This window comes from Alcaligenes sp. DN25 (assembly GCF_023674485.1).
Taxonomy (GTDB): Bacteria; Pseudomonadota; Gammaproteobacteria; order Burkholderiales; family Burkholderiaceae_B; genus Alcaligenes; species Alcaligenes phenolicus.
The window spans coordinates 2,673,040-2,729,662 of record NZ_CP098408.1; the positions used below are offsets into that span (position 1 = coordinate 2,673,040).

Here is a 56,623-nt window from a genome sequence, read left to right on the forward strand (position 1 = left end):
CAGACCGCCAATAAACTCGCGCAACGCTTCCTGAGTAATACCACGACCACGTGTCAGGGCTTTGAGTTGCTCGTAAGGCTGGGGCAAACCGTAGCGGCGCATCACCGTTTGAACCGGCTCGGCCAGGATTTCCCAGCATGCGTCGATGTCCGCATCGACAGCTGCGGCGTTCAGTTCCAGTTTGCCCAGACCACGCAGGCAGGCGTCGTAAGCCACCACGCTGTAACCCAGAGCCACGCCCAGGTTACGCAGCACGGTCGAGTCGGTCAGGTCACGCTGCCAACGGGAAATAGGCAGCTTTTCGGACAGATGGCGCAGCATGGCGTTGGCCAGGCCCAGGTTGCCTTCCGAGTTTTCAAAGTCAATCGGGTTGACCTTGTGTGGCATGGTGGACGAACCGATCTCGCCTTCTTTGAGGCGCTGCTTGAAGTAACCCAGGGAGATGTAGCCCCAGACGTCACGGTTGAAGTCCAGCAAGATGGTGTTGGCGCGAGCGATGGCGTCAAACAGAGCGGCCATCCAGTCGTGGGGTTCGATCTGAATGGTGTAGACGTTTTGCGTCAGACCCAGACCAGCCAGCACTTTCTGGCTGAAGGCTGGCCAATCAATTTCGGGGTAAGCCGAGAAGTGCGCGTTGTAATTGCCGGTGGCACCATTCATTTTGGCCAGGGGCTGGACCGCAGCAATGGCCGCAATGGCGTTTTGCAGGCGAGCGGCCACGTTGGCAAATTCCTTGCCCATGGTGCTGGGGCTGGCAGGTTGACCGTGGGTGCGCGACAGCAAAGGCTGCTCGGCGTGCAAGCGGGCCTGAGCCTTGATGGCATCGCACACTTCTTGCAGTTGCGGCAAGATTACTTGTTCACGAGCACGCGTCAGCATCAGCGCATGCGAGGTGTTGTTGATGTCTTCAGAGGTGCAGGAAAAATGGATGAACTCAGCCGCAGCGGACAGCTCAGCGTGGTCGGCCACTTTTTCTTTCAACCAGTATTCCACGGCTTTCACGTCGTGGTTGGTGGTGCGCTCGATGGCTTTGATGCGGGCGGCATCGTCTTCCGAGAAGTTCTGCACCAGGCTCTTGAGTACCTCGCGAGCTTCGGCGGAGAAAGTAGGCAGTTCGGGCAGACCCGCGTCGGACAGGCCGATCAACCAGGCCACTTCGACCTCTACGCGATGCCACATAAATGCGGCTTCGGACAACAGGCCACGCAAGGGGGCGGTACGGCTGCCATAACGCCCGTCCAATGGCGACAAGGCATTCAGAGTGCTCAGGATATCGGCTATGTGCATCGTTCTACAGAAAAGAAGGGGGAATAAAGTCAGCCCGCATTCTAACATTGCAGGCTGGCACCCGTATGCCACGCGTTCAGCATGGGGTCAGAATGCGACGGCTGTTCGAGGCTTTGACGAATAAACCACAGTTTTCCAACATTGTTTCCAGCGACAGGTTCAGGCCCGGCCTGCGGGACGTTCGCCCATAGGTTCCTGCTATACTTTTTGAGCCTGCAACTTTTGATAGCTTTTTATGAAACTTCTAGCTTCCCTCACCAGCCCATACGCGCGCAAAGTGCGTGTTGTCATGGCGGAAAAAAAGCTCGACTACGAGCTGATTCTGGAGGATGTGTGGGCCGATGACAGCGATATTCTGAAGCACAATCCACTGGGCAAAGTCCCCTGTCTGATTATGGATGATCAGGCAAATCTGTTTGACTCCCGCGTGATCGTCGAGTATCTGGATACCCTCTCGCCCGTCGGCCGCCTGATTCCCCAAGCCGGACGTGATCGCGCTGCAGTCAAATGCTGGGAAGCCATTGCAGATGGCTTGCTTGATGCCTGCGTTGCCATCGTGGTGGAAAAACGCCGTCCCCAAGAGCTGCGTCTACCCGCCTGGATTGACCGCCAAAACAGCAAGATTACCGCCGCCCTGCAATCCATGAACAACACCTTGGGTGACCAGTCCTTTTGCATGGGCACCAGCTTTAGCCTGGCCGACATTGCCGTAGGCTGCGCACTGGGTTATCTGGATCTGCGCTTTCCTGAACTGGACTGGCGCTCGCAGTACGGCAATCTGCAACGCCTGGATGAAAAACTCCAAGCGCGCCCCTCGTTTGCCAGCACCTTACCGCCTACGCAGTGAGCGTTGCGCCAGCAAGCCAGGGCCCATTCTTTTGAATGGGTTTTTTTATGCCTGCTGGTTCAGGCCTCGCCCAGCAATCGGTACATCCAGAAGGCCTCATCAGACTTCATGCGCTGGGCGAACTGAGCCGGTGAAAAGCCCGAAACCCGTTTGACCTCTCTGCCAAAATGAGACTGGTCGCTATACCCGGCTTGCAACGCCACATCAGACCAGACCGGATTTTCCTGCTGCTGCACCAAGGCAAAAGCACGCTCGGCACGCACATACAGCTGCAGCTCACGCTGGCTCTGCCCGGCCCAACGCTTGAATTGCCTTTGCATCTGACGCAAGCCCGTTCCCGTGCGTGTTGCTGCCATCCTCATCCCCAATGCCGTCAACCAATGATGCAAGGTGGCAGCACCTTCTGTCGCCAGACAGCCATGAGCACAACGATGAATTGCCGCCTCCAGTTGTTCGAATAAAGGGCCTTCTTCTGTGCCAGCTTGCCCAAGTGTCTGACAGCTGGCAGCGGGCAAGACCTGCTCCATGGGCAGTACCTGATCCAGAAAGTCGCTGGCCTCGATACCAAACACACGTTTCAAGGCATCCGGGTACAGTCCAATCGAAATCGCATGGACAGGCCCCGGAGACCAGCTAATAGAAGGTGTGCGCGAAGGCCCGGCAAACAGCATGCCGGGCAGGGGCTCTGACAGTACCGGACTCCCTCCATCCACGGGCGTCTGCACCATGTGCAGCTGGCCATGGAAAACCCAGGACAACACCACCAGGGGCGAAGCCGGATAACAGTTCAGACGTTGCTGCGGCAGCAGATCCAGAGCACGGGTATCACGCTCCACGCCCAGATGGATAATGGACGCCGTTTTTCGGCTGGGGTGATGCAAACGGGCACAAGGCAAAGCAGACATGGGAGGTCGTTTCCGTTCTATCCGGCCCAGGCAAGCCGGGCCACACTGAAAGTCCTTTTATCCTACTTCAGCCCCGCCCTTTTATGCCCAAAACTATCTTGCAAGGTTCCTGGTCTCATCGTTGCCGAAGCGCCCTCACCCTCTGGTCCACCACCATAGACGTACTGGCTCGACGTATCATCGCCAAACCGCTAGTGCCCGGCTGGTCCGTGCCTTTTGAAATCGCCACCCTGTTCTATCGCAAGCAGTTCAACCACGCCTTCCGCTTGCCAACCATAGCTGAAGGCCGCGCCTATTTCGACAGCTTGTACACGATTGCCGAACCGGACTTGCCCGTCCAGATGCAGGCCAGCACGTCCCCAGAACCACGGGGTGACTGGTTCATTCCAGATCGCCCGAACAGCAGCAAAACCATCTTGTACTTTCATGGCGGCGGCTATGCTTTCTACCCAATCGTGTCGCGCCACTTCATTCGTCTGCTGGCCTACAAGCTGCAAATACCCATCTTCGCCGTGGACTACCGCCTGACCCCGGAGCACCCTCACCCGGCCCAACAGGAAGATGCGCTAGACGCCTACCGCTATCTGCTTGGACGTGGAATCCCCGCCCAGGATATTGTCCTGGCAGGCGACTCGGCAGGCGGACACCTGGTGCTGATGAGCTTGGTCAGCCTGCGTCAAGCGGGACTGCCCCAACCTTCTCTGGCCTTGGCACTAAGCCCCTGGACGGATATAGGACGACGCGGCGCCAGCCAGTTTGGTCATGATCGCTACGATATGGTGCAGGGCTATCAAACGCTGCAATACGGTCAATGGCTAAAGGGCAACGGCCCCTGGAGTGATGATCGGCTCTCGCCCATTGCACAGGATCTGCGCCATCTGGCCCCCATCTACATTCAGGCAGGCGGCAAGGAAATTCTGGTCGACATGATCCGGGATTTTGCCCGAGAGGCGCACAAGCAGGGGGCCAATATACGGCTGGATGTCTGGCCGGATATGACGCACGAATTTCATGCTTACGGCAGCACACTGCCGCAAAGCGAGCAGGCAATGACTGCGCTACGGACAGCAATTCACTGGACAGCTGGGGGAGTTTTTGAGCCGGCAGAAGAAACCGAGCTGAATGGGCTGGACTGTGCGTATGGCAAAGTCCAGCCAGAAAACATCAAGCCTGTGTGATGGCCTGCGTAATCATGTAGATCGCCAGCACAGTCAACATGCCAGCAAAGATGCGCTTGAGCGTCACCTGATCGATCTTGTGGGCCAGACTGGCCCCCAGGGGGGCGGTACAAATACTGGTGGCCGAAACAATCAACAAGGCCGGCCAGTAGATAAAACCAATCATGCCGGGGTGGCTGCCAAAGGTGGCCTGCCCGGACCAGATATAACCCACGCTATTGGCCAGAGCAATGAAAAAGCCCAAGGCGGCCGAGGTAGCGACGGCCTGCCGCACAGGCACATTGCCGCGCAGCATGAAGGGGACAGACAAGAAGGCCCCACCCGCCCCCAGCAGACCGGACACGAAACCGATCAAGGCTCCCATGGCAGCAATCCAGAATGGGGCTGGCAAAGAGCGGCCTTGCACCGGGGCCGACTTGCGTGCCATTTTGGAGGCCGAATACAGGACGAACACACCGAACACAATCGCCAGCGCCGTGCTGTTGATCATGGCAAAAATCGCGCCGCCCGACAGCAGCCCGCCCAGGATCAGGCCGGGCACCATGACCTTGACCACATCCCAGCGAATGGCACCATGTTTATGGTGCGCCCTCACGCTGGACAAGGAGGTGAACAGAATCGTGGCCATGGCCGTGGCGATGGAAGCATGCACGGCCAACTCTTGCGGCACACCAAACAGCGGTAGCAGGAAGGTCAGGAACGGCACCAGAATCATGCCTCCGCCAATCCCCAGCAGCCCGGCGGCCAAACCAATACCGGCACCCAGCACCAGCAAACTGATGACAAGAATGGGATCCATGCCCGCCTCTTATTGAATAATGCCGCCGCCCAGGCAGCGGTCACCGTCGTACAAGACCACGGATTGGCCCGGCGTTACGGCCCATTGGGGCTGATCAAAATGAAGAGACAGGCTGTCGCCTTCGGCAGCCAGGATCGTGCAGGCCGCATCGGCCTGGCGATAACGGGTCTTGGCATGAATCGGGCCCAGCGCTGGCGGATGGCCCGCTACCCAACTGGTCTGCTCGGCCTTCAATTCAGACTGCAACAGCCAGGGGTGATCGTGCCCTTGCACCACATACAGCGTGTTCGTGGCCAGATCCTTGCGGGCGGCATACCAGGCGTCGGCGGTACCGTCTTCGCGCTGCTTGCCCTTGACACCACCAATGCCCAAACCCTTGCGCTGACCATAGGTGTGGAAAGCCAGACCCACGTGCTGACCCAATACCTGCCCTTCCGGTGTTTTGATAGGACCGGGTTGAGTGGGCAGATAGCGATTCAGGAACTCGCGGAAAGGACGCTCACCAATAAAGCAAATGCCGGTCGAGTCTTTTTTAGCCGCATTGGGCAGCTTCAGTTCCTCGGCAATACGGCGTACTTCCTGCTTGTTGATCTCGCCCAAAGGGAACAAGGTGCGTGACAGCTGCGCCTGGTTCAGGCGGTGCAGAAAATAACTTTGATCCTTGGAAGCATCCAGACCTTTCAACAATTGATAGTCGGTGCCGCCCCCGGCCATAGGCACGCCACGCACACGGGCGTAATGGCCGGTGGCAATCCAGTCGGCGCCCAAGGTCATGGCGTGATCCAGAAAGGCCTTGAACTTGATTTCCGCATTGCACAGAACGTCGGGATTCGGGGTGCGACCTGCCGAATATTCCCGCAAGAACTCCGCAAACACGCGGTCCTTATATTCCGCAGCGAAGTTGACCGCCTCGATCTCGACCCCGACCAGATCGGCCACGCTGGCTGCGTCCAGCCAATCCTGGCGCGAAGAGCAAAATTCGGAGTCATCGTCGTCTTCCCAGTTCTTCATGAACAGGCCCACGACTTCATAGCCTTGCTCTTTAAGCAGCCAGGCCGAGACAGAGGAGTCCACGCCGCCGGACATTCCGATAACGACGCGACCTTTTTTGGTGGAAATAGTCATTGCAGTGATGATGAGAGGTGCCGCATTGGCTGGGCTTTGCGCCCAGTGCGCACCTGACTAACTAAAAAAGGCATTGTACGCCTGCCCTGACACATGTACAGGCAGGCACCGCCCGTACCTGGGGTTTCTGGAAAACTGTGCTGCCCAAGACACAAAAGCCCAGACGACATGGTCTGGGCTTTCAAGGCGACTACCGCAGAATCAGTCCAGAGGACGCGGGGGCAACATCTTGCCGGGATTCATGATGTTGTGAGGATCCAGCGCCTGCTTGATGCTGCTCATTACATCCAGTGCATCCTGACCGTGCTCGGCCAGCATGAACTCCATCTTGTGCAAGCCCACACCGTGTTCGCCAGTGCAGGTGCCCTGCATGGCAATGGCACGCTCTACCAGACGATGGTTCAAGCGCTCGGACTCGTCCCACTCTTCCTGACTATCGGCGTCCAGCAGCATCAGAACGTGGAAGTTGCCATCGCCCACGTGACCCACGATGGTGTACGGGAACGGAGCCTGATCCATATCGGCCGCGGTTTGCGCCACACACTCTGCCAAGGCGGAGATAGGCACACAAACGTCCGTGGTGCTGGAGCGGCAGCCAGGACGCAGTTGCAAACCGGCAAAGTAGGCATTGTGTCGAGCCGTCCACAAGCGGGAACGATCCTCGGCCTTATCGGCCCACTCAAAGTCCATGCCGCCGTTATCACGAGTGATTTCCTGGACAACCTGGGCCTGCTCCTGCACACCGCTGGGGCTGCCGTGGAATTCAAACAGCAGCAAGGGCGATTCTTTCAGCGTCAGCTTGCTGTAGGCATTGGTGGCACGTACGGCGGCCGTATCCATGAATTCGACACGCGCAATCGGGATACCCATTTGAATGACCTCGATCACGCTTTGCACGGCAGAGCGCAGATCGGGGAAATTACAGATAGCCGCCGAAATGGCTTCGGGCTGCGGGTACAGACGCACCGTCACTTCGGTAATGATGCCCAGCGTGCCTTCGCTACCGATGAACAAGCGGGTCAGGTCGTAACCGGCGGAGGATTTCTTGGCACGGTTAGCCGTATCAATAATGCGGCCATCTGCCGTCACAACCTTCAAAGTCAGGACGTTTTCGCGCATGGTGCCGTAACGCACGGCATTGGTACCCGACGCACGCGTTGCGGTCATCCCGCCCAGGCTGGCATCCGCACCGGGGTCGATGGGGAAAAACAAGCCCGTATCACGGATGTGCTCGTTCAAGGCCATGCGCGTGACGCCCGCTTGCACCGTGGCGGTGAAGTCCTCGGCGTTGATTGCGACAATTTCGTCCATACCGGACAAGTCCAGGCTGACGCCACCTTGAATCGCCAGAAAATGCCCTTCCAGCGAGGAACCAGCCCCGTAAGGAATCAGGGGCACATGGTGTTCATGACAATGACGTGCCACCCAGGCCACTTCTTCTGTGCTGCGAGCAAAAACAACCACATCAGGCAGCATGGGTGGATACGGCGATTCATCCCGTCCATGGTGTTCACGCACAGCGTGAGAAAGCGAGCAACGCTCTTGGAACTGAGCCTGCAAGGCTTCTACAAAACCTTCAGGTAAAGGGCGCCGCGCTAGGTCGGCATGACCGGGAGCATTCATGAGCATTCCAAAAAGGCAAAACCCTATTATGAGTGGCTAAGTGCCCCCTCTTCAAGAGCGACTCGTGCCTGACGACGCTGACGCACCGCTTCAGCCAGTTTTTCCAGAACCACCACCGTGTCATCCCAATCGATGCAACCGTCGGTAATGCTTTGGCCGTAGGTCAAAGGCTTGCCTTCCACCACGTCCTGACGGCCGCCTACCAGATGGCTTTCGATCATCACGCCGCAGATACGCATATCGCCGCCCGAGATCTGACCAGCCACATCGGCCAGCACTTCGGGCTGACGGCGGTAGTCTTTATTACTGTTGGCGTGGCTGGCATCGACCATCACACGCGGCACCATGCCGGCCTTGATCATGGCCTGGCTGGTTGCCTCAACGTTTTCAGCGTCGTAGTTCGGCGTCTTGCCACCGCGCAAAATCACGTGGCAATCGTTATTGCCCACGGTGGACACAATGGCGGAGTGACCACCCTTGGTGACCGACAGGAAATGGTGCGGCTGGGAAGCGGCCTTGATCGCGTCCAGAGCAATACGGATATTGCCATCCGTGCCATTCTTAAAGCCGACGGGACAGGACAATCCGGAGGACAGTTCGCGGTGAACCTGGCTCTCTGTCGTGCGAGCACCAATGGCGCCCCAGGAAACCAGATCAGCAATGTACTGGGGAGTAATCATGTCCAGGAACTCGCAGCCAGCGGGCAAATCCAGCTGGTTGACGGCCAGCAGCAATTCACGCGCCGTACGCAAACCCTGATTGATGTTGAAGCTGCCATCCATGAAGGGATCGTTGATCAGCCCTTTCCAGCCCACGGTGGTACGTGGCTTTTCGAAGTACACGCGCATCACAATTTCCAGCTCGGGGGCAAAGCGCTTGCGCTCGACCGTCAGGCGACGCGCGTAGTCCATAGCGGCTTCGGTATCGTGGATTGAACAAGGGCCGACCACGACCACCAGACGATCATCGCGTTCGTGAAGGATCTTGTGAATGCTGCGGCGGGCCTTGTGAACCGTCGTCGATACAGCAGAGGTACACGGGAACTCGCGCATCACATGGGATGGGGGAGACAGCTCCTTAATTTCACGAATCCGTAAATCATCAGTATTGTGCGACACGATTGAACTCCAGTTGGTTTGCCAGGTCCGGGGGCAAACGAAAAAAAAGCCGCCCGGTCTATGCTGGCGGCTTATTTCAGGATTTAGGTCTTACTTGTGTTTGGTGCAACCCGTCCTTTCCTCCACCAGCGGCATCGGAAAAGCATAAAAATAAAAGAAGAAAACGGGGGTTGCGAAAGTCATGGGAAAAATCCTAACACAGTTCCTGACGCGCCGCCAACAAAACCAGCAAGATTCATCCACAAAAACGCAGAACAACAAAATATTTATACCAAAAGGACACTAAAAAACGCCACCAAACGAAATCATTGTTTCGTTTTGAATTTTTTATTGGCCCTTTTGTTTCGTGTTATCGCGAAAAACCACGATAAATCGTTTAGATGCCTTGTTTGTCTTATTTTTACATCTACATACAAACCTGATGGCACACTGCCAGGCACAAATGCAAAAGGGCCAGAACACTGGGTTCTGGCCCTTAGCCGCCTAATTTAGCAGCAGGCTATACGCCCTTTGCCACCATACCGGGCTTGCTGTCTCTCCCGGAAAAACTCGGCGTACTCCATCGGTTTCTGATCCGGGTGGTTCACCCGCATATGATTCAGATAGGTTTCGTAATCAGGCACGCCCACCATCAGACGCAAGGTTGTGGCCAGATAACGCCCGGTGCCCCGCCCTGCCTGGGCACTGCGCGAAATGGCTCCTGTCAATAATCCTTTCATATCAAGCTCCTGCTGCCGCTTGAGCCGGCAATGGCTCGTACGGAGTCTCGGCAGAATGCGGCTCCGTGCTGCGACGTGCTTTCAGCACGCAACGGATGCCAAAGAACACCATGCTCAAGACCACAAAGATGAACAGACCGCACAAGGTGGAGTTCACGTAATCGTTGAAAATCACCTGTTGCATCTGCTCCAGAGATTTGGCCGGCGCCATGACAGTTTGTTCCGCCAACCCTTCTTGATAAACCTTGGCGTGGGCCAAAAAGCCGATCTTGGGGTCGGGGTGGAACATTTTCTGAAAGCCTGCCACCAGCGTGCAAATCAGCAGCCAGATAGTGGGAACCACGGTCACCCATGCGTAGCGGTCTTTCTTCATCTTGAAGAGCACCACCGTACCCAGTACCAATGCCACCGCTGCCAGCATCTGGTTGGCAATACCGAACAAAGGCCACAAGGTGTTGATACCACCCAGTGGATCGACCACACCCTGATACAGGAAGTAGCCCCACGCCGCCACGCACAAGGATGTGGCAATCAAGTTGGCGACTAGCGACTCCGTACGCCGCAAGCCCGGCACAAAAGTACCCATCAAGTCTTGCAGCATGAAGCGACCTGCACGCGTACCGGCATCTACCGCCGTCAGAATGAACAGGGCCTCAAACAAAATGGCGAAGTGATACCAGAAGCTCATCATCGCCGGCCCGCCGATGACGTTATGCAAGATGAAGGCCATGCCCACCGCCAGGGTAGGAGCACCACCGGCACGGGAAATAATACTGTTTTCACCCACGTCGCTGGCCATTTGGGTCAGATCAGCGGGAGTAATCAGGAAGCCCCAACTGGACACCACTTGCGCGGCCTGCTCAGGCGTGGTGCCAATCAAAGCTGCTGGGCTGTTCATGGCGTAGTAAATGCCAGGCTCGATCACGCAAGCCGCAACCAGGGCCATGATGGCCACAAAGGACTCCATCAACATACCGCCATAGCCGATATAGCGCGCCTGGGTTTCGTTTTCGATCATCTTGGGCGTGGTGCCCGAGGAAATCAAAGCGTGGAAACCGGACACGGCACCACAAGCAATGGTAATGAACAGGAAGGGGAACAAGCTCCCGGACCAGACCGGACCTGTGCCATCAATAAACTTGGTGGTCGCTGGCATTTTCAGCTCGGGCGCCACAATCACAATCCCGATGGCCAGACCCACAATCGTGCCAATTTTCAGGAAGGTGGACAGATAGTCACGTGGAGCCAGCAGCAGCCACACGGGCAGCACAGCAGCAATAAAGCCGTAAATAATCAGTGCCCAGGTCAGCTCTTCGCCATTCAGGGTGAAGAACGGGCCCCAGGTCGGGTGCGCCGCTACGTCCTGACCATACACAATCGCGGCCAGCAGAAAGATCAGTCCGATCACCGAGACTTCGCCAATACGGCCCGGCCTCAGGAAACGCAGATAAATCCCCATGAAGATAGCCAGCGGAATCGTCGCTGCTACCGTGAAGGTGCCCCATGGCGAATTGATCAGGGCCTTGACCACAATCAGCGCCAGCACAGCCAGAATGATGACCATGATCATGAAAGCGCCAAACAAGGCGATCACACCGGGCACCGTGCCCAGTTCAGACTTGATCAGATCCCCCAGCGAACGCCCGTCGCGGCGCATGGAGATGAACAGCACCGTGAAGTCCTGCACCGCCCCCGCAAACACCACACCGGCCAGAATCCAGAGCATGCCGGGCAGGTAGCCCATTTGCGCCGCCAGCACTGGCCCGACCAAGGGGCCAGCCCCTGCAATGGCGGCAAAATGGTGCCCAAAAAGCACGTGTTTATTAGTCGGTACGTAGTCCAGACCATCGTTATGACGCCACGCTGGCGTCATGCGGGTCGCGTCCAGCTCAAAAACCTTGCGAGCAATGAAACGGCTGTAATAACGATAGGCAATTAAATAGACGCAGACTGCGGCGACTACGATCCATAGAGCATTGATGCTCTCCCCTCGGCTTAGTGCCACCGTTCCCAGGGCAAAGGCCCCCAGCACTGCAACCAGCACCCAAATCAGATGCTGTTTTATAAAACCGCCCTCTTCTCTGCTCATAGAGCCTCCACGATTTTGCATTAAGTAAGTCTGTCACCAACTTTTTCTTCTGGCCGCACTTCTGATCTGAAGAAGTCGCCAGCTGCCAGCACAAGAGACGCAATACCGAGTGTGGCAGGCGTTCTTGCAGGGTCTGCACAGTCGTTTGGTACCGTGCATTTCCCGAACCAGCAGGGTTTGAAAGAGCGCCAAAGCGCACTTTCCAAAAGGGTGTCGGCGCGCCCGAAGGCGCGCCGAACTCATTCATGAATCAATCTGGGGTAGGCATAAGCCAGGCGCTTTTGAGAGGACAAGCGCTCTTTAATCCTTGGGAGCATAGTGAAAACACGTACTCAAGGCACCACGCATTTTCCCTAAGACCAAACTTTTCACTTATATATAAATTCTAATCAGTTCTTTTGAGCGATAGTTTCTATCCATTTAATTTGAGTACGAATGATTTTATGCGCTATGATTTCTCTGCAAATCTTTCGTAAAACAAATCATTCATAACGAAATGGTATAGGCGAGAAAAGGACTCATGATGAAACTACAATCCAAGCCCCTCTGCGCGTTGGCCTTTGCCCTGCTGGGCACCCTGGCTGCCGCCTCCAGCGCCCAGGCAGTCACGCTGGAACAAGTCAAAGAGCGCGGCGTGATTCGCGTCGCCGTTGCTAATGAAATTCCGTACGGATACATGGACATGTCCGGCAAAGCCCAAGGCGCTGGCCCCGAAGTGGCCCAGGCCATCATGGAGCGTCTGGGCGTCAAAGAAATCAAATGGGAAACCGCTAATTTCGGTTCCCTGATCCCCGGCCTGCAAGCCAAACGCTTTGATATGGTGGCCGCTGAAATGGCCATCCTGCCGCAACGTTGCAATACCGTGCTGTTCTCCGAGCCCAACAGCTCCTACGGTGAAGGCCTGCTGGTCGCCAAGGGCAACCCCAAGAACATTCACTCGTACGAAGACTTCGCCAAGACTGATCACAAGATCGCCATCATGGCCGGTGCCGATCAACTGGAAATGATGCAGGCCTTGGGCGTGCCCGATAACCGCATGATCACTATTTCCAACAACGCGGATGCAATCTCCACCGTGGCAACCGGCCGTGCCGATGCCTATGCCGCAACTGGCCAGACTGCCAGTGATCTGGCCTCCAAAGGGGGCGGCAAAGTCGAGCTGGCCGCCGAGTTCAAGGACCCCATCATTAATGGCAACCCGGTTCGTAGCTGGGGCGGCTTTGCCTTTGCCAAGGAATCCGAAGACCTGCGCGACGCGGTGAACAAGGAACTGGCCGAATTCAAGAAAACCGATGAATGGAAAGCCATCCTGAGCAAACACGGCTTTACCGAAGAAGACGCCAAGCACTCGTTTGAGAAATCCACGGAACAGCTGTGTAAAGCCTGATCCTTCACCTGCGGGTAAGGCGGCCGCACGGGCCTGCGCGGCCCCTTGCAAAGGCCGACAGCGCACTGAAGGTGTACCGCCTGCCCTTGTCTGGAACCTGATATGGATTGGTTAAGTTACAGCTCGGCCCTGATGGACGGAGCCTGGGTCACCATACAGCTCACCCTGTATTCAACCGTGGTGGGAGCCATCGCCTCCTTTGCCCTGGGCATAGGCAGGCTGTCCCACTCGGTCGCCTTGCGCTCGCTGTCCGTCACGATTATTGAAGTTTTTCGCGGCACCTCTTTATTGGTACAGCTGTTCTGGCTGTACTTTGCCCTGCCCATTCTGGGCGAGTCCATGGGTCTGGACTGGCGTCTGGACCCGGTCGTGGCCGGCACCCTGGCCCTGGGCCTGAACATTGGCGCTTACGGTGCCGAAGTGGTGCGCGGTGCCATCCAGGCCGTGCCACATTCCCAACTGGAAGCGGCCAAGGCCCTGGACTTTACAGAGCGCCAAACCCTGTGGCGCATCAGCCTGCCCCAGGCCATCCCCGAGATGATGCCCAGCTTCGGGAATCTGGCCGTGCAAAATCTGAAAGACACCGCCCTGGTCTCCCTGATCAGTCTGGGCGACTTGAGCTTCAGAGCTGAACAAATACGCAACTTCACCCAGGACAGCACCACCATCTATACCCTGCTCTTGCTGATGTACTTCGGCATGGCACTGGTGCTGACCGTCCTGATGAAATTGCTGGAACGCGCAACCGGCCGCTGGCGTGCGCAAAGGAGCTGAACATGCTGTTTGGTATTGAATGGGACACCAGCAGCAACGGAGCATTTGCGCTGTCTATCCTGCCTATTTTGCTTAAAGGCTTATGGGTCACCATCCAGGCCGCCGTGCTGGGCTTTGGTGTTGCGGCTATCTTGGGACTGATTCTGGCAGGCCTGAAAAGTGTGCGTCTGCGCCTGATTTCCTGGCCCGCCTATGTGCTGACCGAATTCCTGCGCGACACACCTTTGCTGGTGCAATTATTTTTCCTGTACTACGTGCTACCGGACTACGGGATTGTGCTGCCCGCCTTTCTGACCGGCGCACTGGCGCTGGGGGTGCAGTACAGCGCCTATCTGTCCGAGGTCTACCGAGCCGGTCTGGAGTCCGTTACCCATGGCCAGACTGAAGCAGCCCGCGCACTGGATATTTCCCCGCTGCGTACCTTTATGGTCATCACCCTGCCCCAGGCCATCCCGCGCATCATTCCGGCCATGGGTAATTATCTGGTGTCCATCATGAAAGACGTGCCAGTACTCTCTGTTGTATCGGTACTGGAAGTTCTGAATGTGGCCAAGATTATCGGTGACCGTACTTTTAACTACATCATTCCCCTGTCCATGGTGGGCGGCCTGTATCTGCTGCTGACCCTCCTGGCATCCGCTGGGGTACGAGCGCTGGATCAGCGTTTGCCCAAGCAAGGAATCCCCCTGCGATGACTGACTCTACAAACCCCATCATTCAATTTGACAATGTCACCAAGAAATTTGGTGATGTCACCGTGCTGGACGCCTTGAACTTCCAGGTGGAACCAGGTGAAAAAGTCACCATCATCGGCCCTTCCGGCTCCGGTAAATCCACCGTGCTGCGCATTCTGATGACGCTGGAGACCATCGATGAAGGTGTCATCACGGTAGCGGGCAAACCCCTCTGGCACGAGCGGGTCGATGACAAGCTGGTGCCCGCCAGCCAGAACCACTTGCGCGAGATGCGCAAGGAAATGGGCATGGTGTTCCAGCAGTTCAACCTGTTCCCGCACATGACGGTGATGCGCAATGTGACTGAAGCGCCCACCCATGTGCTGGGCCTGTCCAAAGAACAGGCGCGCGAACGGGCCACCAAATATCTGGATCTGGTGGGCCTGATCGACCATGCTGACAAATTCCCCAGCCAGCTCTCTGGCGGACAGCAACAGCGCGTGGGCATCGCCCGGGCCCTGGCGATGGAACCCAATATTCTGCTGTTTGACGAACCTACCTCGGCTCTGGACCCCGAACTGGTGGGCGAAGTGCTGGGCGTGATTCAAAAGCTGAGTCAGGAACAGGATCTGACGATTCTGCTGGTGACCCACGAAATGCAGTTTGCCAAGGAAGTCTCGGACCGCGTCTGCTTCTTTGATAAAGGCGTGATCGTGGAATCCGGCCCACCCGAACAAGTGTTCTGCCATCCGCAGGAAGCGCGGACGCAGGCGTTCTTGAGCAACTTTATTCAGGCGGCCTGAGCACTTGCGGTCTGCGTCACTTGAACGTGGTTCTGAGCTGAGCCACGTTCAAGCAGCTTTTGTCAAAGAGGTACCCATCTCTTGCAAAGGCAGCAGGCGGGAGTCCCCAGGCCTTATTAAGCCAAGGGTGTCGCCGGAGTTTCAGTCAGCTTGATAGCATGGTCCCGCACATCTTCCGGCCAGTCAGCCAGCAGGGTTTTGAAGTGCTCCAGCTCATCGGCAAACAAGGCTCGCATGGCTTCTTCAAAGCCGGGCAAATCGCCACCAATCGCGGTCATGAAGTTATAGGTCCGCTCCTGCGCCTGGCGACGCTGATCTTTGGCGGAGCTGGCACGGCGAGCCTCTTCAACCAGCTTGCGCAGCGCAACCGATGCGCCGCCGGGTTGAGTCGCCAGCCAGTCCCAATGACGTGGCAATAAGGTCACTTCACGGGGAACAACGCCCAGCTTAGGACGACCTCGGCCTCGTGGAGCCTCTTTCTCTGTCTGCTCGACCTCTACTTCAGGAGCATCCACTGGCGCATAGCGTTGCGCCAGCTCTTCGTCCGTCCCTTGGGTGTTCACATCCACAAAACGGCCTGTCACATCGTCAAAGATCAGTACGGGATCGTTAACCCGGCTCTCCAGCACTTTCTTCACGGCCAGCACATTGGTCAGCATGGGACCGGACGCGATACGGCGGTGGCCCATAAAGCTGGTGTAGGTATTGGGGTAAGTCGTTTTCATGTCAAAACCAGAGCTTCAAGTAAGAAGGCTCTATTTTTACCCGGATGATATTAATCCGTCAATATTACCCGGATATAAATAAGCGATTGTTGCTAATTGGGTGCATTAACACAGTTGATCCCGTCCAGCAGCCATCACAAGGACTCCTGGACATGCCGAGTCATATCTGATGAGCATCTCCGATAACAGCTTTTCCGGACGCCGGCCAATCAGTACGGTGCAGACCCGTCATTTACCAACGCCCGCCCCCAGACGCTGGCCGCTCCCCTCTTCTTCACAATCCTGAGCCCACAAAAAAACGCCCCCTGAAATAAATCCAGGGAGCGTCTTATCCGGCCAGGTCTGCGCACAAGGCGCAAACCTTCTTTCTGCCTAGGACTCCAGCAGCGGTCCGTTCAACGGCGTCAGGACAGGGAACTGCCCGCGAGTGGCCACATGCGCAGGACGGGGTGTCAGCCCCTGCTTGGGATCACCCACGCAGTTCTCCACGCTGTTATAGACCGTAAACACATTGGCTCGTGGCCAAGGCGAGATATTGCTGGCCGAGCCATGCAAGGTATTGCAGTCAAAAAAGATCACCGAACCGGCCTTGGCAGTAATGGCTTCAATGCCACCCTGATCCACCAGCAAACGCAGGCTGATCGGATCGGGTACGCCATACTCCTGCTTGCGCAAGGACTCCTTGTAATGGTTGTCCGGTGTCTGCCCTGTGCAAGAGATGAACTGACGGTGTGAGCCCGGCACCAGCATCAAGGGGCCATTGCACACATTATTGTCCGTCAGCAGCACCGAGCAGCTTAAGGCGCGCATTTGCGGCATGCCATCTTCGATATGCCAGGTCTCGAAATCCGAATGCCAGTAAAACTCCTTGCCGGTAAAGCCCGGTTTCAGGTTGGCACGGGACTGATGCACATACACCTCCGAGCCCAGAATCTGGCGGGCCACATCCAGTACACGCGGATCGCGCACCAGGCGGGCAATCAGCTCACTTAACTCATGCACACGAAAGATCGAGCGCACGGCCTGACTGCCCTTTTCCACCACCGCTTCTTCACGCGACAAGATGCCGGGATCGGTGCTCATGGCCTCCACATTGCCCAGCAAGGCTTGCACTTCCTGCGCATTGAACAAATCAGGCAGCAGCAAAAAGCCATTGTCCTCGTACTCCCGCAGTTGGGACTTGTTCAAAGGCTGGCTACCTACCGGATCCGGATACACCACCGGCTCCTGGCGGCTGACGATGGCCGCCGTTCGTTCTGTACGGGATGTGTACAGATCGCTCATGGTCACTGTCATCATGCTCTCCTTAGGTCTTCAGTCTTCCACGATGGCTGGGTAAACCCCTTTCTCATCGTGAACTTCCTGACCGGTCAGGGGCGGATTGAACACGCAGATCACTCGCAGCGGCTCTTTGCCACCGCGCAGATAATGCTCATCGTGCTGGTCCAGGGCATAGACTACGCCTGGGCCCAAATCGTATTTCTTGCCGTCGGCAACGGTTTCGATTTCGCCATCGCCCTCGATGCACCACACCGCTTCCAGGTGATTCTGGTAGTGGATGTGAGTCTCGGTGCCAGGAAAAATAACGGTTTCATGAAAGGAAAAACCCATGCCGTCTTTCTTGAGCAGAACACGGCGGCTGACCCAGGTGTCCGTGCGCACCTCGTCACGGGTTCCAATCACATCTTGTACGTTCTTGACCAACATTAGCGTGCTCCTCCAATCTTCAGAATCTTGGCCTGGCTGCCGCGCTTGGACAGGCACTGGGCCACGCTGCGTTCAATAATGTCCAGGCCTTGAGTCAGCTCTTCATTGCTGATCGTCAGGGCAGGCAGCAGCTTCAGAACTTCGTCGTGGGCGCCCGAGGTTTCAATCACCAGACCTTGCTTGAAAGCCTGTGCAGCAATTTCATTGGCCAGACCGGCACCGGGCGGCGTCACCAGGCCCTGGATCAGGCCGCGACCGCGTACGCTCAAACCACGATCTGGATAGCTGTGCACCAGGTTTTCCAGCCAGTCGCGCACTTGACGCTCCTTACCCTGGATCTCGGCTTCAAAGTCCTCGTTGGCCCAGTAGCTTTCCAGAGCTTGAGCCGCAGTCACGAAAGCCAGGTTATTGCCACGGAAGGTGCCGTTATGGGCGCTGGGTTTCCATACGTCCAGTTCAGGACGCAACAAAACCAGAGACATGGGCAAGCCAAAACCGGACAAGGATTTGGACAAGGTGATGATGTCAGGGCTGATACCGGCCTGCTCGAAGCTGAAGAAACGGCCCGTGCGACCACAACCGACCTGAATGTCATCGACAATCAGCAGCATGTCGTGCTCGCGGCACAGACGTTGCAGTTCACGCAGCCAGCGCTGTGTAGCAACGTTCACGCCCCCTTCACCTTGCACGGTTTCCACGATGACCGCGGCAGGATGGTCCAGACCACTGCTGGGGTCTTCCAGCAAGCGCTCCAGATAAGCCATCGTATTGACGTCCGGTCCCAAGTAGCCGTCATAGGGCATGAACGAGGTATTGCCCAGGGCCACACCCGCTGCACTACGAAACTTGGAGTTCGCCGTCACTGCCAGGGAACCCGTGCTGACGCCGTGGAAACCGTGCGTAAAGGAAATCACATTCTGGCGACCCTTGACCTGGCGTGCCAGTTTTAACGCCGCCTCCACGGCATTGGTGCCGGTAGGCCCCGTAAACTGCAAGCGGTAGTCCCACCCGCGCGGTTTGAGCAGCACTTTGTCCACCGTTTCAAGAAAGTATTTCTTGGCGCTGGTGGCCATGTCCAAACCGTGTACCAAGCCGTCGGTGTTCAGGTATTCAATCAGCTTTTCTTTCAGGTGGGGATTGTTATGCCCATAGTTGAGCGTACCGGCTCCACTGAAAAAATCGATGTATTGCCTGCCTGACTCGTCCTCCAAAACCGAGCCTCGGGCTTTGTTGAAAATGACCGGGAAGGACCGGACGTAGCCCCTTACTTCAGACTCCATCCGGTCGAATATTTTTAAATCAGTCATATTTCCTCTCCTGGTTATAGAACGGCGTGTCTTGAGCCGACAAACAACAATCAGCGAACCAGACCGGCTCTACCGTTCATTTGCGTAAAGTCCCCTCTTATCCAGAGTCCAAGGGGCCGATTCGTAATAGAGGTTCTGCCTCGTGAGCCTGTGCGGCAAACAAGGCGGTATCAAAGAATTCCTGTTCCTGCATGGGGGCGCCCCAACGCCGGGCCATGGCCGCAAACAGGCCACGCGAAGCCCGGTTACCGGGGCTGACCGTCGTTTCCAGATAGCGCAGGGAGCGGCCACGCAGACGCTGTCGCAGATGCTCCAGCATGGCCTGCCCCAGACGACGCCCACGGGCGCGCTCATGCACGGCCACTTGCCACACAAAGAGCACATCAGGACGGTCGGGGAGAAAGTAGGCAGAGATGAAACCGTCTATTTGTTCCCCACGCTGCGCGACAACGCAGGTCCGGGAAAAGTGCTCGCTGAGCAGCAAATAGAGATATTCAGAATTCAGATCCAGTGGCGGGCTATCGGCAATCAGCTGATGGATTGCGGCCGCATCACGCAACAGGGGCGCACGCAGTGTCAGCGCCGGGTCACTGGGGGCAGGATCGGCGGCAGTGATGCTGCCTGCCGAGCTGCCCGGACTAGGTCGGTCCGTCAAACCACCAACCCGGATTCGGGGGGGACATCCCCTTCCGGGACCTCAAGAATAGGCGAGGCCGTATCGTCGGCCTCCAGCACAACATCCGGGTCAGCATCGAGCAAGCGCACAATGCGCTCCAGGGACAAGGTCATGGTGGCCTGTTCCAGCTCGGGCAACTCTTTCAAGGCGTCCGACAACTTCTTTTGCAAGGGGGACGGCGTATCGCGTGCCAGGGTCTCCCCTTCTGGCGTCGCACTGACAAATACAATGCGTCGATCTTCACGACCACGCTCGCGCAGCACCAGCTTCTTGTCTTCCAGGCGGTCCAGAATACCAACCACGGTGCTGGGGCTGACGTGCATTTCGCGGCTGATGGCCGTGGCCGTCAACGGGCCTTTTTCGATAATGGTGCGCAGGCAGATCAACTGGGGCGCGGTGATATTGCTGTACGCCGACAGCTGCCTGGAATGCAGGGCAATCGAGCGCGTGATCTGGCGCAAAGCCCGCAAAATTCGTAAATCGTAGTGTTGATCTGTGGTCATTTAATTAGCCAAACAAAATAATTCAGCACGATTAATTCGTGTTGAAATGATATGCCTAGAAAAGATTCAAGTCAAACCGATTTACACTCAAAATCATAGAGAGCATAAACAAGAGGTTCTGACTCAAAGTCCAAAAAAATGTAAGTATCCTGGCTTACGGGGGCGGACCAGCAAGGCGCAGAAAATACCCTGCCTGCTCCCCTTTTCGCCATGAGTGGCTCGAGCCGACACGCCGCTTACAGTAAACTGCCACGAGCCCTTGCCGTGGGGGCCTGTCGGTTTTCACTCAAGACCGGGTGTGCCGCGTCACAGCCCTGCTTGCAAACCGGCACAGCCTGATACAAACCCGGTCCATTAACCCATAAGTCTCTTGGCCAAGTAAAGTCTGCTCCTGTTCTCGCCGTGCCTTGCAGACACTGAAACCCGCATGAAGCAATCTGATAAGGCAACCCTGATTGGTCTGATCGCCATTGTTCTTTGGAGCATGATTGTCGGCCTGATACGCAGCGTTAGCGACTACCTGGGTGCGACTGGCGGCGCCGCACTGATCTACACCCTGGCCTCTGTCTTTCTTCTTTTATCGCTTAGCTGGGTACGCTTGCGCGACTTTCCGCGCCGCTACCTGATCTGGGGCAGCGTTCTGTTCGTCTGCTATGAGCTGTGCCTGGCTCTGTCTATTGGCTACGCTCACAACAGCCAGCAAGCGATTGAAGTGGGAATGGTTAATTATCTGTGGCCCACCTTTACCATCGTGGCCGCTATTTTGTTCAACAAGCAAAGAGCCAACTGGCTGATCGCGCCAGGCCTGCTCTTGTCCATGATGGGTATCAGCTGGATTCTGGGCGGTGAGCAAGGTTTGAGTCTGCACAGCATCTGGCTGAATGTGCAGGACAACCCCTTGAGCTACGGCCTGGCCTTTAGTGGCGCACTGATCTGGGCGGGCTACAGCACCATGACTGCACGCATCGGCCAGGGCAAAAATGGCATTACCTTGTTTTTCATGCTGACAGCCACCGTCTTGTGGATGAAATATCTGGGCCAAGGAGCACCTGCAATGACCTTTACCCTTCCAGCACTGATCTACTTGCTGCTGGCGGCCATGGCGATGGGCTTTGGCTATGCGGCCTGGAACGTGGGTATTTTGCACGGCAATGTCACCATACTGGCCGGCGCCTCCTACTTCATTCCAGTATTGTCAGCTGCCCTGTCTACTTTTTTGCTGCAGGCTCCCTTGACGCCAAGCTTCTGGCAAGGCTCGGCCATGGTGTGTTCGGGTGCCTTGTTGTGCTGGCTGGCCATCCGGGTCCGCAAACCCAGGCCAACGAAAAGTGCTACCTGAACAAGCATACTCATTAATCCGGGCACGGCTGTGCCTGATGAGCAAAAATCAAAATTAAATTCTATTTGCTGCACTGCAATAAAAGCAGCATAAAAAAACCGCCCAACCTTGAATTAAGGGGGCGGTTCTTTTTATCTATTTTGATTAGCCAGCAAATTAAATCAGGCGGTTCCACCTACGGTCAGATTTTCCATCCGCACGGTAGGAATACCGACTCCAACCGGAACGCTTTGACCTTCTTTACCGCAAGTCCCCACTCCTGAATCCAACTGCATGTCATTACCGATCATACTGATTTGGTTCATGGCATCGGGGCCGCTACCAATCAAAGTGGCACCTTTGACGGGATACATCAGTTTGCCGTTTTCAATCACCCAGGCTTCCGAGGCCGAGAAAACAAACTTACCGCTAGTAATATCGACCTGGCCGCCACCGAAGTCTACGGCATATAAACCCTTTTTAACCGAGGCAATAATTTCCTGGGGGTCTTTATCGCCACCCAACATAAAGGTGTTGGTCATGCGTGGCAAAGGAAGGCTGGCGTAGGACTCGCGTCGACCGTTGCCCGTAATGGCAGCCCCCATCAGACGCGCATTATGGGTGTCTTGCAAATAGCCTTTCAAAATACCGTCTTCAATCAAGACGGTACGTTGTGTGGCATTACCCTCGTCATCCATATTCAAGGAGCCACGGCGGTTCTCCAGAGTGCCATCGTCAATGACGGTCACGCCCTTGGACGCCACGCGCTGGCCAATACGACCCGAGAACAGGCTGCTGCCACGACGGTTAAAGTCCCCTTCCAAACCGTGACCCACGGCTTCGTGCAGCATGACCCCTGGCCAACCTGGGCCCAGAACCACCGTCATCTGACCGGCAGGTGCGGGTTTGGCTTCCAGATTCGTCATGGCCGAACGCACGGCCTTATCCACGTAGCTGCGCAGCATATCGTCGGAGAAGTAGGACAGATCAACCCGTCCGCCGCCTGCCGCCGAGCCGCGTTCACGGCGGCCATTTTGTTCAACAATGACCGACAAGGACAAATGCACCAAGGGGCGTACATCGGCGGCCAGACGACCATCGCTACCGGCCACCAGCACGACATCGTATTCCGCACCCAGACTGGCCATGACCTGTACCACGCGCAGATCCGCTGCGCGAGCCAAGGCATCCAGTCGCCCCAACAGGGCTACTTTTTCAGGAGCAGGCAGGCTGGCAATAGGGTCTGTGCCCGTATACAAGGTGGGACGCTGCGTGTCGGCTGGCACCAAAATGCCGCTTTTGCCTGAACCGCCCTGGCGGGCAATCGAGCGCACCACACGGGCCGAAGACAGTAAAGCCTCGGGGCTGAGGGAATCCGAATAGGCAAAGGCGGTTTTCTCGCCACTTAATGCACGCACACCCACGCCCTGCTCAATGGAAAAGCTGCCGCTTTTGACGATTCCTTCGTCCAGCGCCCAGCCTTCGCTGCGGGTGTACTGAAAATACAAGTCGGCATAGTCAGCCTGATGGGTGAAGATCTCACCGAGCGCGCCGGACAAATGGCTTTCATTCAAGCCCCAGGGCTCAAGCAACAGTCCACGGGCGCATTCCAGGGCATTGATAGCCGGATCAACTAACTTCATCGTTTATTCCTACTGACAGATCCCCGGCAAACCCATGGCTGCAAGGGACGAAAATGGGTACCAAAAGACGTGCTGACATCAACTTGGCTTCCGTCCATCTGAGCATTAAAACAGAATGTGCCCCCGTATGCGATGCCGACGTACCGATCGGGCAGTTTCCGGGCTTTCAGAACCATGAATCAGCATGTTGAACTAATAGGTTCAAAAATTCCAATTACGACATTTTCTGATACGAAATTAAAACTATTTTAAAAACCTCCTAATTAGAAACCCACCTATATGGTTTTGATATAAACCCATTCAAATTCATGATAACCCCTGATTAGATTAAATAATCAAGAGCCATTGAATTGTCTAATGACCTTAAATAATTACAAAAACCAAACACCTTTTTGATTAAGCGTTTATTTTTTATCCAAACCACTTATCTTTTCAAGAAAATCAAAGTACACTGTTTTCGCATGATAAACACGAGCTTGTACAGGCAGGGTTTATCAGATAACTACAATCATGAAACAGGAATCCCATATGTCAGTCGAAACTTACAGCTCCGCGAAGCAAAAGATAGAAAAAGAGATTCTGCGTCTGCAAAAGCAGATGAAATCCCTTCGAGTCAAACAGCGTCGTCCTGTCATCGCGTCTATCGTCAAGTCCATGCAAGATAACGAGATCACGATTGAAGAAGTCGCTGAAGCGCTGGAAAATTCCGCCCGCCGCGGTGCTGGTGCTGGTTCCAACGGCCCTAAAACCAGCCTGCCTCCCAAATACCGCCACCCCGGCACCCAGGACACCTGGACGGGCCGTGGCCGCCCACCACGCTGGATTATCGATGCTGAAGCCAATGGTCGCAGCCGTGAAGAGTTCCTTATCAAATAAGTTTTGGGCACCAAACAAAAGAAAGGGACCGCTTGAAAAAGCGGTCCCTTTCTTATTGATATAAATCCCCTACATAATGCCGGGATTCTGGCGACTCAATCCCGAGCTAATGGATATCGGATATCAATCACTTGTCCATTATTACCCGGGAAACCATCAAATATGGCCTGGGACAAAAACGGCATCTGCTGGTCCAGGTTGTCAGAATGGCTATAAGACACGGCGGTGGCGCGATACACTTCTGCGCCCGAGTTTTGATTATCTGTAATGATTACATTTAGATAATTTTTATACACAGTGACAGGAACATTCACTACATTCGGAGAATAAAAGAAACCTCCGCCCCAACCATCATTTGGCGCATAATAGCCGCGCCCGATTCCCCACGCCGATGGACCATAAAAACTATCTGCAAATTGAGGCACCCAGGTTTGTTCTTGCGGATTGCCATAATCCATTTGCACCACAAAACGCGCAGACTTCAGATCCGCTGCTTGCACCAGTCCGGTCACACCAATAGAAGCCCGTACAGAATCTGCAAAAGACTGGTATTGCAGACTACTGCTTTTGTCCGGCGAGGACTTGATGTAATAGGTATCGCCACTGGTCGCCGTGGGCCATTGCTGATAACGCGTCAATTTGGCGGACCAGCTAGGCGCAGCGCAAGCCGTGGTCAAAACCGCCAATACCAGGCTCATCAGGCGTAGGGCGCGCCAGGAAAACCCTTCAGAAAATAACGTCATAGTTTCACCCTTGCTTGTTTTTCGCTTGCACGTTCAAGCCCGATTAATGACAGCGCCGTAGCGCCGACGAACAATTAGTTTACTGCCTGTTTCCGGCGTCCAGTGTGGGCGTTCAAACAACATTACAATAGACCATCTTTTTCGATTGTCGGACCAGGATCACATGCGCACAGACACCTTACCTACGATCTCCCGCCACGATTACCAGCCCTACCCTTATCAAATAGATAAGGTACGGCTGGAATTTGATTTGGCGGCCGAGCAAACCTTGGTTCGTCTGGCTTTTCGAGCCAGCAGCCGGGACGGCCAGATCCGCCCCCTGGTACTGGATGGCGAAGACATTGAACTGCTTGAAGTCAGCCTAAACGGGGTCGCCCTGACCGCCCTGGATTACCAGCTTGATGAACAGGGCCTGACGCTCTCGCCCCAGACCGCAGAATGTGATCTGGTGCTGGTAAGCCGTTGCCGCCCCCAAGACAACACCATGCTGATGGGCTTGTATGTCTCGGGCCAGAACCTGTTTACCCAATGTGAAGCCCAGGGCTTTCGTCGTATTACCTTCTTCCCGGACCGTCCTGATGTGATGTCCCGTTATGAAGTGGTCCTGCGCGGCGATGCCAAGCTCTACCCTTATCTGCTGTCCAACGGCAATTTGCTGGAAAGCACCACACTGGACGATGGACGCAGCCAAGCCATTTGGGAAGACCCATTTCCAAAGCCTTCTTATTTATTTGCACTGGTTGCTGGCAACTTTGATGTGCGCGAACGCGAAATCAAAAAAGCCAATGGCCAGCCTGCCCTATTGCAGGTTTATTGCGATCGTGGTGACGGCGATAAAACAGAATGGGCCATGGAATGCCTGGAACATTCAGTACGCTGGGATGAACAACGTTTTGGGCTGGAACTGGATCTGGACCGCTTCATGATTGTGGCCGCTCGCGACTTCAATATGGGCGCGATGGAAAACAAGGGCCTGAACATCTTTAATGCCGCCTACGTGCTGGCCGATGCACAAAGCACTACCGATGCGTCCTTTCACGCCGTGGAAGCAGTTATTGGCCATGAGTACTTCCATAACTGGACCGGCAACCGCGTCACTTGCCGCGACTGGTTCCAGCTATCCCTGAAAGAAGGTCTGACGGTTTTTCGCGATCAGGAGTTTTCGGCTGACATGCTGGCTCAAGGGCTGGACGGCGCTCAAGCCGCCAGCGCCCGCGCCGTCAAACGCATTGATGATGTCAGCGTCCTGCGCGCGGCCCAGTTCCCTGAAGATGCCGGCCCAATGGCTCACCCCATCCGCCCCGAGAGCTATCAGGAAATCAGCAACTTTTACACCGCCACAATTTACGAGAAAGGTGCGGAAGTCATTCGCATGCAGCACACCTTGCTGGGTGAAGAAAACTTCCAGGCTGGTATTCGTGAGTACTTCAAGCGCCATGACGGCCAAGCAGTCACTTGCGACGATTTCGTGGACAGCATGGACAGCGTGTATCGCCAGGTCAAACCCGGCCAGAGCCTGGAACAGTTCCGCCGCTGGTATCAGCAAGCGGGAACACCACGCGTTCAGGTCAGCCTGCAGCACGACCCTGCCACCCAAACCGCCACGCTGACCCTGCGTCAAAGCAATGCGCCCGCCGGGATCGAAAACAAATCCACACCCAAGCCACCTTTGCACATCCCCTTTGCCTTGGGCATGCTGGATCAGCAAGGCGCACCACTGACCCTGCACCTGGATGGTCAGCAAGGCGATACGCTGGTACTGGATTTCACGCAAGCCGAACAAAGCTGGACCTTCACGCAGATTCCTGAGGCGCCCGTCCTATCCTTGTTGCGCAATTTCTCTGCGCCTGTGCGGGTGGACTACTACCGTCCGGATTCCGAGCTGGCTTTGCTGGCCCGTCACGACACGGATCCATTTGCACGTTGGGAAGCGGCTCAACTGCTAGCGACCCGTCTGATCTTGTCCTCGGCATCGGGACGCACACCGTCGGCCGCACAATTGGCGACCGTGGTTCAAACCTGGCATGCGCTGGTACAGGACCCGGCCTTGAGCCCTGCTTACAAGGCGCGCATCCTGTCCCTGCCCAGCGAGCGCGAATTGCTGGAACAAACCAAGCCCATGACCCCGCGCGCCGTGGTTCAGGCCCGTCGTCAGCTGCAACGTGAGCTGGGCCTGGCCCTGACTCCCTACTGGCAGGAACTGTATCAGTACCTGAGCCTGGAACAAGCCCCGTACAGCCCCGACGCCTTGCAGGCTGGCCAGCGCTCCTTGCGCAATCTGGCCCTGAATTACCTGCTGGTTGCCGGTGTGAATACCGGCCCGCAGTTGGCACGCAATCAATACGATCAGGCCACCAATATGACTGATCGCATGGGTGCCTTGAGCGCTCTGGTGAATTACGGTGACCCAGAGGATCGTCAAGACGGCCTGGATGACTTTTTCCAGCGCTGGCAGGACAATCCTCTGGTGCTGGACCGCTGGTTCAGCTTGCAGGCCACCGCCCCCAGCACGCAAGTTGCCCAGGTGCGCGCCCTGATGCTGCATCCCGCTTTCTCGATGCGCAATCCCAACCGCGCCCGCTCTCTGATTTTCCAGTTCTGCATGAATAATATGCAGGCTGTACACACGCCGGAAGGCTATGCCTTCTGGGCTGAGCAAGTCATTGCCCTGGACAAGCTCAACCCGGAAATCTCTGCCCGTCTGGCCCGTGTGTTTGATAACTGGGCCCGCTTTGAACCCGAAACCCGCGACCTGCTCAAGGCAGCGCTGGAGCGTATTCAGGCCGAACCTGGCCTGTCGGGTAATGTGGCCGAAATCGTACATAAAGCATTAACTCTTTGACCTCGGAGTCTGTCTTGAAGAAAAACCTTACTCAGTATCTGGTGGAGCAACAGCGCCAGAAAAAAACGGTCACCGCCGACGTACGCTTGCTGCTGGAAACAGTGGCTCGCGCATGCAAGGCCATTGGCCATGCCGTCAGCAAAGGAGCGCTGGGCGGCGTTCTGGGTTCTCTGGACTCCGAGAATGTCCAGGGCGAAGTTCAGAAAAAGCTGGATGTGCTGTCCAACGAAATCCTGCTGGAAGCCAATGAATGGGGCGGTAACCTGGCGGCCATGGCCTCCGAGGAAATGGACACCCTGCACCGCATTCCCGACTACTACCCCAAGGGCGAAAACCTGCTCTTGTTCGATCCGCTGGATGGCTCGTCCAATATTGACGTGAACGTGTCCATCGGCACGATCTTCTCGGTCCTGAGCGTCCCACCTGAAGCACGTGATCGCGTCATCGAAGAGCAAGACTTCCTGCAACCCGGCGTGCGTCAGGTTGCCGCCGGCTATGCCATTTACGGCCCGCAAACCATGCTGGTCCTGACTGTCGGTGACGGCGTCGCCGCCTTCACTCTGGACAAGGAAATGGGCTCCTGGGTGCTGACCACCGAGCGCATCACCATCCCCGAGGACACCTCCGAGTTCGCCATCAATATGTCCAATATGCGTCACTGGGAAGCCCCGGTAAAACGCTATATCGACGACTGCCTGGCTGGCCCGGACGGCCCACTGGGCAAAAACTACAATATGCGCTGGATCGCCTCCATGGTGGCCGATGTACACCGCATCCTGACCCGTGGCGGTATCTTCATGTACCCGCGCGATGCCCGTGCCTCCGGTCGCAAGGGCAAGCTGCGTTTGATGTACGAAGCCAACCCCATGAGCTTCCTGGTCGAGCAGGCCGGTGGCATGTCGATTGACGGTACACAGCGTATTCTGGACGTGCAACCTACCGAGCTGCACCAGCGCATTGGCGTGATTCTGGGTTCGCGCAATGAAGTCGAGCGCGTGCGTCAGTACCACGAGCAAGGCTGACTCCTGTCCGCTGAATCTCAGCGGCTGCCGCACTGCTAAATAAAAATGGCCTCCGCTAAGGAGGCCATTTTTTATAAGTAGAACTATTGGGGCTGCGTGCTTATCGGGCTTTCCAAACACCTGACATGCAAATCGGGACATCAGGAAAAACAAGCAACACCAGAAGAGTGGATGCCTGACTTACACCTGTTATATCAAGCGCAGCGCTGAGCAAGGGCTAGCTGTTCATCCCCCTTCTTACCCGATAATCCGCCTTAATCCAGCGTCAACACCGTCGAGCCCGTGGTACGGCGCCCTGCCAATTCCTCATGGGCCTTGGCGACCTGATCCAGCGGGAAACGCTGACCGATCAGCGGCTTGATCTTGCCTTGCAGCACCAGCTCGAACATTTCGTCAGCGGCATCTTGCATGGTTTCCTGTGTAGGCACATAAGCCCCCAGCACAGGACGGGTCACATACAAGGAGCCCTTCGATGCCAGCGTCGCCAGATTCACACCGGTTACCGGGCCGGAAGCATTGCCAAAGCTGACCATCAGGCCACGCGGCTGCAAGCAATCCAGCGAGCGCTCCCAGGTATCCTTGCCCACGCCGTCATATACGACAGGTACTTTCTGGCCATTGGTCAGTTCCAGCACGCGCTGCACCACGTCTTCGTGGGAGTAATCAATCACTTCCCACGCACCGTTCTCTTTCGCCAAAGCGGCTTTCTCGGGACTGGACACCGTACCGATCAACTTCACGCCCAAAGCACGTGCCCATTGGCAGGCGTACAAGCCCACGCCACCCGCAGCGGCATGAAACAGAATCGTCTGGCCTTCATGCACGCGATAGGTCTGGCGCAGCAAATACCAGCACGTCAAACCTTTGAGCATCATGGCCGCCGCCTGCTCAAAAGTGACGCCATCAGGAATGCGTACCACACGATCAGCAGGCACATTACGGGCCTCGGCATACGCACCCAGCGGGCTTTGACCGTAGGCAACACGGTCACCCACTTTCAGATGCGTGACACCCGAACCGACTGCTTCCACAATGCCGGACGCTTCAAAACCCAAACCATGCGGCAAGGGATTGCTGTAGAGGCCATTACGGAAATAGATGTCGATAAAGTTCAAGCCCACTGCTTTTTGGCGTATGGTGACTTCCTTCTCCTGCGGAGCGGGCAGCTCTACCGAAGCCCACTGCAATACCTCCGGACCACCATTACGCTCAATCCGTATCGCCTTAACCGTCTGCGTCATTGTTTTACTCCTTTGATGAGGGGCCCGTAGCAATGTCTTAGAATAATGCCTTGCTCTTATTGCCTGCCCGACCCACTAGCCCTATCACTGGCTGATATAAAACACCAGAATAGCCTAAATTGACTCCTTTTTTTCGGATCGCTTTCCATGACGCATGGACGTGCTCTGGCTGCCATTCATGTGGCCGCCGTTCTGTTCGGACTGACTGGCATTTTTGGTGAGCTCATTCAGGTCGGCGCCATGCTGATCACCGCGGGCCGAGCCAGCTTTGCAGTCCTGGCCTTGTTTATCAGCATTCGCTCTCAAGGGCGCGGTTTGGGTCAGGGCATGAAAGCAGCGGACTTTCGCACCCTGCTAATGGCCTCCATCATGCTGGCCATTCACTGGGCCACTTTTTTTGTGGCCGTTAAAGTGGGCGGCGTGGCCATTGCCACCTTGGGCTTTGCCAGCTTCCCGGCCTTTATTACCTTGTGTGAATGGGCCGTACTGCGCGAGCGCGTTACCGTATCGGAGTGGATCATTCTGGCCTTGGTCACCGTGGGCTTGTTGCTGGTGACCCCCTCTTTTGATTTCCAGGATCAATCCACCATTGGCCTGGCCTGGGCCATTGCCTCCGGCTTTACTTTCGCCATGTTCACCCTCATCAACCGACGCGCAGCCAAGCACTTGTCGGCACAGCAAGTGGCCTGGTGGGAAAACCTGTTTGTCGCCCTGATGTGCTGGCCTTTTGCCATACCGCTGCTGGGCGACAGCACGCTGGTGGACTGGGTATGGATTGCACTGCTGGGGGTATTTTGTACGGCCTTGTCGCATTACCTGCTGGTCTCTGCGCTAAGCGTTTTGAATGCCCGCAGTGCCGGGATTGTGATCGCCCTGGAGCCTGTCTACGCCATCGCTTTTGCGGCGCTGCTTTTCGCTCAATACCCCAGCAGCCGTGCGCTGCTGGGTGGCGCCATCATGATTGGAGCCATCACTTGGGCAGGCTTGCGCCCACCCAAGTCCAACTGATGGCTCAGGCCATCGCTTCCAACACTTGGGCGATAGCCTCGCCTACTTGTGTTGTGCTGGCCTGACCACCCAAATCAGGGGTACGTGGGCCATTGGCCAGAACCTGCTCAATGGCTTGCACTACTTCGGCGGCTGCCTGGGGGTAGCCCAGGAAATCCAGCATCAAGGCACCACTCCAGATCTGACCGACCGGGTTGGCAATGCCCTTGCCATAAATATCCGGTGCCGAGCCGTGCACGGGCTCAAACAAGGAGGGGAATACGCGTTCGGGGTTCAGGTTGGCCGAGGGTGCAATGCCGATGGTGCCGGTACATGCCGGGCCCAGATCGGACAAGATATCGCCAAACAGGTTGGAAGCTACAACAACATCAAACCAGTCCGGGTGCTGCACAAAGTGTGCACACAGAATATCGATGTGATACTTGTCCCACTTTACATCCGGGTATTGCTCGCCCATGGCGGCCACGCGGGAATCCCACCAGGGCATGGAAATCGAAATACCGTTGGACTTGGTCGCAGCAGTAACGTGTTTACCGCGTTTTTTAGCCAGTTCAAAAGCGAACTTCAAGACTCGGTCCGTACCCGTGCGGGTAAAGACACTTTCCTGAATCACCACTTCGCGCTGCGTGCCCTCAAACATGATGCCGCCGCTATTGGAGTATTCACCTTCGGTGTTCTCGCGCACGATAAAGAAATCGATATCACCGGGCTCACGACCTGCCAGTGGCGAACGCACACCAGGCATCAAACGCACAGGACGCAAGTTGATGTATTGATCAAATTCACGACGGAACTTGAACAGAGATTCCCACAGCGAAACGTGGTCGGGAACCAGATCAGGCCAGCCCATGGCGCCAAAGAAAATGGCCTCGGTATCCATTAATTGGGCTTTCCAGTCCGAAGGCATCATGGTGCCGTGCTTCTGGTAGTAGTCCGAGCTCCAGTCCAGAACTTTCCAATCAAAATTGATGGCGTGACGGCGAGCGGCCACTTCCAGAATACGCAGCCCTTCAGGCATGACTTCCTTGCCGATCCCATCTCCTGCGATCACGGCAATACGATGAACTTTACTCATTCCTCTTTCCTTGTGGTTTTACATGGCCTCCACGGCCTTATTCTGAAAAGACGCTGCTCTGTTCACAAAACAGCAATTAGCCTACCAGCTTCCACGGTGCCGGCAGGCCAGTCCAAATCGGTTAAGGATTAATAGCCCTGACTGTGATTCACCCGACCAGTCGCAGGCTTGCCTTGCTGCAAAAGCTCGATGCGCGAGCCAATTTGCTCCAATGCCAATTCACGAACGGTGATACCCGAAATATGAGGCGTAACCATCACAGAAGGAATACCCCAATACGGATGATCGGCTGGCAACGGCTCCTGGGTAAAGGCATCCAGCAAAGCGCCTGACAGATGACCGCTCTTCAGAGCATCCAGCACATCGGCATCGACCAAGTGGCCACCGCGAGCGACGTTAATCAAATAGCCACCAGGCTGCAAATTCGACAATACGTCGCGGTTGATCAAACCTTCTGTTTGCGGAGTCAGTGGCAAGGCGTTGACCAGGATACGGCTGGCAGAGACGCACTCTTTCAGGCCCTTTTCACCGGCATAGCAAGGGAAGTCCGCTTCGTGCAGACGACGCGACCAGCCATGTACGGGATAGCCCAGACTGGCGATGACCTTGGCAATCTTGCTGCCAATCGCGCCCAGCCCCAGCACAGCGACTGGCCACTGGCGGCGGTCGATCGGGCGGTAGGCTTTCCACTTTCCCTCACGCGCCTGTTCCTCGTAGGGCTGAAAACGGCCTACCGCACGCAGCACGCCATACAAGGCATATTCGGCCATTTGCTCGGCCATGCCCGCATCTTCCAAGCGGTACAAAGGCATCTCGGCCGGGATGGTCCCTGCGACGGCATCCACGCCCGCCCCCAGATTGAAGGTGGCGCGCAAATGGGGTTCCTGCTTGAACAAGGCCGCATCCGGCTGCCAGACGATGGCGTAAGTCGCCCCGGTGCTGGGCTGACCTGCTACAAACTCATCAACTTTCCAATCAGGATAGACTTTGCGGAATTCATCCGCCCAACGTGCTGTTTCTGATGGCCTTGTGGTGGCAACAATTAAATGAGGCAGTTGCGTGGGCATTAACGTTTCCCTCCAAATAAAGAACCCAATACCCCACGCAGCACTTTGGTGGCAGCCCGTTTGGTCTCGGTTTTGATCATGCTTTGCACCAGGCCGTCCTTCTTGCCACCACGCGGCCCGGTTGATCCAAACAGAAAGTCATTGACGACACCCATCAGGCCTTCGTCCTTGCCTGCCGCCGCTCCCGGCTGCGTGGCACCCGCGGCACCATTGGCAGCCGCATCAGCCGCTTTTTTGGCCAGCACCTCGTAGGCGGATTCGCGGTCAATTGCCTGGTCGTACTTCAAGCCAAACAAGGACGCTTGTCGTACCGTTTGCCGCTCCGCATCGGTAGCGGGGCCAATTCGGCTACCCGGAGCCACCAGCCAGGCACGCTCGGTAGGCGTGGGAATCCCCTTGGCATCCAGCATGGACACCAGGGCCTCGCCAACGCCCAACTCGGTAATGGCCGCTTCAATATCCAGACCAGGATTGGGGCGCATGGTTTGCGCTGCTGTCTTGACGGCTTTCTGATCACGCGGTGTAAAGGCGCGCAAGGCGTGCTGTACTCGATTACCCAGCTGACCCAGAACGGTATCGGGAATATCCAGCGGGTTTTGTGTCACGAAATAAATACCCACACCTTTGGAGCGGATCAGACGCACAACCTGCTCGACTTTTTCCAGCAAGGCCTTTGGTGCACCTGTAAACAATAAGTGGGCTTCGTCAAAGAAGAAAACCAGACGCGGTTTGTCCAGATCGCCCACTTCCGGCAGGCGCTCGTACAGATCGGCCAGCATCCACAGCAGGAAGACCGCATACAAGCGGGGGGACTGCATCAGCTTGTCGGCTGCCAGCACATTGATCATGCCGCGCCCGGCCGAGTCGGTACGAATCCAGTCCATCACATCCAGCGCTGGCTCACCAAAGAAGCGATCCGCCCCCTGCGTTTCCAGGCGCAGCAAGGCGCGTTGGATTGCCCCCACACTGGCTGCCGCAATATTGCCATACTGATTGCGCAGCTCGGCAGCACGGTCCGATACGTCTTGCAGCACGGCGCGCAAATCTTTCAGGTCCAGAATCAACTGGCCCTCGTCGTCTGCCAGACGAAAGACGATATTGAGAATCCCTTCCTGGGTATCGTTCAACTCCAGAATCTGGGACAGCAGCAAAGGCCCCATGTCGGAAATCGTGGCCCGGACCGGATGGCCCTGCTCGCCAAAAATATCCCAGAAGGTGACCGGGTTCGCCCCCCAGGCTGGCTCGGGCAGGCTCAGCTTTTGCAGGCGCTCCTGCAATTTCGGATTAGGCTGGGCGGCTTGAGAAATTCCACTCAAATCGCCTTTGGCGTCGGCCAGAAAAACCGGCGTTCCCAGGCGGGAAAAGGCTTCGGCCAAAACCTGCAAGGTGACGGTCTTCCCCGTCCCGGTAGCCCCCGTAATACAACCATGCCGATTGGCCAGCGCAGGCAACAGGTAAATGGGAGTATCGCTATTCTGAGCAAGCAAAATTGGATCAGCCATGATTGTTTGTTCTCTTCCGGATAGAATGCCAAGTGCCTAGATTCTAGCGACTTTCGCCCAAGCTCGGGCCTTGTCGCGCAGACAGGTTAAAATAGATCTGTTTTTCTTTGAACGTAGTCTACTGAATTGGTAATACTTTATGGCCGGACATAGTAAATGGGCGAATATTCAGCACCGTAAAGGTCGTCAAGACGCAAAACGGGGCAAGCTTTGGACCAAGATCATTCGTGAGGTCACCGTGGCCGCACGTGCCGGCGGCCCTGACCCCGAGTCCAACCCACGTTTGCGCATGGCCTGGGACAAGGCAACCGCTGCCAATATGCCCAAAGACAACATTCTGCGCGCCATCCAGCGCGGCGCAGGCGGCGCGGATGATGCCAACTACGAAGAAATTCGCTACGAGGGCTACGGTATTAACGGCGCGGCCGTGATTGTGGACTGCATGACCGACAACCGTCAGCGTACGGTCTCGGATGTGCGTCACGCCTTTACAAAAAATGGCGGCAATCTGGGTCTGGACGGCTCGGTCGTGTTTCAATTCCGCCACTGCGGTCAGTTTCTGTTCGCTCCGGGCACTTCGGAAGACACGATTATGGAAATCGGCCTGGAAGCTGGTGCCGACGATATCGTGACCGACGAAGAAGGCCTGATCGAAGTGCTGTGCGCTCCTACGGACTACCCGGCTGTGCAAGCCGCGTTCCAGGCCGCTGGCCTGACGCCTGAAGTGGAAGGCGTGGTCATGAAAGCCCTGAACGAAACGGAACTGAGCGGCGACGATGCCGTCAAGATGCAAAAACTTCTGGACGCACTGGAAGGCCTGGACGATGTCCAAGAGGTCTACACCACCGCCGTCATGGACGAAGCCGAATAAGCTATTTCTGAAAACTCCTCTTTGCGGGCCCTGCCCGACTCATCACTATGAAGCTACTTGTTGTCGGCAGCGGCGGCCGTGAACACGCCTTGGCATGGCGCCTGGCCCAATCTGCACGCGTGCAGACTGTCTACGTTGCCCCGGGCAATGGCGGTACCGCGCGTGCCGAACGTATTGAAAACCTGGCCATCACCGATATCCAGGAACTGATTGCCTTTGTGAAGCAAGAAAAAATTGCCTTCACTGTCGTCGGCCCGGAAGCACCGCTGGCCGCAGGCATTGTGGACGCCTTCCGTGCGGCCGGTCTGAAAATCTTTGGTCCCACCCAGGCTGCCGCGCAGCTGGAAAGCTCCAAGGACTATGCCAAAGCCTTCATGGTGCGCCACAACATCCCGACGGCGGCCTACGCGACCTTTACCGATCCGGACGCCGCCAAGGATTACATCCGTCAGCAAGGCGCTCCCATTGTGGTCAAGGCCGATGGCCTGGCCGCTGGCAAGGGCGTGATTGTGGCCACCACGCTGGAAGAAGCATTGGGCGCCATTGACGACATTCTGGGTGATGGTCGCTTTGGTGCCGCCGGTGCCCGCGTGGTCGTGGAAGAATGCCTGACCGGCGAAGAAGCCAGTTTCATCGTGATGTGCGACGGCAAGAATGTGCTGCCCATGGCTACCAGCCAGGACCACAAACGCCTGAAAGACGGCGACCAGGGCCCGAACACAGGCGGCATGGGTGCTTACTCCCCCGCCCCTATCGTCAGCCCCACGCTGCATAACCGAATCATGCGCGAAGTCATTCACCCCACCATGCAAGGCATGGCCAAGGAAGGCTTGCCCTACTCCGGCTTTCTGTACGCGGGCGTGATGATTGACGATGGCCCGGATGCCACCCGCCCCATCAAGGTGCTGGAATTCAACTGCCGCATGGGCGACCCTGAAACCCAGCCCATCATGATGCGCATCAAGAGCGATCTGACCGAAACCTTCGAACTGGCTCTGGCTGGCAAGCTGGACGAGGCCACCATCGAATGGGATCGTCGTACCGCGATTGGCGTGGTACTGGCCGCGGCCAATTACCCCGAAGAGCCTCGTACTGGTGATGCCATCACGCAATTTGCGAAAGACACCGACGAGTGCATCACCTTCCATGCAGGCACGCAGATGAAAGACGGCACCGTGGTCACCACGGGTGGTCGTGTATTGTGTGTCACCGCCATGGCCGACTCCATCCGTCGCGCTCAGGAAGCCGCCTACGAGGCCATTTCCCAAACGCATTTCGACGGCAAGCAATTTCGCACCGATATCGGCTGGCGCGCTCTGCCCAGCAGTGAATCCTGATTGTCGCAGCAAGGTCTTTTCATGTCTTTACCCATTGATACCGTCCAGGCTTATTTCCGTCAGTTGCAAAGCCACATCGTGGACACTCTGGAGCAGCTGGATGGCACGCCTTTCGAGTCGGACCAGTGGGATCGTCCAGAAGGCGGTGGCGGTCTGTCCCGCCTGCTGGAGAACGGCCCTGTTTTTGAACGGGCTGCCGTTCTGTTCAGCCATGTCAAAGGCCACACCCTGCCTCCATCGGCCAGCGCCCACCGCCCTGAACTGGCCGGACGCCCTTGGGAGGCCATGGGTGTTTCACTGGTGATTCACCCGCGCAATCCCTTTGTACCCACCACGCACATGAATGTGCGCATGTTTGTGGCCCAGGCCCAGACAGCGGATCAAGAGGATGTGTTCTGGTTTGGTGGCGGTCTGGACTTGACGCCCTACTACCTGCACGAAGACGATGCCCGCCATTTCCACCAGGTGTGCCACGATGCTCTGGCGCCGCACGGTGCGGATTACTACCCGCGCTACAAGCGCTGGTGCGACGAATATTTTTATCTGAAGCACCGCAACGAGACCCGTGGCATTGGCGGCATTTTCTACGACGACCTGAACGAGCCCGGCTTTGAAGCCAGCTTTGCCCTGACCCGCTCCGTGGGCAATTCCTTTACCGATGCCTATGCACCTATCGTGCGTGCCCGCATGGATCAGGAATACACCCAGGCGCATCGAGACTTCCAGGCCATTCGTCGCGGCCGCTATGTCGAATTCAATCTGGTCTTTGACCGTGGCACCCTGTTTGGCCTGCAATCGGGTGGCCGTACGGAATCCATCCTGTTGTCCATGCCACCCCAGGCGAGCTGGCGCTACAACTGGTCGCCCGAACCCGGCACACCAGAAGCGGCCCTGGCGCAATACTTGGTGCCTCGCGAATGGATTTAAAGCGTGTCGGGCTCCTGGGTGGCAGTTTCGACCCCATCCATAAAGCTCATGTGGCGCTGGCGCTTGCCGCGTTCGACCAGCTGCAGCTGGACCAGGTTCAGTTGCTGCCCGCTGCCCAGCCCTGGCAACGCGACGCCTTGGGTGCCAGCACCCAGGATCGTTTGGTCATGGCCGAGCTGGCCGCCCAAAGCCATCCGGGCTTGCAGGTCAACCCCGTAGAGATCGAGCGCGGTGGCCCAACCTACACCATCGACACGGTGCGCAGCTTGCCCGCCGGGTCGCGCTACTACTGGATTTTAGGCAGCGACCAGCTGCATAATTTTTGCAGCTGGAACGACTGGCAAGAAATTCTTGAATACGTCGAACTGGCTGTTGCCCAGCGCCCCGGCAGTCCTTTGGAGACGCCCGTCGCCTTGCAGCAGGAACTGAGTCGACTTCAGCGCCGTTTGCATCAGATTGACTTTCTGCCCATGGACATCTCGGCCACCCAGATTCGGGAGCGAGTGCAGCGCGGTGACAACATCACCGCCCTGGTACCGGAAGAAGTCGCTCAATACATTGACAAAAAACGGCTCTATCTTTCCCACCCACAGGCGCGCCCTGTATAGTTCTTTTTATGAATATAGAAACACTTCAACGACTCGTCATCGATGCCCTCGAGGACGTCAAAGCTCAAGACATCAAGGTCTTTAGCACTACCCACATGACCGGCCTGTTCGATCGTGTGGTCATTGCCAGTGGTACTTCCAACCGGCAAACCCGCGCTCTGGCCCAGAGCGTGTTTGACAAGGCACGCCAAAACAAGGTCGAAGTCCTGGCCCATGAAGGCGAGGACACCGGCGAATGGGTGTTGCTGGATTTGGGTGACATCGTGGTGCATTGCATGCAGCCGGCCATCCGCCAGTACTACAACCTGGAAGAACTTTGGGGCGAACGCCCTGTCGAAGTGGAACTGCTGCCGCAATCGCGCCAGGTTCCACCGGCTGGCTTTTTCGCCAGCGCCGACGAAGACGAAGACTAAGCCCTTCCACTGTCCTGTCGGCAATACCCGGGCCGCAGCTTACGATGCGGCCTTTTTTCTTTTACGACATTCCATGAAACTCATTGTCATCGCGGTAGGTCAGCGCATGCCCGACTGGGTGGAACAAGGCTGGCAGGAATATGCTCGCCGCATGCCCCAGGACTGCGCCATAGAACTGCGCGAAATCAAGGCCGAACCCCGTACCAGCGGCAAGACGCCTGCCCAGATGATGCAGGCCGAGGCCAAACGCATTGAAGCGGCCATTCCCGCCCAGGCGATGCGCATCGCCCTGGACGAACGCGGCAAGGATCTGACCACCGTCAAGCTGGCTCAGGAGCTGGAGCGCTGGCGCAGCAGCGGTCAGGATATTGCCATTCTGGTCGGTGGCCCGGACGGACTGGATGCGGCACTCAAGCAAAGCTGCCACGGCATGTTGCGTCTGTCCTCCCTGACCCTGCCTCACCCCTTGGTACGTATCTTTCTGGCCGAGCAACTGTATCGCGCCTGGTCCGTCATGACCGGGCACCCTTACCACCGCGCCTGAACCTTCTTTTAGTCCTGGTTTCTTATGCCTTTTCAGCCCATTTATCTGGCCTCAGCCAGTCCACGTCGCCACGATCTGCTCAACAGCATCCAGATCACTCATGAAGTCCTGCATGTGCCCAGCCCTCCGGGCGAGGATGAACCGCGTCTGGAACAGGAAGCGGTGCTGGATTATGTCCGTCGCACGGCTCGCGACAAGCTGCTGCGCGCCCTGGAATGGCGGGCACAGGACAGCAGTCTGGATCAGGAGCGCGCTATTTTGAGTGCCGACACCACGGTCTGCATGGACGAGACCATATTTGGCAAACCTGCTGATCTGGCCGATGCCGCACGTATCTTGCGCGAGCTCTCGGGCCGCCGTCACAAAGTGATGACCGCCTTATCCCTGGGCGTAGGTGGTGTGGAGTTTGAAAGTATCAGCATCAGCGAAGTCAGCTTCAAAACTCTGAACGAACAAGAAATTGCGGAATACTGCGCCAGCGGCGAGCCTATGGGTAAAGCGGGAGCCTATGGCATTCAAGGCCTGGGCGGTGCCTTTATCAGCCACTTGAGTGGCAGCTATACCGGCGTAATGGGCTTGCCTGTTCACGAAACCTACCGCTTGCTGGAACTGGCCAATCTGAAGATCCGCGCTTAAAGACCGGCTAATGCAGAGAAACAACCTGATCAGAACAGGAATGGGGAACTATCCAGGCAAGGCCTAGTCCCATTCTTTTATTCAATTTTGATCTTAGTATATATTTTCTGGATATATACATTCACCGACTGTTTTGCAGGATTAACCACCATGCCGCTTTCCTCTTTTTCGATCCGTCTTGCCTTGGCCGGTTTACTGTGCGCCAGCACCGTCGTCCAAGCCGCCGACCGCCCCGCTGCCCTGAAGGCCCTGGAAGAGCAAGGGCTATCCATTGTGGGCGAATTTGATGCTCCCGGTGGCCTGAAAGCCTGGGGTGCGTATAGCGGGAATCGCGCATTGGCCATCTATAACCTGCCCGACGGGCAGCACATGATGGTGGGCACCATGATCGATGCCAAGGGTGAAGAGGTACGCCCGGCCGGTCTGGACGAACTGGTGCAACCCGCCATTGCCAAGGACATGCTGGGCAAACTGGAAAAATCCCGCTGGATCAAGGATGGCGACGACAAGGCCCCACGCGTGGTCTACGTGTTTACCGACCCGAATTGCCCTTACTGCATGCAGTTCTGGAAAATGGCTCGCCCCTGGGTTGAGTCCGGCAAAGTACAGCTGCGCCACGTCATGGTGGGCATTCTGGCCCCCAGCAGCAGCCTGAAATCGGCTGCCATCCTGGCTGCCAAGGATCCCACAAAGGCCTTGAACGAGCACTCTTTGGCCATGCTGAAAGATCGCAGCGCCGGAGTGAAAGGCCTGGACAGTGTACCCAGTGATATTGAGGCCGATCTGACCCGCAATGAAGATCTGATGATGGGCTGGGATTTGCGTGCCACCCCCGCCATGGTCTGGCAGGATGAGCAAGGTCGCATTCAAATGCAGACCGGCGCTTCACCCGACATTACCGAACGCGTTTTTGGCCCACGCTAATTTCAAGCAGGACGTTTATTCATGAGCACTCGTGTTCTCTTGCATGCCCCCACCGTTCATGCCCTGGAGCGCGCCCGCAGCAATGCGCGCAACTTGCTCAAGGACATACCGGATGCCCAGATTCGCATCATCGCCAATGCGCAGGCCGTTAAAGCTTGCGTAGAAGGCGCGGAACACGATTGCGACGCCTACACCTACCTGTGCCCCAACACGCTGCGCAATCAGTCCCTCAGTGCGCCAGAACGCTTCCAAACCTTGGAGCAAGGTGCCATCACTGCCCTGGTGAAACTGCAGGCGGAAAACTGGATTTACATTCGAGCCTGATGGGGTGTAGGGCCAGAACAACAGACCATACTGGCCGGTCATGATTCTGCCTGCCCCCACCCAAACCTTGATACGATAGCTAAGCTCGCGACAAGCGGGCCTGTTTTTACCCGTATCACAAGGAATCTGTCATGCCCACCCTCGTCCGTTCTGCTCTGCGTCCCTGCCTTTTACTGGCTTTATGTGCTTTAGGAACCAGCCAGGCACTTGCACAGCAAACTACCGTGGGTGTCGGTGTTGGTTTTGCCCCCAAGTACGAAGGGGCTGACAGCTACGACGGCCGTTTCTACCCTCTGCTCTCGCACCGTAACGGCCATTTTTTCCTGGCCCCCAAAGCAGGCATGCCTGCCATCGGTCTGCAAACCAATCTGACAGACAACTGGACTATCGGTACTTACGCCGCTCTGGCCCGTGCCCGTAAATCCGGTGATGCCGACCGCCTGTACGGAACTGATGATATTGATCGTCACGGCAATCTGGGTGTATTTACTGCTTACCAACTGGGCAATGCCAAGATTGAAGGCAGCTACTACCAGGCACTGAAAAGCGGTTATGGCGCCACGGCCGTTCTGGATTTGAGCTACCGCCTCTGGAACGATCAGGACAGCAGCTTCTCGCTGGGTGCCGAATTGAAATGGTCCAACGAAAAAGCCATGCGCACCTACTTTGGCGTGAAGTCGCATGAAGCCGCTGGCAGCAATGGACAACTGCGCACCTACCGCCCTGACGCGGGTTTGCGCTCTTATGCCTTGTACGGCCAGTACACCCACAAGATCAGCGAAAGCTGGTCCCTGCAAGGTCTGCTGGGCGTGAACACCTTGGGTGAAGAAGCCAAAGACAGCCCGCTGGTCGAGAAGAAAAGCAGCGTCTTTGGTGGCGTAGGCTTGGGCTACAGCTTCTAAATTCCTGTCAGGGTCTGCCGACCCGCTTGACCGTCAAGCCGTTGTGTTCCAGGCGTGCCTGCACAACGGCTCGATGATCGCCCTGAATCTCCAGCGTTCCCTCTTTCAGCGTCCCGCCCGCTCCACAGGCGTTCTTCAGTTCCTTGACCAGCGCCTTGAGCTGCTCCTCGGGCATCACCAGGCCCGTTACCACGGTCACTCCCTTCCCTTTTCGCCCCTTGGTTTCCAGACTCAAGCGCACCGGCCCCTGAGCCTGAGACAGGCTTTGCTCGCGCCGATTCTCCTCGCAACGACATTGCTTTTGTGGCTGCCCGCAATCAGGACACATACGCCCTTGTTCCGTGCTGTACACCAGCCGAGACAGCTGATCCGATAAGCTGGCCATAAAATCTGGCTCCCTTCGCTGATTAAATAAAAAAGGCCCCCACGCTGCGCCTTCGGCTTGCGCTCCACCCTGGGACGGCCCGACAGTAAAAAAAAGCCCACCGAATTTCGGTGGGCTTTACGCTGGACCAGGCCCAGACGAATTACATCATGCCCATCAGGACCAGACCAAGCAATTGCTCGGAAGTGAAACGCTGACCGTTGATGTCGAACACGCGATCCTTGCCCTCGTACTTGATGGTCGTGGAAATGCCGTTCTCGTCATTCTTGACCATATTGGATTCGGCGTAGGGAGCGACAGCCGCATCCAGAATCATGTCCAGCATGGCAGCATTGCCTTCTTCAGGCGACAGGCCTTCAGCCTTGTCCATCTCGGCAGCCAGGCCACGCAGCATGGGCTTGGAAATCAAAACATCCAGCTGAGCAGCAGGAATGGCTTCGATCCACATTTCAGGGCTGGTTTGCAGCTCTTGCAAGGTCGCATTGGGCTTTTGGAAGTCCATGCGCAGCGTGGCTTTGGACTCGCCAGCGGCGGTGTACCAACGCAGAGGCTCAACACGCAGCACAGGCTTGTGCTCCAGCGCCTGCAGCACCAGTTCCATCATCTTCTGAGCCGTTGGGCCATCTACCGAATCCATATCGTTTTGCAGATTGGAATCGGAAATCAGCTTGGACAGAGCGGAGATTGCAGGTGCGTAAACGCGGTCAAAGTTCATCGACAGCTCAACCGAACCCAGCTTGACCTTGTCTTCAAACACCAGATCAGTCAGCGCGTAAACAACCTTGGTATCACTGACGGAGTCTTTGGTGACCGCATCGGAATTGATGGCGATCTGCTTGAAGGTAATGCCATCGGTCTCGGCAGATTGCATCTTGACGTCATCAACGCTCAGCTTGCCGACCTGGGTGCCGCTGACATTGATGTCACCGTCTTGCTTGAAGTCCACCACGAAGTTGGAGGCCTCAAGCTTCAAGGGATCTGCGCTGATGTCGTCAACAAACAGCTTGGGGAAGCTGCCGGTCACAACAATATCTTTGCTCTTGCCACCGGCTTTGGTGCGCAATTGACCGCCGCTGAAGTCCACTTTGACTTCGTCGCCTTGGTGCTTGATGGCTTCAAAATGCACATTGGAGTCCACGGCACCGTCAAAACCGACCAGGCTGTCCGCCCACAAAGGGGTCTTGTCGCCCGTCAGCTTGTACCAGCCTTCGGTGTCTTTGGTCTTGACCAGAGTGCTGTGCGACAAGGCGGCAACAGGGGTGAAGTTACCCAGAGCCATTGCCGACATAGGCAGCGGGCCATGGCTGATCTTGTCATCAAAAGTCAGCTCCAGAGGCTTCTCTTCAGCGTCGGAAGGCTTGATGGTGATGGTGTAACGAGCAGTAGAGGAAAATACGCCACGTTGGTAGTCCACCACGTTCATGACGACCGACTCGCTCATGCCCATTTGCTGCATCTGCTCGGCAGCCAGGGTGTTGAACTGGGCCACTTTCTCACCCACCAGCGCTTCAGTTTTCTTACCGGTGTACCAGGTCGAACCGCCGTATGCGGCCGCTAACACGACAACCAGTGTGACCAGCCCTGTACTTTTCTTCATGACTTCCCTTTTGTAGACCTACAGTCCCAACTTCAAATAGCCGACATAATACCGAAACTAAGTTTGACTGATGGTAGTTTATTCCCCGTAATTGTAACTATTCACATGCGTAATGCGAGCGACATCGTCTGCGCCCAAGCCCAAACGATGGGCCGCACGATAGGTTTGCTGGGCCGCATGAGCCACCGGCATGCTGGTGTGACTGACACTGGCCAGCTCCGCCACGGTATTCAAATCCTTCAACATGGTATCGACCGACGCTTTTACTTGATTGTCGGGCGTAGTCATGCGCGGCACGAACAATTGCAGCAAAACCGAATCGGCCCAACCGCCCCCCAGGGCCTCACTGATTTTGGAGGCGTCCACGCCATTGTCATTGGCCAGGCTCAAGGCCTCGGCGATAGCGGTCAAGGTGGTGGCCACAATGGTCTGATTGCATAACTTTGTTACTTGGCCGGCCCCTACCGCCCCCATCAAGGTGACGCGCTGCGAATACGCGGCCAGCACCGGACGAACACGATCCAGCTGCGCCGCCTGCCCGCCCACCATGATGGCCAGCGTGCCTTGTTCTGCTCCGCCCACACCACCGGATACCGGAGCATCCAGCCAATGAGCCCTGCAACGTTGCTGCAATTGGGCAGCCATCTCGCGTGTGGCCTGTGGAGGAATCGAGGAATGGTCTACCACAATCCGCAAGGCTCCCTGCACCGACGCCAGGCCCTGCTCGCCCAGGACCGTGTTGTGCACCGCCTGTGCATCGAAGACACACAGGAAAACGGCTTCGCACTGCTCGGCCATTTGCGCCGGGGTATCGCACCAGTGGGCACCGGCTTCGATCAGGGCTTGCCCCTTGTCTTTGGAACGATTCCAGATACGAACCTGATGACCGGCCTTCAACAAGCGGTGCACCATAGGCTGACCCATACGGCCCAAACCACAAAAACCAATATTCATGTCTCGTCCTTTACGCCCCCAACATCATCCAGCCAATTGAAGCGGGGCAAGAAAAACCCGCCTGTCAGGCGGGTGAAGTCTGGTCGGCCCAACAAGGGACCGCCCTTATGCTGATACTCAAGCCGCGTCGGGCTGGCGGTCGGGGGCCGCTTCCTGAAAGGCGGACAGCTCCAGACATTTTTCCTCCACAGCCAAGAGGCGTGGAAATGTGCTGAGATCAATGTCAAAACGACGGGCATTGAACATTTGAGGAATCAGGCAGATTTCGGCAAGACCAGGAGTATCACCAAAAATAAAGTCATGATCCTTTTTGCCATGGCGCTGCACCAAGGCTTCCAGGCCTTCCAACCCTACGCTGACCCAATGGCGATACCATTGATTGCGAGCATCCTCCTGGGCGTGCAGTTCGTTTTTCAAATACTGCAACACGCGCAGATTATTCAGCGGATGAATATCACAAGCCACGGTTTGGGCCATGGAACGTGCCCAAGCCCGCTCTGCCGACGCTTTGGGCAACAAAGGCAGTTCAGGATAGCGTTCGTCCAGATATTCCAGGATGGCCAGGGATTGCGTGATGATCAGACCATCATCATCCAAAGCAGGCAGCAGTTGCACGGGATTGACCTGCACATAATCGGGCTGATGCTGCTGACCACCATCCTTGAGCAGGTGTACAGGCTTGATCTGGTAGTCCAGCCCCTTGAGGTTCAGACCAATCCGCACCCGGTAAGCGGCGGAACTGCGAAAGTAGCTATACAGAATCATCTTGTCTCCTGTCCACCCTGCAAAAATCGTTTTTTATTTGTTCAGGCTTTCAATCTTGCGCGACAGTTCTCGGGGCAGCGGGAAGGCAATGTTTTCTTCCACACCATCCAAGGCCCGCACTTTGCCTACGCCCAGTTCCTGCAAGCGCTGAATCACCTGATTCACCAGAACTTCCGGAGCAGAAGCGCCGGCCGTCACACCCACGCGCTTTTTACCGACCAGCCAGGCCGGATCAATCATTTCCGGTTTATCCAGCAGATAGGCTTCAGCCCCCTTGCGTTCGGCGACTTCGCGCAAACGATTGGAGTTGGAGCTATTGGTACTGCCCACCACCAGGACCAGATCACACTGTGGAGCCATGATCTTGACCGCATCCTGACGGTTCTGTGTGGCATAACAGATATCGCTTTTCTTGGGTTCCACAATATTGGGGAAGCGTTCACGCAAGGCCTGGGCCACAACTGCCGCATCGTCCACGGACAAGGTGGTTTGCGTCACAAAGGCCAGCTTGTCGGGATCGGCCACTTTCAGGTTAGCGACGTCCTCGGGCGTTTCCACCAGGTACATGCCGCCGTCAGCCTGCCCCAGCGTACCCTCGACTTCAGGATGTCCGACGTGACCAATCATGATGATCTCCCGGCCTTCGGCGCGCATGCGAGAGACCTCGATATGCACTTTGGTCACCAGCGGGCACGTGGCGTCAAAGACTTTCAGACCACGCTTTTCGGCATCGTCACGCACCTGACGCGATACGCCGTGAGCCGAAAAAATAACGATTGCACCCGAGGGAGCCTCGTCCAGCTCTTTAATAAAGATCGCCCCTTTATTGCGCAGGTCTTCCACCACGTAACGGTTATGGACGATTTCATGGCGCACGTAAATGGGTGCGCCGTGCAATTCCAAAGCGCGTTCGACAATATCAATCGCGCGGTCGACCCCAGCACAGAATCCACGGGGCTGGGCCAGAACAACCTCAGCGTTCTGAACGGGAGTAGCTTGACTCATTACAGAATCCCCAAAATATGAACATCCAGGCGCAAAGCCACACCGGCCAAAGGATGATTGAAATCGAACAAGGCAGTCTTGTCGTCGATTTCCTTGAGCACGCCCGAATAGCGACTGCCATTAGGGGCGGCAAACTCCACCATATCACCGGGCACGAATTCCGCGCCTTCGGCGGCGTTGCTGGCCAGCATTTCGCGAGTGATGCGCTGCAAGAGGTCCGGATTACGGGCGCCGTATGCATCCTCGGGAGTAATGTCGAGCTGAAAGCGCTCGTCTTCACGGTGACCCAGCAGTTTCTCTTCCATACCGGGGGCCCACTGACCATTGCCCAGTTGCAAGGTCGCCGGGCGGCCGGTAAAGGTATCCGCAAATACAGAGCCTGCCGCCGGGCCACTGGCCAGCTCTATACGATAGTGCAAAGTCAGGTAGGAATCCTGACGGACAATTCCAAGCTCGGAACTAGCAGAGTTACTCACGATCGCTCACTATAGAAAATCATTCAATTACCGCATTTTAGCGTTTCTTATGGCCACATCCACTTTACGCCGCCAAGGGCCCCGTGAGCGCATGTTGGCGCACGGCCCTGCCTGTCTGAGCACCCCGGAACTGCTGGGCATTGTCCTGCGCACCGGTACACGCGGGCGCAATGCTGTCGAGCTGGGCCAGATGTTGCTGGACCATTTTAACGGACTCAAAGGATTATTATCGGCTGATGCATCTGCCCTGCGCCAACTGGACGGCATCGGGCCGGCCAAATGTGCGGAACTGTTGGTTATCCGGGAACTGCAACGCCGCTGCGCCCTGGAATCACTCACGGACTTGCCGGTGCTGAACCAGGCGGACAAGGTGCGCGAATATTGTCTGGCCCATATTGGACATTTACCCGTGGAGCATTGCCTGGCCCTGTTTCTGGACAATCAGCTGCGACTGATCTGCGCCGAGGAGATCAGCCGGGGCACAGTCAACCAGGCTTCAGTCTACCCACGGGAGATTTTGCGCGCCGCCCTGCGTCACCACAGCTGCGCCATTATTCTGGCGCACAATCACCCTTCCGGTGCCGCCTATCCCAGCGCCTCCGATATCCGGCTGACCCGGCACATTCGCCAGGCACTGGCTTTGGTTGATATACGCTTGCTGGACCACATTATTGTCACGCCCAGCCAGACTGTCTCCATGGCCGAGCGCGGAGATCTATAGACGATTCAGGGCGATGAATGCCACCTTATTTTTGATACAGTTCCATGAGCTTCCCCGTAAAATCCAGAACACACTACAAGAGTACGGAGCGCCATGTCTGATCCCGCCGTCAAGTCCTTTGTTGGACGCGTACGTGACATTCTTCACGATCTATCCCCATCAGAGCGACGTCTGGCGGAATTTGCCCTGGACTTTCCGGGCGACCTGGCCGGCTACACCGCCTCGGAGCTGGCCTCCCTGGCCAATGTGTCCAATGCGACGGTCACCCGCTTTATTCGACGCCTGGGTTACAGCAATTACGAGGCCGCCCGCAAACAAGTGCGCTCCGAAAAGAAAGCAGGTTCACCCCTGTTGCTGGCAGCCACTGAAACGGAAGCCGAGCGCTCGCTGGCCACACACTTGCAGCAAAGTCAGAACAACCTGGCCGCTACCTATAGACGCATCCCCGACTCGTTGCTGAAAGAAATCGCCCAGGCCATTCTGGGTGCGCGCAAAGTATGGGTTCTCGGGTTTCGATCCAGCCATGCCCTGGCCAATTACTTTCGCTGGCAGTTGCTGCAAATCGTCCCTGAGGCTCAACTGATTCCCGGCCCTGGCGAGACCATGGGGGAACATCTGGCAGGCATACACGCTGACGATGTCGTAGTGATTTTTGCCCTGCGTCGCCGGGTGCGCAATATGGATCAACTGATTGGGCAGATGGCGCAGCTGAACCCGAATGTGTTGCACATCACTGACCAGCTCAGCCCGGAGAAAAGTGCTTGTCGCTGGACTCTGCGCTGTGATGTCCAATCGCCTGGTGTGCTGGATAACCACGTGGCGGTGATCGGGCTGTGCCATCTGATCCTGAGCCAGGTGATGGATCAGGCCGGTCCTGCCGGGCGTCGTCATCTAGGCTTGGTGGAGGCTTTCCACGACAGCTTTCTGGAGCTGTAGACCGCTACTCTCGTATTACGGGCCCATATCAGGCACTCCGTAGACAAGCCAGCCCAGAAGTTTCATGGCTGGAATCAGATAAGGATCCTACGCAAACGGCGATGATCCTTTTTTTTATTAAAAATCCTTGTATATCAACGCCCTGCTCAGTCAATCAGTAGACACTGCAAAATCTTTCTCGTTTACCCTAGTTTTGAAAATATTTTTTCATGGCAATAATGATTGAAAAAATAATGCTGGGCTCATACACGCCCTGAAACGAGGAGAAACCATGTCTAGCAAGCAGCAACCCTTGCCAGCCGATACCGGGCAGGCACAGGCCAGTTCTACGGCCAACAATCACACGGTTCAGCAGCAACTGGAAAATTCGCTGGAAACCATAGGCGTCACCAACTCGCACCGCAAAGTGCTGGCCCTGATTTTGCTGGGCGTCCTGTTTGACGTGCTCGAGCAAAATGCCGTGGGCCTGGTCGGCCCGCTGCTACAGGAACACTGGGGGCTGACGCCTCGTGATGTCGGGTTTCTGAACACCTTGACCTTCGCTGCCGCCGCCCTGGGGCGTTTGCTGTCCGGCTATATCGCCGACCACTACGGTCGCCGTGTCATGCTGACCATCAATCTGGCCCTGTTCACGCTGGGCGCCCTGATCTGCGCCCTGGCTCCCAGCTACTGGGTACTGGGCCTGGGTCGCATGATTGTGGGTTTTGGGCTGGGTGGCGAAATCTCGATTGCCGTCACCATGCTGGCCGAGTTCTGCTCCTCACGCTTTCGCGGCACGGCTGTCGGCACGATCAACGTCGCAGGTGGCGGTCTGGGCAATATGCTGGCCCCGGCCTTCGGCTTGCTGGTCTTCACCCTCTTTCCCGGCCCAGAAAGCTGGCGCTGGGTGTTTGGCCTGCTGGTCATGCCTGCCTTCATGGTGCTGTTCTATCGTCGCTACATTCCTGAAACGCCCCGTTTTCTGGTGTCTCAAGGGCGTATCGAGGAGGCCAATCAGGTTTTGAATATTCTGGCCTCGGGCAAGCTGGGCCGTCACGTTGCCAATCCCTATCCTTATTTGCACAGCGGCCCGCAGGCACAAAAAGCAGAACGGGTGCGTTTGAACGAGATTTTTCAAGGCCCGCTGGCCATGCGCACCCTGGTGACCGGCATTGCCGTGTGCATGACTTATGGCGCACAGCTGACGGTTCTGACCCTGATGCCTACCCTGCTGGTGGAGCAAGGCTATTCTTTGGTGAAAAGCTATACCTTCACGATCCTGATGCAGTCGGGCAGCCTGCTGGGTGCCTTGACCGCCTCTTACCTGGGCTCCCGCGTGCCTCGCAAGCGCGTCTTCACCTACGGAGCGTTACTGGCTTGCGCCAGCGGTCTGGCCTTTGGCTTCCTGAGCTTCAATATCTACCTGGTGCTGCTATTCGGTGCAGCTTTCCAGTTCTGCGTGCTGCTGCTCAACACCACGATCTGGATTTTCTCCCCCGAACTGTATCCCACCCGCGTCCGCGCCTTTGGCACCGCCTTCATTCTGGCACTAGGCACCCTGGCGGGCGCATTTATCCCTACGCTTAGCGGCTGGGTGCTGGAAGGCTACGGCGTAGCCAGCATGTTCACCTTGATGGCGGGCATGTACATCACCTTTGCCGCTGTCCTGCAGTTGGCGCCCGAAACCTTTGGTCGCCCCCTGGATACCTGATTCACTTAAAAAGCCGCCTTGCTGCGGCCCTTGTATTTATGTCTCATACCGTACTGCTCATCAACCCCAATACTTCCCGTCCCACCACGGACATGATGGTGGCGCTTGCCCAGGCTTGTTTCCAGAGCCTGCAGCGCCGCGACATCCAGGTCCGGGGGCTGACCGCCCCAGAGGGACCGGGCATGTTGACCGAAATGGAAGAACTGGAGCAGGCCGCCGCCATATCCAGGCACCCGCAGGTGCTAGCCCAGGCGCAAGACGTTGACGGCATCATCGTCGGCGCTTTTGGAGATCCCGGCCTGCAAGCCCTGACTGAACGCCTCACGGTTCCGGTTATCGGCATCGGTCAGGCCTCCATGATGCTGGCTGCCCGAGCAGGCACGCCTTTTGGCATTGCCACCACCACCCCCGGTCTGAAGCAATCCATTCTGGATCAGGTACAGCGCTATGGCTGGAGCGAACAATTCTCCGGCCTGCGCCTGACCCCTACCGCCCCGCTGGATCTGGCCCAGGCCCCTGATCGTCAGGATCAGGAACTGGCCGATAGTGTCGCGGCGTGTATCGAACAGGACGGTGCCCGCGCAGTCATCATCGGCGGCGGCCCACTGGCCCAAAGCGCCCAGGCCCTGCAAAGCAGGCTGGCTGTGCCGGTGATCAATCCCATCATTGCTGCCTGCGAGCTTATGGCCGAGCGCCTGCCCCCAGATCAGCCATAACACGCTGTACCACACAAGGAGACACCCCATGACAAGCAGCACCCTTGCGCATGGCCTTCATCAGCCTGATTATTGCCGTGTCCGGCACCATGGGTTGCATTCCGGTGTACTGGCAACTGCCTAACGCCGTTCTGGCAGGCTCGGCAGCAGCTATTGGCGTGGCCTTCATCAACTCGGTCGCCAACCTGGCCGGCTTTGGCGCGCCCTTCATGTTGGGTGCCCTGAAAGACGCCAGCGGTAATTTCCAAAGCGGTTTGTGGATTATTGCGGCACTTGAGCTGGCGGTCGGCATCTGGATTCTGTCTTTCCGCAAGCGCAAACAGATCGACTGACGACCTTATCGACCATCAAGCAAGACGCCCCGAACCCTGACAATCTCCGGGTTTCGGGTCCTGACGCCTATCATTAGGCGGCTTCTTGTTGCACTTGTGCCGCGCTTTGATGGAGTTTTCTTTGAAAAGCGGCGGCTCAATGCTAAAATTTCAGGCTTCATCGGATACGTGGCAAAAAGTCTTTAGGCATTATTCAATCGGGCAGGATGTCAAAACCCAAACCCGGTTAAAAAAACAGCCCTCTAGCTTTTTAGTGCCGGTACTTACAAAAGATTGGAAATCTGCCCTGCGCAGCTTTATTTTTGTAAATACGTGCCTTGCTGGCGGTCCTTATTTGTCAAAACAGGAATCATCATGAAAGAAGGCATTCACCCAGAATACCGTGACGTGGTGTTTCTGGACCTGCAAACGGGCAACTCCTTTATCACCCGTTCCACTGTCCAGACTCGCGAAACCACCGAAAAAGACGGTCAGACTTACCCGCTGTTCAAGTGTGACGTGACGTCCGAGTCGCACCCCTTCTACACGGGCGCTCAAACCCGTATCGTGGAAACTGGCCGCGTTGAAAAATTCCGCGCCCGTTTTGCCCGTACGGCTGGTACCGTCAAGAAAGGCGAATAAGCTCTCTTTCTCGGCATACCGCGTTCAGCGCAAAAAAGGCAGCTTCGGCTGCCTTTTTTTTACCGCACATTTCCCGGCCAAGGCGCCCCCTTTGCATTAAGATAGGGCGAATCAACAGACTGTTTTACCCTAGACGTGTCATCCAGCCTCATACCCACCTCCACCCCTGCTCGCCTGACTGCTACCGCTGCCGTCAAACTTCCCCGATTGGTCCTGCTGGTCGTTGGGACTATTTACATTCTTGCGGGTCTGTTTTTCCGCGATCCCTGGAAGGCAGACGATGTCATCGGGCTTGCAACCATGCTTACCGCTTTGTCAGATCCCAGCGGTCAGGCCTTGTTGTTGCCGCAGGTGGGCGATCTGGCACATGCCCAGGACGGGCCGCTGACCACCTGGTTGGGTGCCCTGTTCATTACGCTGTTTGCGCCACTGCTCAAACTCTTTACCTCTGAGCTGAACGCCAATATTGTGGCGTCCCGACTGCCTAACCTGCTGTGGTTCGGCATGTTGGCGGCTTCGGTCTGGCACAGCGCCTACTGGCTGGCTCGACGCCCTGAGGCCCAACCGCTGCGCCTGCCCTTTGGGGGCGAGCCCTCGCCCACGGACTATGGGCGCATGATTGCCGACGCCACCTTGCTGCTGACGGTAGCCACGGTCGGCATCCTCTGGCGTATGCACGAAACCTCGGAAGTACCAGCCATCATTGCCTTCCAGGCTCTGGCTTTGTACAGCCTGGTGCGCATGTTTGACCGTCCCGCTTCCGGTGCGATCATGCTGGGCCTGTCTTTGGGCGCCTGCTTCCTGACCCGTGGCTGGCTGGGCGCTGGCCCCATCATGCTGGCTACCGCTCTGTGCTTCATTCCACGCGGCCCCTTGCGTCAGCACAGCCAATGGCTGGCCCTCAGTGCCGTCCTGACCCTGGCCATCATCATGGCCTGGTGGATTCCCGCCAAACGCGTCAGTGTGTACTGGACTGAACAGTGGCGTCTGTGGCATCTGGCCGCCTGGGGCTGGGCGGGTTTCAAGGAACAACTGAATAATCTGCGTGACTTGCTGTGGTTCCTCTGGCCGACCTGGCCTTTGGCACTGCTGGCACTGTGGCAGTGGCGCAGCTGGTTCAAGGCCCCGCATATTTATGTGCCTGCCATCAGCCTGCTGGTCCCGCTGCTGAGCCTGCTGTTTATCCGCGATGCCTTCGAGCCTGAATACGCCCTGCTGGTCGTACCTTGCGCCGTCCTGGCCGCGTTCTCGCTGCCCACCTTGCGGCGTGGCGTGGTCAATACGCTGGATTGGTTTGCCATCATGTGCTTCTCACTGACGGCAACCACGGTCTGGCTGGGCTGGATCGCGCAACAAACCGGCTGGCCACGTCAGATTTCGCACAATATCGCCCGCCAGACTCAAGGTTATGACACCTTTATCTCCTGGCCGGTCATGATTATTGCCGCGCTAGGTACGCTCGCCTGGATCGCCCTGGTACGCTGGCGCCTGTCCACCAACCCGCCAGGACTGCTGCGCGGCACGGTCTTGTCTGCAGGTGGCCTGATTACGACCTGGCTCCTGCTGGTTACCCTGTGGATGCCCTCGCTGGACTACGTACGTAGTTACCGAGACGTCTCCGGTGAACTGTCCGCCGCCCTGCGCGAACACAGACAGCCCGGCGAATGCCTGCGCTCCTGGGGCCTGGGTTCGGGACAACGAGCCTCCTTCCTGGTGTTTAATAACATCAAGATCAATTTCGACAACCGCTGCTCTTTGGTGCTGGAACAGTTCTCCCTGCGCGACCTGCAAGATGGCAAGGCCCCCATTCCTGACAATGCGGTCCAGCTCTGGCAAGGTAAACGCGGGCCAGATCGTCACGAGGCTTTCCGTCTGCTGCGAGTACAAGCTCAGTAAGTTTCAATCATGTCCTCCGTGTTTCATCACAACTGGAAAGGCCAGGCAGGCCAAATCCTGCGTCAGGCCTGGCCTGTGCTGGTCGGCTCCTGGGCGGGTATCGCCTTTGGGGTGCTGGATACCGTTATGGTCGGCCACAGCAGTCCGGTCGACTTGCAGGCCATGGGCCTGGGCGTATCCATTTACATCACCGTCTTTATCGGCTTGATGGGTGTCATCCACGCCCTGATTCCTATCATTGCGCAGCAATTTGGCGCGCGCCGCCTGACTGAAGTAGGCCGCTGGTGGGGGCAAGGTGTGTGGCTGGCCCTGTTGCTGACCTTGATCGGCACCCTGGCGCTGGCCTTTCCCAATATCTGGCTAAGCTGGTCGGGCGATTTAAGCCCTGAGGTTCACGACCGGGTGACCTGGTATTTGCGCAGCCTGATTCTGGCCCTGCCCGCCTCCCTGGTTTTCCGAACGATTTACTGCCTGGGCACGGCAACCTCTCACCCCAAAGCCGTCATGCTGATCAATCTGTTCAGCGTGGCCTTCAAGGCCCTGTTCAACTGGATGCTGATTTTCGGGAAATTCGGTTTGCCAGCCATGGGAGCCGTCGGTTCGGGCCTGGCGACTACCGTAGTTTCCTGGCTAATGCTGGCTGCTGGCCTGTGGCTGCTGCGCGCCGACCGCTTCTACAAGCCCTTTAGCTTGCGACTGGGCCTGCCTAGCTGGACGGCGCAGAAAGAACTGCTGCGCCTGGGCCTGCCCATGGGCGGCTCTTACCTGATCGAGATCTGCGCCTTCAGCTTCATGGCTTTGCTGGTAGCCCGCGAAGGGGTCTTTGCTTCGGGTGCACACCAGATCATGGCCAATCTAGCTGCTGTCTGCTTTATGGTGCCCATGGCCGTCGGTGTTGCTGCGGCCTCGGTCAGCGCTCAAGCCATTGGAGCCGGGCAATATCATCGTGCCCGCCATGTGGGAATGTTAAGTCTGGGGATTGTGTTGGCCGGGGTCACGCTGACGATCAGCCTGCTGGTTCTGCTGCGCCCTACCTTGGCCCATGCCTATACCGACGATGCCGACGTAGCCCTGCGCGCCCTGCTCTTGCTGCAACTGCTGCCCTTCTTCCACTTTTTCGACGCGTTCCAGTGCCTGATTTCCTATTTGCTGCGCGCCTATAAAGTGGCTTTTGTTCCCATGTTGCTGCAGTTCTTTGCCTTAAGCGTGTTGGGTCTGGGCGGTGGCTGGTGGTTAGGGTTTGGACCGGCAGCCGGATCCCTGGAAGGGGTTATTCAGTGGCTGGCGCCGGGTGCGCCTGTGGGTGCGGCCAGCTTGTGGACCATGTCCAGCCTGGGCCTGGGGGCCTCGGCCTTGCTGCTGCTGTTCTGGTACAGCCATATTCTACGTATCTACAATCCGGCAAGACGCAAGGCGCGGGCGTCCTAACAAGCAAAGCATGAGCTGCTGGCATTCAGCTCCATGGCAGACTCAGACATCCAGCGGCTCATTGCTCAGCACTAAAAGCCTAAGGCCAAAATAAGCCAAACCGTGAAAGCACAAACAAAAAAAACGGGGCCAGTTATTCAACAGGACCCGTTTTCTTTATCGCTTTAGCAAGACAAGGCTAACTCAGGCAGCAGGTTTACTGCCTTCAATGGCTTCCACGATCTTGGCCGTATCATCCGGAGTCGACCCTGCAGCCGCATCTGGCGATTCCTCCACCGCATCAATCAGCGGGCTGACCAGGTCCACAACCTTGCTGCGCGAGAGCAGGCCCAGGAACTCGTCGTTCTCGCCAGTGACGGCCAAAGGTTCGCTGCTACGCAGCAATTGCCCCAGGATTTCATCCAAACCCATGGTGGCGGGCACGGAACTCATCTCGTCCACAAAGCCGGAAATATCCCGTGCACCTTGCTGCACCGCCTCTTGAGCACTGGAACGCATCAAGACACCGGCCAGACGCTTGCCATCGAGCACAGGGGCATAACGCACGCCCCGTTCGCTCAAGCGCTCCAGCGCATGAACAGCACGGGTACGCATGGTGAAGGTCAGCGTCTTGCTGGAATCGCGCACCGCATGAGCAGCGTTCAGCACTTTACTGCGGTTCACATCCTGCAAGAAGGCCTGCACATAATCGCTGGCGGGCGAGAGCAGAATATCCTCGGGCGAGCCTTCCTGGATCAGTTCACCATCTTTAAGAATGGCAATCCGGTTGCCCAGACGCAGCGCTTCGTCCAGATCATGCGTAATAAACACAATGGTCTTGTTCAGACGGGCCTGCAGTTCCAGCAACTGGTCCTGCATTTCACGTCGAATCAGCGGATCCAGCGCAGAGAAGGCTTCGTCCATCAGAAGAATGTCGGCATCGGTGGCCAAGGCACGCGCCAGACCCACACGTTGCTGCATACCGCCAGACAACTGATGCGGATACTGATTCTCGAAGCCTTGAAGCCCTACCTGCTCCAGCCAGTAAGTGGC

The 56,623-nt window shown here is 56.7% G+C and carries 57 protein-coding genes (2 of these 57 running past the window's edge); 30 read left to right on the forward strand and 27 right to left on the reverse strand.

Going from position 1 to position 56,623, the window contains the following annotated elements; translation table 11 throughout:
* Positions 1-1,287, reverse strand: partial view of an adenylosuccinate lyase gene (purB, locus tag NBV64_RS12470; protein ID WP_250755889.1) — the 5' portion only. The gene continues 90 nt to the left of window position 1, outside the view; only the first 1,287 of its 1,377 coding nucleotides appear in the window; its start codon is at positions 1,285-1,287; the stop codon falls past the left edge of the window.
* A gap of 235 nt (positions 1,288-1,522) precedes the next feature.
* On the opposite strand from purB, the gene NBV64_RS12475 reads away from it, so the two are divergent.
* Positions 1,523-2,134 (forward strand): glutathione S-transferase family protein, encoded by a 612-nt coding sequence (locus NBV64_RS12475; RefSeq protein ID WP_009456225.1) that lies wholly within the window; start codon positions 1,523-1,525, stop codon positions 2,132-2,134.
* A gap of 59 nt (positions 2,135-2,193) precedes the next feature.
* Here NBV64_RS12475 and NBV64_RS12480 read toward each other — a convergent pair whose 3' ends face one another.
* On the reverse strand, positions 2,194-3,039 hold the full coding sequence (locus NBV64_RS12480; RefSeq protein ID WP_009456223.1) for a helix-turn-helix domain-containing protein: 846 nt from the start codon (positions 3,037-3,039) through the stop codon (positions 2,194-2,196).
* Positions 3,040-3,122: 83 nt separating this feature from the next.
* Here NBV64_RS12480 and NBV64_RS12485 point away from each other — a divergent pair, with 83 nt between their 5' ends.
* The gene (locus NBV64_RS12485; RefSeq protein ID WP_250755890.1) at positions 3,123-4,217 is read left to right on the forward strand and encodes an alpha/beta hydrolase; all 1,095 of its coding nucleotides are present in this window, start codon (positions 3,123-3,125) and stop codon (positions 4,215-4,217) included.
* Here the strand turns inward: NBV64_RS12485 and NBV64_RS12490 are convergent.
* The 6 genes from NBV64_RS12490 to NBV64_RS12515 form a co-directional block, all read right to left on the reverse strand.
* Entirely contained in the window at positions 4,204-5,016 is an 813-nt protein-coding gene (locus NBV64_RS12490; protein WP_009456212.1) for a sulfite exporter TauE/SafE family protein, read from the reverse strand. The two genes, NBV64_RS12485 and NBV64_RS12490, sit on opposite strands and share 14 nt — an antisense overlap.
* A gap of 9 nt (positions 5,017-5,025) precedes the next feature.
* The gene (gene mnmA, locus NBV64_RS12495) at positions 5,026-6,141 is read right to left on the reverse strand and encodes a tRNA 2-thiouridine(34) synthase MnmA (RefSeq protein WP_009456210.1); all 1,116 of its coding nucleotides are present in this window, start codon (positions 6,139-6,141) and stop codon (positions 5,026-5,028) included.
* Between the two features lie 201 nt (positions 6,142-6,342).
* Positions 6,343-7,764 carry an FAD-binding oxidoreductase gene (locus tag NBV64_RS12500; RefSeq protein ID WP_250755891.1) on the reverse strand — a complete coding sequence of 474 codons (1,422 nt, stop codon included), beginning with the start codon at positions 7,762-7,764 and terminating at the stop codon, positions 6,343-6,345.
* Between the two features lie 26 nt (positions 7,765-7,790).
* Complete coding sequence (gene aroG, locus NBV64_RS12505) at positions 7,791-8,885, reverse strand: 3-deoxy-7-phosphoheptulonate synthase AroG (RefSeq protein ID WP_269465265.1); 1,095 nt, start codon at positions 8,883-8,885, stop codon at positions 7,791-7,793.
* Positions 8,886-9,370: 485 nt separating this feature from the next.
* The gene (locus NBV64_RS12510) at positions 9,371-9,601 is read right to left on the reverse strand and encodes a YbdD/YjiX family protein (RefSeq protein ID WP_009456207.1); all 231 of its coding nucleotides are present in this window, start codon (positions 9,599-9,601) and stop codon (positions 9,371-9,373) included.
* 1 nt (position 9,602) lies between these two features.
* Complete coding sequence (locus NBV64_RS12515) at positions 9,603-11,690, reverse strand: carbon starvation CstA family protein (protein ID WP_250755892.1); 2,088 nt, start codon at positions 11,688-11,690, stop codon at positions 9,603-9,605.
* A 520-nt stretch (positions 11,691-12,210) separates the two neighbouring features.
* Here NBV64_RS12515 and ehuB point away from each other — a divergent pair.
* The 4 genes from ehuB (at position 12,211) to ehuA (ending at position 15,328) form a co-directional block, all read left to right on the forward strand.
* Positions 12,211-13,077 carry an ectoine/hydroxyectoine ABC transporter substrate-binding protein EhuB gene (gene ehuB, locus NBV64_RS12520; protein ID WP_009456202.1) on the forward strand — a complete coding sequence of 289 codons (867 nt, stop codon included), beginning with the start codon at positions 12,211-12,213 and terminating at the stop codon, positions 13,075-13,077.
* Between the two features lie 102 nt (positions 13,078-13,179).
* Positions 13,180-13,851: an ectoine/hydroxyectoine ABC transporter permease subunit EhuC gene (ehuC, locus tag NBV64_RS12525; RefSeq protein ID WP_009456199.1), complete on the forward strand. Its 672-nt coding sequence runs from the start codon at positions 13,180-13,182 to the stop codon at positions 13,849-13,851.
* A gap of 2 nt (positions 13,852-13,853) precedes the next feature.
* Positions 13,854-14,546 (forward strand): ectoine/hydroxyectoine ABC transporter permease subunit EhuD, encoded by a 693-nt coding sequence (ehuD, locus tag NBV64_RS12530; protein ID WP_009456197.1) that lies wholly within the window; start codon positions 13,854-13,856, stop codon positions 14,544-14,546.
* Positions 14,543-15,328: an ectoine/hydroxyectoine ABC transporter ATP-binding protein EhuA gene (ehuA, locus tag NBV64_RS12535; RefSeq protein ID WP_009456195.1), complete on the forward strand. Its 786-nt coding sequence runs from the start codon at positions 14,543-14,545 to the stop codon at positions 15,326-15,328. Before ehuD ends, ehuA begins: the two co-directional genes overlap by 4 nt.
* Positions 15,329-15,444: 116 nt before the next feature.
* Here the strand turns inward: ehuA and NBV64_RS12540 are convergent, their stop codons facing one another.
* The 6 genes from NBV64_RS12540 to NBV64_RS12565 all read right to left on the reverse strand — a co-directional run bounded on the left by NBV64_RS12540 (position 15,445) and on the right by NBV64_RS12565 (position 20,246).
* The gene (locus NBV64_RS12540) at positions 15,445-16,053 is read right to left on the reverse strand and encodes a DUF2239 family protein (RefSeq protein ID WP_250755893.1); all 609 of its coding nucleotides are present in this window, start codon (positions 16,051-16,053) and stop codon (positions 15,445-15,447) included.
* 372 nt (positions 16,054-16,425) lie between these two features.
* Positions 16,426-17,349, reverse strand: coding sequence for an ectoine hydroxylase (gene thpD, locus NBV64_RS12545; RefSeq protein ID WP_035272589.1), 924 nt, complete (start codon positions 17,347-17,349; stop codon positions 16,426-16,428).
* Positions 17,350-17,367: 18 nt separating this feature from the next.
* Positions 17,368-17,760, reverse strand: coding sequence for an ectoine synthase (locus tag NBV64_RS12550; RefSeq protein WP_009456191.1), 393 nt, complete (start codon positions 17,758-17,760; stop codon positions 17,368-17,370).
* Complete coding sequence (gene ectB, locus NBV64_RS12555) at positions 17,760-19,067, reverse strand: diaminobutyrate--2-oxoglutarate transaminase (protein ID WP_009456189.1); 1,308 nt, start codon at positions 19,065-19,067, stop codon at positions 17,760-17,762. The genes NBV64_RS12550 and ectB overlap by 1 nt, the downstream gene beginning before the upstream one ends.
* A gap of 97 nt (positions 19,068-19,164) precedes the next feature.
* A complete protein-coding gene (ectA, locus tag NBV64_RS12560; RefSeq protein WP_009456188.1) occupies positions 19,165-19,722 on the reverse strand; it encodes a diaminobutyrate acetyltransferase in 558 nt (185 codons plus the stop codon).
* The gene (locus NBV64_RS12565; protein ID WP_009456186.1) at positions 19,719-20,246 is read right to left on the reverse strand and encodes a MarR family winged helix-turn-helix transcriptional regulator; all 528 of its coding nucleotides are present in this window, start codon (positions 20,244-20,246) and stop codon (positions 19,719-19,721) included. The genes ectA and NBV64_RS12565 overlap by 4 nt, the downstream gene beginning before the upstream one ends.
* 427 nt (positions 20,247-20,673) lie before the next feature.
* Between NBV64_RS12565 and yddG the strand changes: the two genes are divergently transcribed.
* Positions 20,674-21,585 (forward strand): aromatic amino acid DMT transporter YddG, encoded by a 912-nt coding sequence (gene yddG, locus NBV64_RS12570; RefSeq protein WP_250755894.1) that lies wholly within the window; start codon positions 20,674-20,676, stop codon positions 21,583-21,585.
* Positions 21,586-21,746: 161 nt separating this feature from the next.
* Here the strand turns inward: yddG and tldD are convergent, their stop codons facing one another.
* Positions 21,747-23,207, reverse strand: a complete 1,461-nt coding sequence (gene tldD / locus NBV64_RS12575; RefSeq protein ID WP_250755895.1) for a metalloprotease TldD — start codon at positions 23,205-23,207, stop codon at positions 21,747-21,749.
* 528 nt (positions 23,208-23,735) lie between these two features.
* Between tldD and NBV64_RS12580 the strand changes: the two genes are divergently transcribed.
* Positions 23,736-24,083 carry an H-NS histone family protein gene (locus tag NBV64_RS12580; RefSeq protein ID WP_009456182.1) on the forward strand — a complete coding sequence of 116 codons (348 nt, stop codon included), beginning with the start codon at positions 23,736-23,738 and terminating at the stop codon, positions 24,081-24,083.
* 95 nt (positions 24,084-24,178) lie between these two features.
* On the opposite strand, the gene NBV64_RS12585 is transcribed toward NBV64_RS12580, so the two are convergent.
* Entirely contained in the window at positions 24,179-24,826 is a 648-nt protein-coding gene (locus tag NBV64_RS12585; protein WP_009456180.1) for a DUF4136 domain-containing protein, read from the reverse strand.
* Between the two features lie 163 nt (positions 24,827-24,989).
* On the opposite strand from NBV64_RS12585, the gene pepN reads away from it, so the two are divergent.
* Both pepN and NBV64_RS12595 read left to right on the forward strand, forming a co-directional pair.
* Entirely contained in the window at positions 24,990-27,668 is a 2,679-nt protein-coding gene (pepN, locus tag NBV64_RS12590; protein ID WP_250755896.1) for an aminopeptidase N, read from the forward strand.
* The gene (locus tag NBV64_RS12595; RefSeq protein WP_009456167.1) at positions 27,665-28,690 is read left to right on the forward strand and encodes a class 1 fructose-bisphosphatase; all 1,026 of its coding nucleotides are present in this window, start codon (positions 27,665-27,667) and stop codon (positions 28,688-28,690) included. The genes pepN and NBV64_RS12595 overlap by 4 nt, the downstream gene beginning before the upstream one ends.
* A gap of 254 nt (positions 28,691-28,944) precedes the next feature.
* Here the strand turns inward: NBV64_RS12595 and NBV64_RS12600 are convergent, their stop codons facing one another.
* Positions 28,945-29,931, reverse strand: a complete 987-nt coding sequence (locus NBV64_RS12600) for a quinone oxidoreductase family protein (RefSeq protein WP_035272583.1) — start codon at positions 29,929-29,931, stop codon at positions 28,945-28,947.
* A gap of 147 nt (positions 29,932-30,078) precedes the next feature.
* Between NBV64_RS12600 and NBV64_RS12605 the strand changes: the two genes are divergently transcribed.
* On the forward strand, positions 30,079-30,939 hold the full coding sequence (locus NBV64_RS12605; RefSeq protein ID WP_115633896.1) for a DMT family transporter: 861 nt from the start codon (positions 30,079-30,081) through the stop codon (positions 30,937-30,939).
* Positions 30,940-30,943: 4 nt separating this feature from the next.
* Here NBV64_RS12605 and NBV64_RS12610 read toward each other — a convergent pair whose 3' ends face one another.
* From NBV64_RS12610 to NBV64_RS12620, 3 genes are all read right to left on the reverse strand, one after another.
* On the reverse strand, positions 30,944-32,014 hold the full coding sequence (locus NBV64_RS12610; RefSeq protein WP_009456162.1) for a tartrate dehydrogenase: 1,071 nt from the start codon (positions 32,012-32,014) through the stop codon (positions 30,944-30,946).
* A gap of 128 nt (positions 32,015-32,142) precedes the next feature.
* Entirely contained in the window at positions 32,143-33,081 is a 939-nt protein-coding gene (locus NBV64_RS12615) for a 2-hydroxyacid dehydrogenase (RefSeq protein ID WP_250755897.1), read from the reverse strand.
* On the reverse strand, positions 33,081-34,583 hold the full coding sequence (locus NBV64_RS12620; RefSeq protein ID WP_250755898.1) for a helicase HerA-like domain-containing protein: 1,503 nt from the start codon (positions 34,581-34,583) through the stop codon (positions 33,081-33,083). Before NBV64_RS12620 ends, NBV64_RS12615 begins: the two co-directional genes overlap by 1 nt.
* A gap of 139 nt (positions 34,584-34,722) precedes the next feature.
* On the opposite strand from NBV64_RS12620, the gene NBV64_RS12625 reads away from it, so the two are divergent.
* From NBV64_RS12625 to NBV64_RS12670, 10 genes are all read left to right on the forward strand, one after another.
* Entirely contained in the window at positions 34,723-35,454 is a 732-nt protein-coding gene (locus NBV64_RS12625) for a YebC/PmpR family DNA-binding transcriptional regulator (RefSeq protein WP_026483044.1), read from the forward strand.
* A gap of 47 nt (positions 35,455-35,501) precedes the next feature.
* Positions 35,502-36,791 (forward strand): phosphoribosylamine--glycine ligase, encoded by a 1,290-nt coding sequence (gene purD, locus NBV64_RS12630; protein WP_022983309.1) that lies wholly within the window; start codon positions 35,502-35,504, stop codon positions 36,789-36,791.
* Between the two features lie 21 nt (positions 36,792-36,812).
* Entirely contained in the window at positions 36,813-37,718 is a 906-nt protein-coding gene (gene hemF / locus NBV64_RS12635; protein WP_022983308.1) for an oxygen-dependent coproporphyrinogen oxidase, read from the forward strand.
* Positions 37,709-38,326, forward strand: coding sequence for a nicotinate (nicotinamide) nucleotide adenylyltransferase (gene nadD / locus NBV64_RS12640; RefSeq protein ID WP_009456143.1), 618 nt, complete (start codon positions 37,709-37,711; stop codon positions 38,324-38,326). Before hemF ends, nadD begins: the two co-directional genes overlap by 10 nt.
* An 8-nt stretch (positions 38,327-38,334) precedes the next feature.
* Positions 38,335-38,739, forward strand: a complete 405-nt coding sequence (gene rsfS / locus NBV64_RS12645; protein ID WP_009456142.1) for a ribosome silencing factor — start codon at positions 38,335-38,337, stop codon at positions 38,737-38,739.
* 73 nt (positions 38,740-38,812) lie between these two features.
* Positions 38,813-39,283, forward strand: coding sequence for a 23S rRNA (pseudouridine(1915)-N(3))-methyltransferase RlmH (rlmH, locus tag NBV64_RS12650; RefSeq protein WP_009456141.1), 471 nt, complete (start codon positions 38,813-38,815; stop codon positions 39,281-39,283).
* 24 nt (positions 39,284-39,307) lie between these two features.
* Positions 39,308-39,919 carry a Maf family protein gene (locus NBV64_RS12655; RefSeq protein WP_026483047.1) on the forward strand — a complete coding sequence of 204 codons (612 nt, stop codon included), beginning with the start codon at positions 39,308-39,310 and terminating at the stop codon, positions 39,917-39,919.
* 150 nt (positions 39,920-40,069) lie between these two features.
* Entirely contained in the window at positions 40,070-40,843 is a 774-nt protein-coding gene (gene dsbG, locus NBV64_RS12660) for a thiol:disulfide interchange protein DsbG (protein WP_250755899.1), read from the forward strand.
* A gap of 21 nt (positions 40,844-40,864) precedes the next feature.
* A complete protein-coding gene (locus NBV64_RS12665) occupies positions 40,865-41,167 on the forward strand; it encodes a DsrE family protein (RefSeq protein WP_009456361.1) in 303 nt (100 codons plus the stop codon).
* A 131-nt stretch (positions 41,168-41,298) separates the two neighbouring features.
* On the forward strand, positions 41,299-42,069 hold the full coding sequence (locus NBV64_RS12670; RefSeq protein WP_009456452.1) for a MipA/OmpV family protein: 771 nt from the start codon (positions 41,299-41,301) through the stop codon (positions 42,067-42,069).
* 7 nt (positions 42,070-42,076) lie between these two features.
* Here the strand turns inward: NBV64_RS12670 and NBV64_RS12675 are convergent, their stop codons facing one another.
* The 6 genes from NBV64_RS12675 to NBV64_RS12700 form a co-directional block, all read right to left on the reverse strand.
* Positions 42,077-42,454 (reverse strand): SUI1 family translation initiation factor, encoded by a 378-nt coding sequence (locus tag NBV64_RS12675; protein ID WP_009456454.1) that lies wholly within the window; start codon positions 42,452-42,454, stop codon positions 42,077-42,079.
* Positions 42,455-42,596: 142 nt separating this feature from the next.
* The gene (locus NBV64_RS12680; protein WP_009456455.1) at positions 42,597-44,051 is read right to left on the reverse strand and encodes a YdgA family protein; all 1,455 of its coding nucleotides are present in this window, start codon (positions 44,049-44,051) and stop codon (positions 42,597-42,599) included.
* Positions 44,052-44,129: 78 nt separating this feature from the next.
* Positions 44,130-45,005 carry an NAD(P)-dependent oxidoreductase gene (locus NBV64_RS12685; RefSeq protein WP_250755900.1) on the reverse strand — a complete coding sequence of 292 codons (876 nt, stop codon included), beginning with the start codon at positions 45,003-45,005 and terminating at the stop codon, positions 44,130-44,132.
* 117 nt (positions 45,006-45,122) lie between these two features.
* Entirely contained in the window at positions 45,123-45,770 is a 648-nt protein-coding gene (gene maiA / locus NBV64_RS12690; RefSeq protein ID WP_009456458.1) for a maleylacetoacetate isomerase, read from the reverse strand.
* A gap of 33 nt (positions 45,771-45,803) precedes the next feature.
* Complete coding sequence (ispH, locus tag NBV64_RS12695) at positions 45,804-46,775, reverse strand: 4-hydroxy-3-methylbut-2-enyl diphosphate reductase (protein WP_009456459.1); 972 nt, start codon at positions 46,773-46,775, stop codon at positions 45,804-45,806.
* Entirely contained in the window at positions 46,775-47,251 is a 477-nt protein-coding gene (locus tag NBV64_RS12700) for an FKBP-type peptidyl-prolyl cis-trans isomerase (RefSeq protein WP_230940668.1), read from the reverse strand. The genes ispH and NBV64_RS12700 overlap by 1 nt, the downstream gene beginning before the upstream one ends.
* Before the next feature lie 49 nt (positions 47,252-47,300).
* Between NBV64_RS12700 and radC the strand changes: the two genes are divergently transcribed.
* From radC to NBV64_RS12745, 9 genes are all read left to right on the forward strand, one after another.
* Positions 47,301-47,972 carry a RadC family protein gene (gene radC, locus NBV64_RS12705; RefSeq protein WP_022983307.1) on the forward strand — a complete coding sequence of 224 codons (672 nt, stop codon included), beginning with the start codon at positions 47,301-47,303 and terminating at the stop codon, positions 47,970-47,972.
* Positions 47,973-48,065: 93 nt separating this feature from the next.
* Positions 48,066-48,908 carry a MurR/RpiR family transcriptional regulator gene (locus tag NBV64_RS12710; RefSeq protein ID WP_009456462.1) on the forward strand — a complete coding sequence of 281 codons (843 nt, stop codon included), beginning with the start codon at positions 48,066-48,068 and terminating at the stop codon, positions 48,906-48,908.
* Positions 48,909-49,179: 271 nt separating this feature from the next.
* Positions 49,180-50,598 (forward strand): MFS transporter, encoded by a 1,419-nt coding sequence (locus tag NBV64_RS12715; RefSeq protein ID WP_250755901.1) that lies wholly within the window; start codon positions 49,180-49,182, stop codon positions 50,596-50,598.
* 38 nt (positions 50,599-50,636) lie between these two features.
* The gene (locus NBV64_RS12720) at positions 50,637-51,314 is read left to right on the forward strand and encodes an aspartate/glutamate racemase family protein (protein ID WP_250755902.1); all 678 of its coding nucleotides are present in this window, start codon (positions 50,637-50,639) and stop codon (positions 51,312-51,314) included.
* Positions 51,315-51,364: 50 nt separating this feature from the next.
* Complete coding sequence (locus NBV64_RS12725; RefSeq protein WP_009456465.1) at positions 51,365-51,646, forward strand: MFS transporter; 282 nt, start codon at positions 51,365-51,367, stop codon at positions 51,644-51,646.
* A 109-nt stretch (positions 51,647-51,755) separates the two neighbouring features.
* Entirely contained in the window at positions 51,756-52,004 is a 249-nt protein-coding gene (locus NBV64_RS12730; protein ID WP_152978310.1) for a hypothetical protein, read from the forward strand.
* Complete coding sequence (locus NBV64_RS12735; protein ID WP_009456467.1) at positions 52,001-52,267, forward strand: type B 50S ribosomal protein L31; 267 nt, start codon at positions 52,001-52,003, stop codon at positions 52,265-52,267. Before NBV64_RS12730 ends, NBV64_RS12735 begins: the two co-directional genes overlap by 4 nt.
* Positions 52,268-52,567: 300 nt before the next feature.
* Complete coding sequence (locus tag NBV64_RS12740; protein WP_250755903.1) at positions 52,568-54,163, forward strand: ArnT family glycosyltransferase; 1,596 nt, start codon at positions 52,568-52,570, stop codon at positions 54,161-54,163.
* Positions 54,164-54,172: 9 nt separating this feature from the next.
* The gene (locus NBV64_RS12745) at positions 54,173-55,591 is read left to right on the forward strand and encodes an MATE family efflux transporter (RefSeq protein WP_250755904.1); all 1,419 of its coding nucleotides are present in this window, start codon (positions 54,173-54,175) and stop codon (positions 55,589-55,591) included.
* 183 nt (positions 55,592-55,774) lie between these two features.
* Here NBV64_RS12745 and NBV64_RS12750 read toward each other — a convergent pair whose 3' ends face one another.
* Positions 55,775-56,623 carry the 3' portion of a quaternary amine ABC transporter ATP-binding protein gene (locus NBV64_RS12750; RefSeq protein ID WP_250755905.1) on the reverse strand. Its footprint extends 429 nt past the window's final position, so 849 of the gene's 1,278 nt are visible here — the last part of the coding sequence; its start codon lies off the right edge, out of view — the gene reads right to left on this strand; its stop codon occupies positions 55,775-55,777.

Bases quoted from the DNA above. Each gene is read 5' to 3' on its own strand.
- NBV64_RS12475 (WP_009456225.1), top strand. From the start codon at position 1,523: ATGAAACTTCTAGCTTCCCTCACCAGCCCATACGCGCGCAAAGTGCGT.
- NBV64_RS12480 (WP_009456223.1), bottom strand. From the start codon at position 3,039: ATGTCTGCTTTGCCTTGTGCCCGTTTGCATCACCCCAGCCGAAAAACG.
- NBV64_RS12485 (WP_250755890.1), top strand. From the start codon at position 3,123: ATGCCCAAAACTATCTTGCAAGGTTCCTGGTCTCATCGTTGCCGAAGC.
- NBV64_RS12490 (WP_009456212.1), bottom strand. From the start codon at position 5,016: ATGGATCCCATTCTTGTCATCAGTTTGCTGGTGCTGGGTGCCGGTATT.
- mnmA (WP_009456210.1), bottom strand. From the start codon at position 6,141: ATGACTATTTCCACCAAAAAAGGTCGCGTCGTTATCGGAATGTCCGGC.
- NBV64_RS12500 (WP_250755891.1), bottom strand. From the start codon at position 7,764: ATGAATGCTCCCGGTCATGCCGACCTAGCGCGGCGCCCTTTACCTGAA.
- NBV64_RS12510 (WP_009456207.1), bottom strand. From the start codon at position 9,601: ATGAAAGGATTATTGACAGGAGCCATTTCGCGCAGTGCCCAGGCAGGG.
- NBV64_RS12515 (WP_250755892.1), bottom strand. From the start codon at position 11,690: ATGAGCAGAGAAGAGGGCGGTTTTATAAAACAGCATCTGATTTGGGTG.
- ehuB (WP_009456202.1), top strand. From the start codon at position 12,211: ATGATGAAACTACAATCCAAGCCCCTCTGCGCGTTGGCCTTTGCCCTG.
- ehuC (WP_009456199.1), top strand. From the start codon at position 13,180: ATGGATTGGTTAAGTTACAGCTCGGCCCTGATGGACGGAGCCTGGGTC.
- ehuD (WP_009456197.1), top strand. From the start codon at position 13,854: ATGCTGTTTGGTATTGAATGGGACACCAGCAGCAACGGAGCATTTGCG.
- ehuA (WP_009456195.1), top strand. From the start codon at position 14,543: ATGACTGACTCTACAAACCCCATCATTCAATTTGACAATGTCACCAAG.
- NBV64_RS12540 (WP_250755893.1), bottom strand. From the start codon at position 16,053: ATGAAAACGACTTACCCCAATACCTACACCAGCTTTATGGGCCACCGC.
- thpD (WP_035272589.1), bottom strand. From the start codon at position 17,349: ATGACAGTGACCATGAGCGATCTGTACACATCCCGTACAGAACGAACG.
- NBV64_RS12550 (WP_009456191.1), bottom strand. From the start codon at position 17,760: ATGTTGGTCAAGAACGTACAAGATGTGATTGGAACCCGTGACGAGGTG.
- ectB (WP_009456189.1), bottom strand. From the start codon at position 19,067: ATGACTGATTTAAAAATATTCGACCGGATGGAGTCTGAAGTAAGGGGC.
- NBV64_RS12565 (WP_009456186.1), bottom strand. From the start codon at position 20,246: ATGACCACAGATCAACACTACGATTTACGAATTTTGCGGGCTTTGCGC.
- yddG (WP_250755894.1), top strand. From the start codon at position 20,674: ATGAAGCAATCTGATAAGGCAACCCTGATTGGTCTGATCGCCATTGTT.
- tldD (WP_250755895.1), bottom strand. From the start codon at position 23,207: ATGAAGTTAGTTGATCCGGCTATCAATGCCCTGGAATGCGCCCGTGGA.
- NBV64_RS12580 (WP_009456182.1), top strand. From the start codon at position 23,736: ATGTCAGTCGAAACTTACAGCTCCGCGAAGCAAAAGATAGAAAAAGAG.
- NBV64_RS12585 (WP_009456180.1), bottom strand. From the start codon at position 24,826: ATGACGTTATTTTCTGAAGGGTTTTCCTGGCGCGCCCTACGCCTGATG.
- pepN (WP_250755896.1), top strand. From the start codon at position 24,990: ATGCGCACAGACACCTTACCTACGATCTCCCGCCACGATTACCAGCCC.
- NBV64_RS12600 (WP_035272583.1), bottom strand. From the start codon at position 29,931: ATGACGCAGACGGTTAAGGCGATACGGATTGAGCGTAATGGTGGTCCG.
- NBV64_RS12605 (WP_115633896.1), top strand. From the start codon at position 30,079: ATGACGCATGGACGTGCTCTGGCTGCCATTCATGTGGCCGCCGTTCTG.
- NBV64_RS12610 (WP_009456162.1), bottom strand. From the start codon at position 32,014: ATGAGTAAAGTTCATCGTATTGCCGTGATCGCAGGAGATGGGATCGGC.
- NBV64_RS12615 (WP_250755897.1), bottom strand. From the start codon at position 33,081: ATGCCCACGCAACTGCCTCATTTAATTGTTGCCACCACAAGGCCATCA.
- NBV64_RS12620 (WP_250755898.1), bottom strand. From the start codon at position 34,583: ATGGCTGATCCAATTTTGCTTGCTCAGAATAGCGATACTCCCATTTAC.
- NBV64_RS12625 (WP_026483044.1), top strand. From the start codon at position 34,723: ATGGCCGGACATAGTAAATGGGCGAATATTCAGCACCGTAAAGGTCGT.
- purD (WP_022983309.1), top strand. From the start codon at position 35,502: ATGAAGCTACTTGTTGTCGGCAGCGGCGGCCGTGAACACGCCTTGGCA.
- hemF (WP_022983308.1), top strand. From the start codon at position 36,813: ATGTCTTTACCCATTGATACCGTCCAGGCTTATTTCCGTCAGTTGCAA.
- nadD (WP_009456143.1), top strand. From the start codon at position 37,709: ATGGATTTAAAGCGTGTCGGGCTCCTGGGTGGCAGTTTCGACCCCATC.
- rsfS (WP_009456142.1), top strand. From the start codon at position 38,335: ATGAATATAGAAACACTTCAACGACTCGTCATCGATGCCCTCGAGGAC.
- rlmH (WP_009456141.1), top strand. From the start codon at position 38,813: ATGAAACTCATTGTCATCGCGGTAGGTCAGCGCATGCCCGACTGGGTG.
- NBV64_RS12655 (WP_026483047.1), top strand. From the start codon at position 39,308: ATGCCTTTTCAGCCCATTTATCTGGCCTCAGCCAGTCCACGTCGCCAC.
- dsbG (WP_250755899.1), top strand. From the start codon at position 40,070: ATGCCGCTTTCCTCTTTTTCGATCCGTCTTGCCTTGGCCGGTTTACTG.
- NBV64_RS12665 (WP_009456361.1), top strand. From the start codon at position 40,865: ATGAGCACTCGTGTTCTCTTGCATGCCCCCACCGTTCATGCCCTGGAG.
- NBV64_RS12670 (WP_009456452.1), top strand. From the start codon at position 41,299: ATGCCCACCCTCGTCCGTTCTGCTCTGCGTCCCTGCCTTTTACTGGCT.
- NBV64_RS12675 (WP_009456454.1), bottom strand. From the start codon at position 42,454: ATGGCCAGCTTATCGGATCAGCTGTCTCGGCTGGTGTACAGCACGGAA.
- NBV64_RS12680 (WP_009456455.1), bottom strand. From the start codon at position 44,051: ATGAAGAAAAGTACAGGGCTGGTCACACTGGTTGTCGTGTTAGCGGCC.
- NBV64_RS12685 (WP_250755900.1), bottom strand. From the start codon at position 45,005: ATGAATATTGGTTTTTGTGGTTTGGGCCGTATGGGTCAGCCTATGGTG.
- maiA (WP_009456458.1), bottom strand. From the start codon at position 45,770: ATGATTCTGTATAGCTACTTTCGCAGTTCCGCCGCTTACCGGGTGCGG.
- ispH (WP_009456459.1), bottom strand. From the start codon at position 46,775: ATGAGTCAAGCTACTCCCGTTCAGAACGCTGAGGTTGTTCTGGCCCAG.
- radC (WP_022983307.1), top strand. From the start codon at position 47,301: ATGGCCACATCCACTTTACGCCGCCAAGGGCCCCGTGAGCGCATGTTG.
- NBV64_RS12710 (WP_009456462.1), top strand. From the start codon at position 48,066: ATGTCTGATCCCGCCGTCAAGTCCTTTGTTGGACGCGTACGTGACATT.
- NBV64_RS12715 (WP_250755901.1), top strand. From the start codon at position 49,180: ATGTCTAGCAAGCAGCAACCCTTGCCAGCCGATACCGGGCAGGCACAG.
- NBV64_RS12720 (WP_250755902.1), top strand. From the start codon at position 50,637: ATGTCTCATACCGTACTGCTCATCAACCCCAATACTTCCCGTCCCACC.
- NBV64_RS12725 (WP_009456465.1), top strand. From the start codon at position 51,365: ATGGCCTTCATCAGCCTGATTATTGCCGTGTCCGGCACCATGGGTTGC.
- NBV64_RS12730 (WP_152978310.1), top strand. From the start codon at position 51,756: ATGGAGTTTTCTTTGAAAAGCGGCGGCTCAATGCTAAAATTTCAGGCT.
- NBV64_RS12735 (WP_009456467.1), top strand. From the start codon at position 52,001: ATGAAAGAAGGCATTCACCCAGAATACCGTGACGTGGTGTTTCTGGAC.
- NBV64_RS12740 (WP_250755903.1), top strand. From the start codon at position 52,568: ATGCTTACCGCTTTGTCAGATCCCAGCGGTCAGGCCTTGTTGTTGCCG.
- NBV64_RS12745 (WP_250755904.1), top strand. From the start codon at position 54,173: ATGTCCTCCGTGTTTCATCACAACTGGAAAGGCCAGGCAGGCCAAATC.